This window comes from Planomonospora sp. ID67723 (assembly GCF_015711605.1).
In the GTDB taxonomy this organism is placed as follows: domain Bacteria; phylum Actinomycetota; class Actinomycetes; order Streptosporangiales; family Streptosporangiaceae; genus Planomonospora_A.
The window spans coordinates 848,763-906,433 of sequence record NZ_JABTEZ010000001.1 but is presented as its reverse complement, the minus strand read 5'-3'; the positions used below and the strand labels follow the sequence as shown (position 1 = coordinate 906,433).

The following is a 57,671-nucleotide window of genomic DNA, read 5'->3' as shown; positions in this document are numbered from 1 at the left end:
ATCGCGTGCAGCAGGTGGGTCTTGCCCAGACCGGAGTCGCCGTAGATGAACAGCGGGTTGTACGCCTTGGCCGGCGCCTCGGCCACCGCGACCGCGGCGGCGTGCGCGAAGCGGTTGCTGGAACCGATGACGAACGTCTCGAAGGTGTACTTCGGGTTCAGCTTCCCGGGTTCCTTGGCCGTACGGCCGCCGCCCGCCCGGGTGTCCCACCGGTTCTGTGCGGGCGCCGGCGCCGGGTTCGGCACGGGGCCCGGGGCCGGGCGGTTGAAACCGTCCGTCTCCGCACGCGAGGCGGGGGGCTGCGGGGTGTATCCGCCACGGCCGTATCCGGACCCCCGCTCGACCGGCGGCGGCGCCGGGGACTCGGCGGGCAGGTAGGGCTGGGCCGGCTCCTCCATGCGCGAATAGGGATAGGAGAAGGGCTGGGCCTGCGGCTGGTGCTGGGGATACTCGGCGGGAGGGGCGCCGGCGGGCCCCGGGATCGGGAAGCGGGGCGGAGCGCCGGACGGCCCGTGCGACGGCGGGGCCGCGGGCTGCGGATAACCCTGCTGCATCCCGTTGCCCTGGGGATAACCCTGCTGGGATGCCTGGGGATGCGCCCCGGTCCCCGTCGAGCCGTCCTCGTCGTCGGATTTGGCGACGGAGGGGTCGACCACCACGACGAACCGCATCGGGCTGCCGATCTCCTGGGAGAGCGCGTGGGTCAGCATCGGGCGGAGCTTGCCCTCCAGGACGTCCCTGGCGAAGTCGGTGGGGGCGGCGAGCACCACGGTGTCGTGCATGAGCCCGAAGGGCCGGGTCTGGGCGAGCCAGGCGCGGTGCACGGGCGAGACGTCCTCGTTGAGCGAGTGCCTCAGCACCTGGGCCCAGACCGCGCCGAGGTCCACTGCGTCCATGGCTCGGCTTCCTCCTCCCGACGCGGCCCCCGCAAGCTCACCGCGATCCGTTTATCCACACCGATGGCTGCCGAGCGCATCGGACTCTCTCGTTGTCCACACGCCGGCACCGTGCGGATCTCCGGCGACGTCGGCTCGGAATCCACACCGAATCCACACGCTGTGCACAGTCCCGTACTGACAGCCAAGCCGCGTTTCGGCAGCGGAGAGAAGGGTTGGGAGGGCTGACAGTAGTCTCTGTCCACAGAGGTGTTCAAGACGTTGTCCACAGACTAGTGGCAGTGTGGAGAGGCTGGGTTCACATCCTGTGGACAAAGTTACGGCAGGGGAAAAGCACCTTGTGGGCCTGTGGAAAACTCTTCGGCGCCCGCTTCGCCGGTTTGACCTGGGGCGCGTTCGCCCCGTAACGTACGACGGTCGGCTTGCCACGCGGCGGCTATTTCGCATGCCCCGCATCCGGCAGGCCAGCCACTGTCGAGCGTCCCCATGTGCTGGGGGCGCGTTTTGAAGCCTGGAGCCCACTCGTGAGCAAGCGTACTTTCCAGCCGAACAACCGCCGTCGCGCGAAGACCCACGGTTTCCGGCTGCGTATGCGCACCCGCGCCGGTCGCGCGATCCTGGCCGCCCGCCGCCGCAAGGGCCGCGCCGAGCTCTCCGCCTGACACCTCATCCCTCGTGCCCGGTCCGCCGGGCCAGGCAGTGACGTCCTCTCGCCCGCCGGTCATGTCACCGGCGGGCGACAGCCGTACCTGCCCAGGGTCGAGAAGGTCCTCTCGTGTTGCCGTCCGGGTCCCGCATGCGCCGGGGCGAGGAGTTCGCCGACGCGGTCAGGAAGGGCGGCCGTGCAGGCCGCCCCACCCTGGTCGCGCATTTTCGCGTGCGCGAGCAGACCGACGAGCCGCCTCTGGTCGGCTTCGTGGTGAGCCGCGCGGTGGGGGGATCCGTCGTCCGCAACCGAGTCAAACGCCAGTTGAGACACCTGGTGCGGGACCGACTCGATCGGCTCCCGCGGGGTAGCCTGCTGGTTGTACGCGCCAATCCACCGGCCGCGTCCGCGCAAAACGAGCGCCTTGCCGCCGAACTCGACAGCGCGCTGGATCGTTTACTCAGGCGGCGAGAGTCTCCCGAGACTCGCATGGACGGACGACGATGACGGCGCAAGAGCAGCTCACCGGGGCCTCCCCGGCCGCCAGGACCCTGATGGCTCCCATCCGGTTCTACCGGACCTTCGTGAGCCCGCTGCTGGGTCCCCGTTGCCGTTTCCATCCTTCGTGCAGCGCCTACGGTCTCGAGGCGATCGCCGTACACGGCGCGTTGCGCGGCACATGGCTGACGATCCGGAGAATCGGGCGTTGCCACCCATTCCATCCCGGGGGTTTAGACCCGGTGCCACCACGCCCGGTCCGGTCCAACGAAACGCAAGGGAGCTAGCTCGGTGGAGCTGTCCTGGCTCAACTGGCTTTACACAGCCGTCGCGCAAGTCATCACCTGGATTCACGAGGGCTACAGCACCTTCATCCCGAGGGACAGCGGCCTCAACTGGGGACTGACCATCATCACGCTCACCGTGCTGATGCGAATCCTGATCTTCCCGCTCTTCCTCAAGCAGATGCGCTCGTCGAAGAAGATGCAGGAGCTCGCGCCCAAGGTTCAGGAGCTGCGCAAGCGCTACAAGAACGACAAGCAGCGCATGAACCAGGAGGTCATGGCGCTGTACCAGGGAGCGGGGGCCAACCCGCTCGGCGGCTGCCTGCCGATCCTGGCCCAGTTCCCGATCTTCATCTCGATGTTCACCGTGCTGCAGGCGATGGCGGCCGGTCAGCCGAAGTTCGGCATGTCGCAGGCTCTGGTGAACGACGCCCGGGCCGCGCACATCTTCGGTGCCCCGCTTCCGTCGACGTTCTTCTGGGACTCGGCCGATGTCATCAAACTGGGCGCCGACCCGGTCCTCGCCAAGATCGTTCTCGCCATCTTCGTGGCGGTCAGCTCGCTGACCACCTTCCTCACCGTCCGGCAGAGCGTGACCCGCTCGATGGCGCAGATGCCGGACAACCCGATGGCGCAGCAGCAGAAGATCCTGATGTACATCTCGCCGCTGTTCGCGATCTTCTCGCTCAACTTCCCCCTCGGCCTGATCCTCTACTGGGTCACCACCAACCTGTGGACGCTCGGGCAGCAGCACTGGTTCTACAGCCGCCACCCGGCGCCGGTGATCGACGCCAAGGGCAACGTGGTCACCCCCGCTCCCAAGCCCGGTCTGCTGAGCAAGGTCAGGAAGACCGCTCCGGAGCCCGAGGCCCCGCCCGCGCCGCCGGCGCCCAAGGTCACCCGTAACCAGCCGACCCGCCAGCCGCGCAGCAAGCGGACAGGTGGAAAGAAGTCCTAGCGGGTGCCGCCCGACAGACCCATCCCGACAGCACGAAGGAGTGGCTGGACGTGACCGAGGCCCAGCAGGAGACCGCGAGCAAGGCGGCTCCCGATCTCGCAGCCCTGGAGCAGGAGGGTGAGATCGCCGCCGACTACCTCGAAGGTCTGCTCGACATCGCCGACATCGACGGCGACATCGACATGGACGTCGAGGGCGACCGCGCCGTCGTGTCGGTCGTGGACATCAAGGGCGGCGACCTGGTGGGCGCCAACGGCGAGGTCCTCGAGGCGCTCCAGGAGCTCACCCGGCTCGCGGTCCACCGCCAGACGGGCGAGCGCTCCCGCCTCATGCTCGACATCGGCGGCTACCGCGACCGTCGCCGTGCCGAGCTCAAGGAACTCGGCACGAAGGTGGCCGCCGACGTCAAGCGCTCCGGTGAGCCGAAGGCGCTGCGGCCGATGACCCCCTTCGAGCGCAAGATCGTGCATGACGCCGTGGCGGCGGCGGGGCTGCGGAGCGAGTCCGAGGGCGAGGAGCCCCGCCGTTTCGTGGTGGTCCTCCCCGCGTAGCGGCGCCGTACGTCACAGGGCCGCCGCCCCCGGAGATCCGGGGGCGGCGGCTTTTTTTGCGGCCCTTCGTGTCCACGGCCCTTCGTGTCGCCCACAGCCTTTCGTGTGCACAGCTTTTCCTGTCCACAATCTTTCCTGTCCCCAGCCTGTAGCCGACGGAGCCGGCCGGTCGCCGGATGACATCGGCCGGCTCGATGTGCCATCCGGTGTGAAACAAGAGGTTCCGGCCACCCGATCACCTGCCGCATCGGGGTTTCCGCCGCACGGACGTAAGCGCCGGGCCGATCCGGGTCTCACCGCACCCGGACCCCGGGCGCCGCACGTCCCCGCCCGCCCTGTGGCGTCGGTCACGTCGCGCCCTCCGTACGGCCCCGCATCCTCCGGGACCGCTCTTGCCCCGCACCCGGCGCGGATATCCGCTTGCCAGTTCGAGCGCTGGACTTCAGGTACGCTCGCGGTTTGGTAGCGCCTGTCGGCGACGGCCCGCGCCTCAGGGGCCGGCCTGCGGATTCCAAGGAAAGAGTGATCATCCAGTGAGCGACCAGTTGCCCGAGCCTCCCGAGGTTGCCCGCGAGGTGTTCACCGGTGACGCCTGGGCCAGGGCGGAGGCGTTCGCGGAGCTGCTGGCCGGTCCCGGGGTGGTGCGCGGGCTGCTCGGTCCCCGCGAGGTCCCCCGGATCTGGGATCGCCACCTCCTCAACTGCGCGGTGGTCGCCGATGCGGTTCCGGCCGAGGTCCGGCTGGTGGACATCGGTTCCGGCGCCGGGCTGCCCGGCCTCGTGCTGGCGATCGTCCGGCCCGACGTCTCCGTCACGCTCCTGGAGCCGCTGCTGCGCCGGACGGTGTTCCTGGAGGAGTGCGTGGAGGCCCTGAAGCTCGACAACGTCGAAGTGCTGCGCGGCCGGGCCGAGGAGTTCGGCGGCAGGCGAGAGTTCGACGTCGTCTCCGCGCGGGCGGTGGCGCCGCTCGACCGGTTGCTGAAATGGTCCCTGCCGTTGCTGTGCGAGAACGGACAGCTGCTGGCGATGAAGGGGGAGCGCGCGGCGGAGGAGCTGGCGGAGGCCGAGACGCAATTGCGCTCCAGTGGAGTGCGGAGCGCCGAACTTGTCTCGGTCGGGCACGGTAAGGTCGAGCCGCCTGCAACTCTCATCCGGGTGGTCGCCGGTCGGGCCCCCGGAGGAGAACGGCAGGCCTCTCGCCGGAAGGTCCGCGCTTCACGTCCGAAGCGAGGACGAGGCGAGTAGCCGGATCGAGCAAAGCGAGTAGAGGCCAGTGGATGACCGTGAAAGCGCGATCGTCACCATGACGGGCGGTCTCGGCTGGCCCGAAGCCCCCCTCTCCCGGCGGATCGGAGGATCTTCCGGTCTGGGCTGGCCGGTACCGGCGATCCCCGTCGTACGGCCGGCCGGGGGAGTGCGGGCGGAGCCCGGGAGACCGGAGCCGGCGAGGCCGGGCACAGTGAAGCCGGACGCAGTGAGGCCGGAGGCGGTGAGGCCGATCCAGGCCGGATCGGCCGGGCCGGCCGGAAGGACGACGACCGTGACTCAGACCCCCCTTAACCCCGGCGATTCGCCGCTGGTACGAGAGGCACTCAGTTCAGTGGTTTCACGTGAAACATCGGCCCAGACGACCGCGGTCCCCTCCGGCGGTGTCCCGGGGACCCGGGACGGCGACTGGCCGCGGCCGCCGAAGACCCGGATCTTCACCGTCGCCAACCAGAAGGGCGGGGTGGGGAAGACCACCACGTCGGTGAACCTCGCCGCGGCGCTGTCCATGCACGGGCAGCGCGTCCTGGTGGTGGACCTCGACCCGCAGGGCAACGCCTCCACCGCGCTCTCCATCGAGCACCGCGGCGACGTGCCGGACATGTACAAGGTCCTGGTGGAGGACGTGCCCCTCATCGAGGTGGTGAAGGAGGTCCCGGACATGCCGGGGCTCTACTGCGCCCCGGCCACCATCGACCTGGCCGGTGCCGAGATCGAGCTGGTCTCGATGGTGGCCCGTGAGTCCCGGCTCCAGCGTGCGCTGGCCGCCTACGACGCCATCGAGTTCGACTACATCCTCATCGACTGCCCGCCCTCGCTCGGCCTGCTGACCGTCAACGCGCTGATGGCCGCGAACGAGTTGTTGATCCCCATCCAGTGCGAGTACTACGCGCTGGAGGGCCTCGGCCAGCTGCTCCGCAACGTGGAGCTGGTGAAGGCCCACCTGAACCCCACGCTGGACCTGTCCACGATCCTGCTGACGATGTACGACGGCCGCACCCGGCTCGCCTCCCAGGTGGCCGAGGAGGTCCGGTCCCACTTCAGCGACCGGGTCCTGAACACGCTGATCCCGCGGAGCGTGCGCGTCTCCGAGGCGCCGAGTTATGGCCAGTCGGTCATGACCTACGATCCGGGTTCCAGCGGCGCGATGGCCTACATGGACGCCGCCCGCGAGATCGCCTACCGCGGCGCGGCGGTGTGAGCCGTGTGGACGCGATAGCCGGGATGGTCGTGCACACTACTGGGGTCGGAACAGTGGAAGCGGGGGAGGGACAGTGAGTAAGCAGCCCAGAGGGCTGGGCAGAGGGCTGGGCGCGCTCATCCCCACGGCTCCGCCGCCCGCCGAGTCCCCGGCGCCGGGGACGGGCACGACGATGGTCGCGTCGAGCCCGGCAGTCCCGCAGGATCGCAACGGCGCTTCCGAAACGGAGCTGAAGCCGGTCGACGGTGCGTATTTCGCCGAGATCCCGGTCAAGAACATCGCTCCGAACCCGCAGCAGCCTCGGAAGAACTTCACGGAGGAGGCTCTCCGGGAACTGTCCGCCTCGATCAGGGAGGTCGGTCTCCTCCAGCCGGTCGTGGTGCGTCCGGTGGGCGAGGAGCGCTACGAGCTCATCATGGGGGAACGCCGCTGGCGGGCCTCCCAACTCGCCGAGCTCGACGTGATTCCCGCCATCGTGCGCGAGACCAAGGAGGACAAGCTCCTTCTCGACGCCCTGATCGAGAACCTCCAGCGGGAGCAGCTCAACGCCCTGGAGGAGGCCGCCGCCTACAAGCAGCTCCTGGACGACTTCGGGGCGACCCACGAGCAGCTCGCCGCCCGGGTGGGCCGCTCCCGCTCGCACGTGACGAACACGATCCTGCTCCTCACCCTTCCACCCAAGATCCAGCTGAAGGTGGCGGCGGGGACGATCAGTGCGGGCCACGCACGGGCGTTGCGGACGATGAAGGATCCGGTCGCGCAGGAGCGTCTCGCCAACCGGATCGTGGCCGAGCTGCTCTCGGTCCGCGCGGTCGAGGAGATCGTGGCCGTGGGGGACGTCTCGGCCGCTCCCGCGTCCGCGCCTCGCGCGCCCCGGGCGAAGCCCGCCGAGGATCCGTCCCTGCGCCGGCTGGCGGATCGGCTCTCCGACCACTTCGAGACCCGGGTGAAGGTCGACTTCGGCCGGCGCAAGGGCCGCATCGTGGTGGAATTCGCGACCATCGACGACCTTGAGCGGATCATCTCGACGATGTCCCCGGAGGCTCTGCGCCCGGAGTGACGAGTCTCCGCCTCACGCCGGAGGTCGCAACGGCCGTCATGTTTCACGTGAAACATGACGGCCGTTCTCATGCCGCCGCCCTGACCGCCCGCTCGGGAAGGTCGGGCCGGAGACGCCTGCGGGACAGCCGAGGGAGACCGCAGGGAAGAGAAGCCGCGGGCGGCACTCTCATGGACGCGGGCGGGAAAGCCGAGGACAGGAGCGCGGCTCGTAAGCGGTGACGGAGCGTCGGCTCCGTCCGGCATGGTGGGGCGCCTTCACTGTTTCACGTGAAACAGCGCCGTCGTCGGTCCGGTGAGTGGACGACCGCTGTGCGATGGTGCCGGGGGAGGTGCGGTACGGCGGCCGCCATACCGGTCGTGGAAAGCGGCCGCAGGGCGCGACAGGCGGGCGTCGGCCCTCTTCGTTCGGCGGCTCCCTCCGCTGTTTCACGTGAAACAACGTCGCTCGACGGTCTCGGCACACCTCCACCCCCGTGTCGCAGCGGCCCGCATGGGAACGGGAAGACGCGCCTCACCGGCCGTTGAAGGTCACAGGAGGACGGGAGCGCAGAGGTGTCGGTCCTCCCTCGTCGAGGGTGCGCCTTCGCTGTTTCACGTGAAACGGCGCCCTTCGGGGTCTCGCTACCCGCCTGGCCGTTCATCCCGCGGCGGCGCCACGACCGGCACGGCGGTCGCCGTACCGGTCGTGGAAGGCGGCTTTCGGAACGAGAACGGAGGGTGCGGGGCCGTTCAGGTGGAGGAGCCGACCACCGCGCGGATGTCGGCGACGAAGGTGTCGACCTGCTCGGGAGTGGTGTCGAAGGCCGTCACCCAGCGGACCACGCTTTCGGTGGCGTCCCACATGTGGAAGAGGTAGCGCTGCTGGAGCTCGGCGATCGCCTTCTCGGGGAGGGCGGGGAAGACCGCGTTGGACTGGACGGGATAGCGGAACGAGACGCCGGGCAGGTCGCGCACCCCGTCAGCGAGGCGGTGGGCCATCGCATTGGCGTGGGCCGCGTTCTCGCGCCAGAGGCCGTCGGCGAGGAGCGCGGTCAACTGGGCGGAGACGTAGCGCATCTTGGAGGCGAGCTGCATGCCCTGCTTCCGGAGGAAGAGCGCCGGGGCGTCCAGCTCGGGGTTGAGGACGACGAGCGCCTCGGCGCCCATGGCGCCGTTCTTGGTGCCGCCGAAGCTGAGCACGTCCACGCCGGCGTCGGTGGTGAGGGCGCGCATCGAGCAGCCGAGCTCGGCCGCGGCGTTGGCCAGGCGGGCACCGTCCATGTGCAGGAAGAGCCCCCGGCTGTGGACGAACTCCGCCAGCTCCGTGATTTCGGCGGCGGTGTAGACGGTGCCGCACTCGGTCACCTGCGAGATGGACACGACCCGCGGCTGGGCGTACTGCGTGTTGCCGAGGACGGAGAGGTGGCCGAGGACGTCGTCGACCGTGACCTTCCCGTCGTCCGTGGGGAGCGGTACGAGCTTGGCGCCGAGCACCCGTTCGGCCGCCCCGCACTCGTGGGTGTTGATGTGGGCGGTGGCCGGGCAGAGGACGGAGTCGTAGGGGCGCAGGACCAGTCCCAGGCCCACCACGTTGGCCCCGGTGCCGTTGAACATCGCGTAGGCCGTCGCCCGGGCGCCGAACTCGGCGCGGAAGGCCTCCTCCATCGCCTCCGTCCAGGGGTCCGTGCCGTAGGCGGGAGCGTCCCCGGCGTTGGCGTCGACGACGGCCGCCAGGACCTTGGGGTGCACGCCGGCGTGGTTGTCGCTGGCGAAGCTCTTGGGAAACGCAGTGGTGGTCAGCACAGGGCCAGCGTAGGACGGCGGGCGGTCGTGAGCCTCGGCCGGGTGCCTCGCCGTACGGACGGCCGCCGCCGTCGGCGGGCGCCTTCCACGCGGGCGGACCGTCGCTCGCGGGCGCCCGCCGTACGGCGGAGCGGTCAGGCGGCGCCGCGGGCGACGGCCTGCTCCAGCAGGACGCGGCAGAGGGAGCCCAGGTCCTCCCCGGCGGCCTCGGCGGCCATCGGGAGCAGCGAGGTCTCGGTCATGCCGGGGGCGACGTTGACCTCCAGGAAGTGGGGGAGGCCGTCCGCGTCGACGATGAGGTCGGTACGGGAGATGTCACACAGGCCGAGGGCCGTGTGCGCGGTCACCGCCATCTCGGCGCAGGCGGCCGCCGCCTCGCCGGAGAGGCGGGCGGGCGCGAAGAACTCCGTCCGGCCGGCGGTGTAGCGGGCCGCGTAGTCGTAGACGCCGTCGTCGGGGACGATCTCCACGGGAGGAAGGGCCACCGGGCCCTCGCCGAGGTCGACGACGGAGACGGCGACCTCCACGCCCTCGATGTAGCGCTCGACCAGCGCGGTGTCGCCGTAGGCGAAGCAGCCCACCATGGCGGAGGGGAGCTCCTCGGCGGTGCGGACGATCGAGGCGCCGAGGGCCGAGCCGCCGTGGGACGGCTTGACGAACAGCGGCAGGCCGAGCCGCTCCACGATGCGGGACAGCACGGCGGAGGCGCCGAGGTCGTGGAAGGTCTCCTTGGGGAGGGTCACCGACTCGGGGGTGCGCACGCCGACGGAGCGGACCACCGTCTTGGCGGTGGGCTTGTCGAAGGCGATCCGGCAGGCGTCGGAGCCGGCCCCCACGTAGGGGACGGAGAGCAGGTCCAGCACCGAGCGGATGGCGCCGTCCTCCCCCGCTCCGCCGTGCAGCGTCACGAAGACGGCACTCGGCCGCTCGGCCAGGATCCACGGGACGAGAGAGGCGTCGGTGTCGCGGGTCTCGACGGAGACGCCGGCCCCGCGCAGCACCTCGCTCACCCGGCGGCCCGAGCGCAGGGACACCTCGCGCTCGTAGGACAGCCCGCCGGCCAGAACGAGCACGTGGCCCAGATCACTCATCCGAATACCTCCTAGAGCCCGCGCCGGGCCTGTCGAGTCGTTCTCCCGATGACCGGGGTGATCGCGCGATGGCGATGCCGGAAGTCACCGTACGGCACTCCGCCGCGAGCGGCCACGAACGCTCACGGGGCGCCGTGCCGTACCGGAACCGTGCGGGGTTTCCGGTACGGCGCGGCGGAGGGCCTCAGGCGAGGTCGGGGCCCGGAGTGTCGACCCCGATGTGGTCGGGGTAGGTGCCGGTGCCGAAGGTGTCGCGCAACTGCAGCTCCTGCTCGATGACGCCGGCCAGGCGGCGGATCCCCTCACGGATGCGGTCGGGCTCCGGGTAGCAGAAGGACAGACGCATGTGGCGGGCGCCGCTGCCGTCGGCGAAGAACCCCGAGCCGGGGACGAACGCCACCCGCTCGGCGACGGCCCGGGGCAGGAGCGCCTTGGAGTCCAGGCCCTCGGGGAGGGTCGCCCAGACGAAGAACCCGCCGCGCGGGTGCGTCCAGGTGCAGCCGGCGGGCATCAGCGCCTCCAGCGAGGAGAGCATGGTGTCCCGGCGCTCGCGGTAGAGCTCGCGGAAGGTCTTGATCTGCTCCCGCCAGGGCTGGGTGGCCAGGTACTCGCCAACGGCGAGCTGGGTGAAGGAGGAGTGCGACAGGACCGCCGACTCCATCGCCAGCACCAGCTTGTCGCGTACGGCGTGCGGGGCCAGAGCCCAGCCGACCCGGAAGCCGGGGGCCAGGGTCTTGGAGAACGAGCCGAGATAGACCACCCCGTCGGGGTTGTCGGCGCGCAGCGCCCGCATGGGCTCGCCGTCGAAGCCGAGCAAGCCGTAGGGGTTGTCCTCGACGATCAGCACGCCCGCGCGCTGGCAGATCTCCAGCACCTGCTGCCTGCGCTCGGCGTTCAGCGTGACCCCGGTGGGGTTCTGGAAGGTGGGGATCGTGTAGAGGAACTTGATCCGGTTGCCCGCGGTCTGCAGGGCGTAGATGGTCTGCGCCAGGGACTCGGGGATGATCCCCTCGTCGTCCATCGCGACGTGCACGACCTTGGCCTGGTAGGCCGAGAAGGTGCCGAGCGCGCCCACGTAGGACGGGCCCTCGGCGAGGACGACGTCGCCGGGGTCGATGAAGATGCGGGTGATCAGGTCGAGGGCCTGCTGCGAACCGACCGTCACCACGACGTCGTCGGCGTTGCCCTCGATGCCCTCCATGCGCATGACGTCGCAGATCTGCTCGCGCAGGTGCGGGTCGCCCTGGCCGGAGCCGTACTGGAGCGCGACCGGGCCGCGGCGGGCCACCAGGTCGGCGACGAGCTCTCCCACCACGTCGAGGGGGAGGGCGGTGACGTACGGCATGCCGCCTGCCAGCGAGACCACCTCGGGCCTCGACGCGACGGCGAAGAGAGCTCGGACCTCGGAGGCGACCATCCCGGCAGCTCGTGCGGCGTACCGGTCGACGTAGGCATCGATGCGCGACCCGTGGGCCGCGATGGTCCGACCGTGGTCCGACTCGTTGGACACGGTCCACCTCCTCGGTGGTATGGAGCACCGCTGTGCTCTCCATCTAGGTGAACAAGGGTACGTCAGCGGCTTCGGGAGCCCGCCTGCGGGACGGCAGACCCCTGAAACGGCGCCCCTCGCTGGGCTACGATGCCAGGTGGAGACTCGGTTTTCGCGCGTATTTCGAACTCGTCTCGCCAGGATTGGGGCCAAATAGGTGTCGCGTCGTCTGGTTAACGTCACTCTCGACAATCTTGACGACCTGCCGCGCCGTTGCCGCCGGTGTATTTTCTGGGAGCTCGATCCGATGAGCGGGGAGCGTGCGGTCGAGGCGGGCGATCCGGAGCTGGAGAAGGAAGCCTGGATCTCGGCGACCCTGCTGGAGTGGGGGAGCTGCGGGAAGATCGCGTACGTGGACGGCGTGGCGGCCGGATTCGTGCTCTACGCCCCCCCGCTCTACGTGCCGCGTTCGGTGGCCTTCCCGACCTCGCCGGTGAGCGCCGACGCCGTGCTGCTGATGACCGCGCACATCATCCCGGAGTTCTCCGGCGGCGGGCTCGGCCGGATGCTGGTCCAGGGCGTGGCCAAGGACCTCACCCGGCGCGGAGTGCGGGCGATCGAGGCGTTCGGCGACCTGAAGTGGGAGCAGGTGGGGGCGTGCGTGATGCCCGCCGAGTACCTCCTCTCCGTGGGCTTCAAGACGGTCCGGCCGCATCTGCGCTTCCCGCGCCTCCGCCTGGAGCTGAAGAACGCCGTCTCGTGGCGTGAGGACGTCGAGGTAGCGCTGGAGAGGCTGCTCGGCTCCATGAGCCCGGAACGGGCGCTGCGCCCCGTCTGAGACCGCCTGGAGGCGTCCCAGGGCGTCCGGTGCCTCCCGCGGCGGCAGGCGGCCCAGAAAGAAGGGCACCGGAACACGCGAAAGCCCCCTGCCGTGGGGCGAGGGGGCTTCCACTGGGTGGGTGTGCCGCTCGGAAGCGGGTGGTACGGCCGGAAACCGCCGTGGGGTGCGGCCGGCCGCAGGGGGCCCGCCCAGGGACCCCTCACGAGGTCCCTAGATGATGCCCTCGAGCTCGCGAAGCAGCATGGCCTTCGGCTTGGCGCCGATGATCTGCTTCACAACCTCTCCGTTCTTATAGACGTTCAGGGTCGGGATCTGGAGTACGCCGTACTTCTGGGCGATCGCCTGATTCTCGTCGACGTTGAGCTTGACGATCTCCAGCTTCTCGGCCTGCTCGCTGGCGATCTCCTCCAGGATCGGCGCGACCTGGCGGCACGGGCCGCACCACTCGGCCCAGAAGTCGACGAGCACGGGCTTGTCGCTCTTGAGCACGTCGCTCTCGAAACTCGCCTCTGTCACGTTCTTGATGGCGCCCACGGTGGTTACTCCTTCTTTCCCGGTCGTGCGGTGAGGTCGGGGGGTGAGGTCGTGCGGTGAGGTCGGGCGGGGTCAGTCGTCGGCGTGCTCGGCCAGCCAGCGCTCGGCGTCCAGCGACGCGGCGCAGCCGGTGCCCGCGGCGGTGATCGCCTGGCGGTAGGTGTGGTCGACCACGTCCCCGGCGGCGAAGACGCCGTCCAGGTTGGTGCGGGTGGAGGGGGCGTCCACCTTGATGTAGCCCTCCTCGTCCAGCTCGACCTGGCCCTTGACCAGCTCCGTGCGCGGGTCGTGGCCGATCGCGATGAACAGGCCGGTGACCGGCAGCTCGCTCTCCTCGCCCGTCTTGAGGTTGCGCAGCCGTACGCCGGCGACCTTCTCCTCGCCCAGGACGTCGACGACCTCGCTGTCCCAGACGAAGCGGATCTTCTCGTTGGCGAACGCGCGGTCCTGCATGATCTTGCTGGCGCGCAGCTCGTCCCGGCGGTGCACGACGGTCACCGAGTTGGCGAACCGGGTCAGGAAGGTGGCCTCCTCCATGGCGGTGTCGCCGCCGCCGACGACCACGATGTCCTGGCCGCGGAAGAAGAAGCCGTCACAGGTGGCGCACCAGGAGACGCCGCGTCCGGACAGGCGCTGCTCGTTGGGCACGCCCAGCTGCCGGTAGCCGGAACCGGTGGCCAGGATGACGGCCTTGGCGTAGAAGGTGCCGGTGGCGGTCTTGACGACCTTGGGGGTGGCGCTGAGGTCGACCTCGACCACGTCGTCCGCGACCAGCTCGGCGCCGAACCGCTCGGCCTGCTTGCGCAGCCCGTCCATGAGGTCGGGGCCCATGATGCCGTCGGGGAAGCCGGGGAAGTTCTCCACCTCGGTGGTGTTCATCAGCGCGCCGCCGGCCGTGACCGACCCCTCGAAGACCAGCGGGTTGAGGTCGGCACGCGCGGAGTACACAGCCGACGTGTAACCGGCGGGACCCGATCCGATGATGATCACATTCCGGACGTCCATCACGCGTTGCGCCTTTCCCTCTGTCGTTGCCAGTCGCGTCAACAGATCCTAGGCGTCGGTGATTCCCTCCGGTGATTCCCCCAGGAAACGGTGGGCCCGGCACGGACGGATCCGTGCCGGGCCCACCTGGATTCTCCGGTTTCAAGGCGCGGGCCGCCCGATCGCGCGGCCCGGGGAACTCCTACTTCCAGCGGGCGAAGGCGGGCCTGCGCACCTCGTCGCACTCCGGGCCCACCACGTGCACGAGCACCTGGTTCTTGGGCTGGTTGTGCCAGAAGAGCATGACGTTGGCCTCCTGGCCGTTGTAGAAGCCCTGGTCGACCGCGAAGGGAGCCCTCCCCACCTGGGCGGTGAGCCGGCGCACACACTGCTCGATCTTGGAGGTCTCCGTGGTGCCCGTGGCGGCCATCGGGCCGATGTAGTCGAGCATCGAGCCGCGCAGCTCCTGGTCGGTGTAGTTCCAGTTGCTCGTGGTCAGCTGGTACTTCGGGCTCTTGGCCTGACTGGGCAGAGCGATCACCGGGTTCTTGCTCGGCCCGGAGGCGGAGAGCATGCCGGTCATCGTCACCGTCGCGCCGATCACCGCCGCCGCCACTCCCGCCGCCGCGGCGGGCAGCGCCCACCGGCGCCGGGCCGCGGCCCTGCGCCGCCTGGCCGGGGTCACCGGGACCACGGTGCCGTCGTCGCCGACGACCCCCAGTCGCGTGACCGGCTCCGGCTCGGGCAGAGCAGCGGGCTCAGCCTTCTCCCATGGCGCGTCGCGCATGATGTCGTCCCAGGCCGGTGCTTCCACCAGGCCTACTCCACCTCCACGGAAGTTCTCGGCCTCGGCGGCCAGTGCACGGTCGATGCGGAGCGCGACTCCCATCGGCATCGCCGGAGTGGGGGTCGCCGAGAGCACCTCACGGACCGCTGCGAGATCGGCAAGGCTCTCGCCACAGGGATCGCAGATCGCGAGATGTTCGCGAACCTGCAGAGCCGTGGCGGCGTCGAGGAGACCCTCGGCCAGTTCGGCCAGGACCTCCAGGTCGTAGTGCGTATCACCCGTCACGAAGTTCTGCTCCCTTCGCCGATGAGACGCGAGACAGGTCGGATCGGTTCCGCAGATGCGAAAGAATTGGGACAAGTTTGGCGCGGCCGCGCGCGCAACGACTCTTCACGGTTCCGCTGGGAACCTGCAGGACATGGGCCGCATCCTCGACGGAGTAACCCATCATGTCCACGAGCACCAGGGCGGCTCGCTGGTCGGCGGGGAGCAGCTTGAGCGCGGACGAGACCTCCATGGAGACCTCGCGCTCGGACGTCTGGTCGGGCACCGGAGTGTCGCGCTCGGCGGCCTCGATCAGCTCGTCGTCGGCGACGGGGCGCGCCGACTTCCTGCGCATGCGGTCCAGGCAGGCGTTGACCACGATGCGGTGCAGCCACGTGGTGACCGCGGCCTCGCCGCGGAAGCTCTCGGCCTTGCGATATGCGGACACGAAGGCGTCCTGTACGGCGTCCGCCGCCTCGTCGGGATCGCCCAGCGTGCGCAGGGCGACCGCCCACATGCGGTCTCGGTGACGCTTGACTATTTCACTGAAGGCGTGCGGATCCCCGGCGATGTGCCGGGTCAGCAGATCGGCGTCGGACACGACGGCCCGCGCTGCCTGCTGATCCGCCGCTGGCGGGGTCTCAGGTGGAGAATTCACAAGGAGAGTCCTGCTATGCCGTCCGGGGAGAACACCACTACGTGATAGATGGTGCCACGAAATCTCCGATGATCGGCAAGGAGTCGGGTAAACCAGACCAAATCACGCCGATATCGCACCATCCGTCACTTGGCCGCGAGCACCTCCACCTCGTTCACCTGGCCGCGGAACTTTCCCTGGTAGGTGGGAAGCTCGGTGAACCAGATCAGGACGTAGCGCCCCTCCTTGGGGGACTTCACGGTGAAGGTCTTCTTACCGCCCACATCGGAGGTCTTCTCGACCACGTCGAGGTCGTCCAGGTCCTTGGAGTCGCCCACCCGCAGTTCCACCGTGCCGCCGGAGGTGCCGCCGAAGTCGGCCACCACCTCCTTGACCGGCACGCTCTCCTTCAGGTCGAGCAGGAGGCCGACCCCGGTCTTCAACCGGCCGAAGTCCGCCGAGCCGTACGACTCGGAGTGCCAGTCGGTGGAGGGCTTGCCGTCCACCGAGTCGGCCGCGCGCTTGCCCTGCTCCTCGTTGTCGCCCAGCGGGTCGAAGCCCGAGGCCGAGACGGACTTCACCTTCTGGGTGGCGGTGGAGGTCGTGGGCGTGGGCTTGACGGTGGCCCCGGCGGTCGGGATCCCGGCGTTGCCGAGATTGCGGCCGAGCGTCCAGGCCCCCAGGCCGACGGCGGCCATCACCAGCAGGACGACCGCGACCATGATCACCTTGCCGAGCATCCCGCCGCCCTCGGAGGGCAGCGGCCGGGGCTGCTGGACGGATGCGTAGGTGGGCGAGGTCGGACGCGGCGGGGGCGCGGTCTCCAGTCCCTCGGAGCGGGAGGCCGCCATCGGGGGAGGGACCACCGCGGGCATGGACATGGGAGTGGGCCGGGGCACCGACTCCAGCGCCTCGGCCACCTCCGCGGGAGTCGTCAGCGGGGTCAGGCCGCGCCGGCTCTCCGGCAGGATCACCCGGCAGGTGATCGTGTCGAGATAGCTGGGGACTCCGGCGGTGACCTGGCGCGGTGTGCAGAAACGCCCGTCGTCCATGGGCGCGACGGGCAGCCCGCCGATCTCCTCGCCCGGCCAGTGGCCGGTCAGCCCGGCGTACAGCAGGCGCCCGAGCCCTTCGGCGTCGGCGCGGGCGGCGTCGTCGACCCGCATGTTGTCGTCGGCCACCCCGGCCAGGACGGCGTCGATCCCCAGACCGAGCAGTTTGACCGTGCCGCCCGAGGTCCACACCAGGTGCTCCGGGGTCAGGCACAGATGGGGGATGCCGGACTCGTGCGCGTGCGCCAGCGCCTCGGCGACCTCGGCGACCAGCGCGGCGGCCCGCTCGGGCTCCAGCGACCCGCCGAGGACCAGGTCGGCCAGGCTCTCCCCGCTCACCCACTCGCTGACCACGTAGGAGCGGCCGTCGTCCTCCGTGGCGTCGAAGACCTGGGTCAGCCGCGGGTCGGTGAGGCGGCTGGCCGCGCGGGCGGCCGTCACGACCTCGTTCACGCGGGGGAAGCCGGGGGCGAAGGTGTGGACGGCGACGGGCCGGGCGAGCACCTCGTCGATGGCCTTCCAGAGCGTGGCCCCGTCGGACTCGTGGACGCGGTCCTCAAGCCGGAAGCGCTCGGCCAGCTTCGTGCCGGGCTCGATCGCGGAGGTGCTCATGACTCCTCCGAAACTGGGAACACGTCAGCTCCTCGCCCCGCGGGCACGTCAGGACGCCTCACACGATGCCGGGTGGATCCGCCCACGCCCTCCTGCTTCCACTAGCCGCATGTCACCACGCGCGTCGCACCATGGTAGTGCCGCAGCGGTTCCACCCGTGTTCCCGTTACCGGACGAGCGAGTGAAACCTCTGGGTTATCGGCGTACCCGTCCTGCGACCATTCCAACGACCGAACTCACCTCGGGGATGCGCATACGCTGCCCTACGACGAGATAGAGCACAAGTCCCAGCCCGCCTCCGGCGGCCAGCATGGCAGCCGCGCTGAGCGGAGTCAGATCCGCCACCTCCCGGGTGAGCCAGAGCACGCCGAGCGCGGCGACCGCGCCCGGGATCGAGGCGAGGTACATCCGGGACAGCCCGGCGGCCACCACGCGCCCGTTCAGCCCCCCCGCGCGGCGGGCGGCGAGCGTCCAGGCGGCCACGGTGCCCAGGACGTAGGCGGCGGTGAACGCGAAGGCCAGGCCGATCACCACGTACCGCGCGGGCAGGAGGGCCGCCGACAGCAGGCTGAGCACGATGCTCACCACCGTGTTCCCCGCTCCGATGAAGACCGGGGTACGGGTGTCCCCGAAGGCGTAGAAGACCCGCAGCAGGAGCTGGAAGACCGAGAACGGCACCAGCGCCAGGCCGAAGACCTGGAGCACGTTGCCGATGTAGACGGCGTTGTCCAGCGTGTTGTTGCCCCAGGAGTAGATCAGCACGGTGACGGCGGGGCCCAGCACCATCAGCAGCAGCCCGGCGGGCACCAGCAGCGCCGAGACCAGCCGGACCCCCGAGGCGAACTCCTCGCGGATCGAGCCGAGGTCGCCCTCGGTGACCGAGCGGCTCATCCGGGGCAGCATCGCGGTGATCACCGAGACCGCGATGATCCCGTAGGGGAGCTGGAAGAGCTGGAACGCCTGGGCGTAGGCGGTGTTGCCCGCCCCGCCGACCTGGTCGCCCGCGGCGGAGGCGATGTTGGTGGTGACCAGGAAGCCGAGCTGGGTGATGGTCACGTAGACGAGCGTCCAGGACCCGGTCCTGGCCATCTCGCCCAGCCCCGCCTCGCGCAGGTCGAACCGGGGGCGGAAGCGGAAGCCGGCCCGGTGCAGCGAGATCATCAGCACCAGGCACTGGACCACGATCCCGGCGGTGGTGCCGAGGCCGAGCAGGGCGAGGTCGGAGTCGCTCACCGTCTCGACGTCGTCGGCCGAGTCGCCGGCCGTCACGTAGTAGAGGAGCAGGACGCCGATCATCACGATGTTGTTCAGCACCGGCGCCCACATCGGGGCGGCGAACCGGTCACGGGTGTTGAGGATCGCCCCGGCGAGCGCTCCGACGCCGACGAAGGCCACCTGGGGAAGAAGGAACTGGGCCAGCGTGACGGCGACCTCGATCCGCCGGCTGTCCCAGTTCTCGGTGTAGAGGCCGATCAGAGGGCGGGCGAGCAGCACGGCCGCCACGGTGAGCAGGGCCAGCGCGATCGTCCCGACCGTCATCAGCCGCTGCTCGTAGGCCCGGCCGCCGTCGGGGTCGTGCTTCTGGTGACGGACGACCATCGGGATCACGACGCTGCTCAGGACCCCTCCGAGCAGGAAGTCGAACAGGATGAACGGGATCGCGTTGGCGACGGTGTAGGCGTCGCCCATCTGCGCGCTGCCGAGCGCGGCCACGAGCACCGCCGCCTTGGCGAAGCCCGTGACGCGGGAGACCAGCGTCCCCGCCGCCATGATCGCGCTCGCCCGCAGGACCCTGCTCATGCGTTCTCCTCCGCCCGCCGGACGCCTGCCGTCACGACTCCACCGATTCCACGAATCCGAACTCCACGGGCCTCACCGGTTCCCCTCGCTCCCCGCGGGCTCAGGACTCGGACCCGGCGGGCACGGCCGTCTGCCGGGACCGCGCGGCCGCGGCGGTACGGCGGGCCCCCCGGCGGCGCAGGACGCGCATGACCACGGCGGCCAGCATCACCACGAGCGCCGCTCCCACGATCACCAGTGTGATCGCCGTGTAACCGGTGGTCCGCACGGTCAGCTTGACCCGCTGGCCGTACTTGCGGCCGTCGGAGGTGGTGAGCTGGACCGTCACCGTGGTCTGGCCGCTCGCCTCGGATGTCATCGGGATCCGGATGGTCTGGGTCTGACCGCCGGAGATCACCATCTCGTCCTTGTAGGGCTCGATCTTCAGCAGGCCGGGGTCCTTGGAGGTGACCTTCACCCGGACCGCGACGCCCTCGTCGCTCTCCAGCTCGTTGCGGACGCTGATCGGCACCTCGCCGTCCGTCCCGGCCAGGGTGCGGATCTGGGACGGGTCGTTGCCGGTGATCCAGACCTTGGCGATCCGGGAGTCGATCGTCTCCCGCACCCGCTCGGCGTACTTCACCGCGTCCCCCTCCCGGCCCCGCCACGCCGAGGAGGACAGCCGGAGCAGCGCGAGGTCGAAGACGTCGAAGTCCGAGGCGACGGTGACGGCGGCGGTCAGGTCCGCGCGCGAGCCGACCCGCCGGACGCTCCCCATGTACGGCTTGCCGAGCTCCTTGTCCCGGTCCTGGACGGTGTAGGTCAGGCCGCTGCGCGGGAACGGGGTCTTGGCGGCCTTCACCGAGCCGAGCGTGACGGGGGCCACCCAGGGCAGGGAGGCGGCCGTCTTCACCAGCTCGGTCACATAGGCCGGATCCGGAGACCAGCGCCGGGGCGGTACGGCGAGCACGGTCCGGCGGGCGGCGGCGGGCTCCGAACTGATCATGGCGGTCTCGGCGATGAACCGCTGGCGGTTCAGCAGGGCCGCGCCCGGGGCGGCGGTCGTCGCGGCGAGGACGTCGCTCAGCACGGGGTCGGCGACCAGCGCTCTGACCGGGCCGTTCACGGTGTGCACGGTCGCGACGGCGTCCGGGGTGACGGCCGGAGCGGTGGCCGGGGGCGTGACGGCGCCGGGCACGGCCGCGGCATCCGGGACGGGCGGCAGGGACGCCGCGTTCAGCAGCACGGTGCCGATCCCGGCGGTGGCGAGGAGGTCGAGCCCGTCGTGGTCGATCGCCCCGCCGACCGGCCAGCCGACGTCGGTGCGGACGTCGCGGCCCAGGGTCTCCCTGGTGACCCGCCCGGCCGCCTCGACGCCGGTGCCGGTGATGTCGTCGAGGCCGTTGTGGGCCAGGGCGGCCACGTCGGGGTCGGCGTAGGGCACGGCCACCACGGGGAGGTCGGCCAGGGCCGTGCGCAGGCTGTCGAGCCACCCGGACGCGGCGGCGTCGCCGGGACGGCGCTCCGCCTCGCCGCCGGACTTCACCCAGTGCGCCGCGCCCATCGCCCGAGCGTCGTCGAGCAGCGCGGGATCGACCACCCAGGTGAGGCCCTTGACCGAGGAGGTGTCCTGGGCGACCTTCAGCAGGTCGCCGAGGCGTTCGCCCGCCGCCAGGGAGGCGGGCAGACGCTCGTCGACGAAGGTGCCGTCGTCGGCGCGGCGCGGCTGGTCGACGATCGGCAGGAGCACGGAGAGCCGGGTGCGCGGCGCCTTGACCTCCCGGGGAAGGTAGGTGACGAGGGTGCGCTGGACGGCGACCTGCTGGCCGAGGGCGTCGCGCACCTCGATCGTGACCGGGTAGACGCCGAACCGGGAGATGCCGAGCGTCTGCGGGGTGAAGACGAACTCCCAGGGGGCCTTCCCCCCGGCCGGGATCGCCTGCTGCGAGACGTACTTCTCGTCACGCCAGTTGGTCGGCTGGAAACCCTCCTGGCCGGAGAGGTAGGCGGCCAGGTGGGCCCGCTGGGTGAAGGGCTGCGCGGAGTGGTGCCTGCGGATGCGCAGGCCGGTCAGCGGCACGGTGCCCGGATTGACGAGGGAGCCGGAGATCCTGATCTCGGTGTCCGGTGCGCGGGACACGTCCGGCCCCATCGCCTCGACCACGAGCTGCGGGTTCTGCCGGTTCGCCGCCGGAGCGCCGGCCGTGCCCGTCCCGGCGTTCGCCGTACCCGGAAGGGCCAGCGCCGCGGGGGAGAGCAGCGTGGCGGTGAGGACGGCGAGCAGCGCGGCCTTGCGGATCACAGGCCGGCCAGGGGCAGGAAACGGCGCACGCCCGTAATGCTAAGGGGTGTCCGGCCGGTACCGCCCGTCGTCGGCCGTCTGCTTACCCGGCGAGCGGGACTGTCACCGGTTCGTTCCTGTGCCGGGGCGCGGAGAGGTCGGCGGTCTTGCCGGAGACGAGTTCGAGCAGGTCGTCGGCGCGGATCAGGAGTGCCGTGTGGCGCTCGCCGGTGGGGGTGTGGACGGGCCCGGACGCCCTGGTGAGGCGATCGTCCACCAGCACCGTCAGGTTCTCCGGAAGAAGCAGCGGGCAGACCAGGCCGGCGGCGTAGTCGGTGGCGGAATTCACGGTGAAGGCGGAGGCGGGACGGACCCGGCGGGCACCCAGGGCCGCGCCGACCACCCCGGGCCGGGGCGGGGTGCCGACCGGGGCGACGATCGCCACGGGCTCGCGGCCGACCCGCGTGGTGACCTCGAACACCGTGACGCCCACGCAGGTCGCGGGGTCCACCGACAGCACCTCCGGCAGATCGTCGACACACGTCAAGGCGCGCGGAAGGCGTACGATCTCATGGTGGATCTGGTGCGCGAGGAGCCAGCGGTGGATCGCGAGGGCGTCCTTCATGAATGTCCTCCTTGCCTCGTCGCGCGAGTTCGCCGGGCCCTTGACCGACCGTAGCCTGGTGATCGCTGCACGGCGTATCCCCAGCGGGGAACGTATCCCTAACCGAAGGACCTACCCGGTTTGTCCCTTTCAAATCTGACTGAGAGCCAGCGGCACGGCATGAGCGAGCTGTTCCGGAAGATCGCCCCGGTGGTCGACGAGCTCGGCGAGCTCTTCGCCGCGAGGGGATACGAGATCGCCCTCGTGGGCGGTTCCGTCCGCGACGTCTTCCTCGGCAGGATCGGCAACGACCTCGACCTGACCACGGACGCGCGTCCCGAGACGGTCCTGGAGCTCATCCGCGACTGGGCCGACTCCATCTGGACGATCGGCATCGACTTCGGCACGGTCGGCGCACGCAAGGGCAACTGGCTGCTGGAGATCACCACCTACCGCAGCGAGTCCTACGACCCCAAGTCACGCAAGCCCGAGGTGGTCTACGGCGACACCCTCGAAGGCGACCTGGCCCGCCGCGACTTCGCGATCAACGCGATGGCGCTGCGGCTGCCCGGCCGGGAGTTCGTGGACCCGCACGGCGGCCTGGACGACCTGCACGCCAAGGCGCTGCGCACTCCGGGCCCGCCGGAGCGGTCCTTCGACGACGACCCGCTGCGGATGCTGCGCGCCGCCAGGTTCGCCAGCCAGCTCGGCTTCACCGTGGACCGGGCCGCCTTCGCCGCGATGACCGAGATGTCGGGGCGGATCGAGATCGTCTCCGCGGAGCGCATCCGCGACGAGCTGGACAAGCTGATCTGCGGCGACCACCCCCGTGACGGGCTCAGGATCCTGGTCGAGTCGGGGCTCGCCGCGTACGTCCTGCCCGAGCTGCCCAAGCTCCGGCTGGAGATCGACGAGCACCATCGGCACAAGGACGTCTACGAGCACACCCTGATCGTGCTGGAGCAGGCCGTCGGCCTGGAGGAGAGCGGTCCCGACCGGGTGCTGCGCTGGGCCGCGCTCCTGCACGACGTGGGCAAGCCCAAGACCCGCCGGCACGAGGCGGGGGGCCGGGTCTCCTTCCACCACCACGAGGTGGTCGGCGCCCAGCTCACCAAGAAGCGCCTGACGGAGCTGCGTTTCCCCAAGGACGTGGTGGCCGACGTCTCCCGCCTGGTCGAGCTGCACCTGCGCTTCCACGGCTACGGCAGCGGCGAGTGGACCGACTCGGCGGTGCGCCGCTACGTCAGGGACGCCGGGCACCTGCTGGAGCGCCTGCACAAGCTGACCCGCGCCGACTGCACCACCCGTAACCGGCGCAAGGCCCAGCTCCTGTCCCGGACCTACGACCAGCTCGAGGAGCGCATCGCCCGGCTGGCCGAGGAGGAGGAGCTGAGCAAGATCCGCCCGGAGCTGGACGGCAACGAGATCCAGGAGGTCCTCGGCGTCCCGCCGGGTCCGGCCGTCGGCCGCGCCTACAAGTTCCTCCTCGACCTGCGCATGGACCAGGGGATCATCGGCAAGGAGGCCGCCACCGAGGCCCTGCGCGGCTGGGCGGCCGAGAACGGCCTGCTGTCCTGAGCCCTCGGCGGCCCTGACCCGCCGGAGCCGGCCGGAGCCCGGCGGCGCGGCCCGGGGGGGCCGGCCGGCCGTAGGGTGGCGGCGTGGACGTGCTGAGCCTCGACCGAGACCATGTGTGGCATCCCTACGCCGCGGTGCCGCCCGCAGTCCCCGTGCACCAGGTGGTGCGGGCCGACGGGGTACGGCTGACGCTCGCCGACGGCCGGGAGCTGGTCGACGGCATGTCCTCGTGGTGGGCGGCGATCCACGGCTACAACCACCCGCGCCTCAACCAGGCGCTCAGGGACCAGCTCGGCGACATGGCGCACGTCATGTTCGGCGGTCTCACCCACGAGCCCGCCGTACGGCTGGCGCGCACGCTGGCGGAGATGACCGGGCTGCCGAAGGTGTTCCTGGCCGACTCCGGGTCGGTGGCCGTCGAGGTCGCGATCAAGATGGCGTTGCAGTTCACCGGGAGGCATCGCCTGCTGACGGTCCGGGGCGGCTACCACGGTGACACCTTCGGGGCGATGGCCGTCTGCGACCCGGTCAACGGCATGCACCACCTGTTCTCCGGCGCGCTGCCGCAGCACGTCTTCGCCTCCCGGCCCCCCGCGGGCCGCGAGGAGTCCTATCTCGCCGAGCTGGAGGAGACGGTCGCCCGGCACGCGGGGGAGCTGGCCGCGATCATCGTGGAGCCGGTCGTCCAGGGCGCGGGCGGCATGCACTTCTACCACCCGGTCTACCTGCGCCGGCTGCGCGAGCTGGCCGACGAGCACGGCATCCTGCTGATCGCCGACGAGATCGCCACCGGCTTCGGCCGGACCGGGGAGCTGTTCGGCTGCGACCACGCCGGGATCAGGCCCGACATCATGTGCCTGGGCAAGGCGTTGACCGGCGGCTACCTGTCGCTGGCCGCGACGCTGTGCACCGAGCGGGTGGCGGCGGGCATCGGGACGCTGATGCACGGGCCCACGTTCATGGGCAACCCGCTGGCCGCCGCCGTCGCGGGGGCCTCGCTCGACCTGCTGGCCGAGCGTCCCTGGCGGGAGGAGGTGGCCCGGATCGAGGCGGGGCTCCGGGCGGGTCTGGCCGGGGTGGCGGGGTTGCCGGGGGTGAAGGACGTGCGCGTGCTGGGCGCGATCGGGGTGGTCGAGACCGCAGCACCTGTCGATGTGGCGAAAATTCAGGACATCGTGATGCGGCACGGCGTCTGGCTCCGGCCCTTCGGCCACCTGATCTACACCATGCCGCCATACTCGATAGGCGACGACCTGGAGCGGGTCACGACAGCGATGACGGCTGCGGCACGGGCGCTCGGCGCGGCGTGACGATCCGGTAGACCACCGCCCCGCCGATGTATCCGGCGGTGATGAGCCCGAGCACGAGCAGCGACTTGCCGTCCGGCGGGAGCAGCAGCGCCGCCAGGGCCGCGGCCAGCACGTAGCTGCCGTTGAAGAGCATGTCGTAGATCGAGAAAGCGCGCCCGAGGTAGGCGTCCTCGACGTCCCGCTGGACCATCGTGTCCGCGCAGATCTTGACGCTCTGCCCGGTCACGCCGAGCACGAAGCCGGCGGTCGCGAAGCCCCACTGCTGGAACGGCGCGCCCAGCGCGAACGTCAGGAGTCCCGCGGTGACCAGCATGGCCGGGATCCACCGCTCGACGCCGAAGCGCTCGGTGGCCCACGGCGTGACCACCACGGCCACGACGAAACCCGCCCCCGACGTGGCGACCACCACGCTCACCGCGTCCAGCGCGTCCTCGGCGCTCTCGGCGAAGTAGTAGCGCGAGAGCATCACCAGCATCGCCGTGCACATGCCGTACATGAACCTGTGGGTGGCCATCGCGCCCATCGCGGCGGCGGCCGTCCGGTGGTGGACGATGTGCCGCGCGCCCTCGGCGAGACCTCGTACGACGTGGCGTACGGCCTCGCGGGCCTGCGGCCGGTCCGGGTCGTAGGCAGGGCCGAGCAGCTCGCGGCGCATCGTCCCCGCGATCAGCGCGCTGAGCCCGAAGATGAGACCGGAGACGACCATGAGCACGGCGATGCCCTGGGCGTCGGCCCCGAAGAGCTTCCGCAGCAGCCAGCCGGCGCCCAGGCCGACGACGGTCAGCACGGTGCCCGAGGTGGGGGTGACCGCGTTGGCCATCATCAGCCGATCGGCCGGCACGACGTGCGGGAGCGAGGCTCCGAGCGCGGCGAGGAAGAACCGGTTCACGCCCAGCACGCAGAGCGCGGCGGCGTAGAAGATCCAGTCGGGGACGCCGGCGATGAGTAGGGCCCCGGTGGCCAGCAGCAGCGTGCCCCGGATCAGCGGTGCGACGACCAGGATCTGCCGCCGGGACCAGCGGTCGATGAACACACCCGCGAACGGTCCGAGGATGGAGTACGGCAGCAGCAGCACGGCCAGGCCTGCGGCGATCTGGACGGCGCTGGTGCTCTTCTCCGGGCTGAAGAACGCGAATCCGCCCACCGCGAACTGGAAGATCCCGTCGGAGAACTGGGAGACCAGGCGGGTGCCGTACAGTCGCCTGAAGTCCCGGCCCCGCAGGACCACGCGCAGATCGGATACGAATGACACCCGATCAGCCTACGTGGGCCCCTCCGGCGGGGCATCGGGAAGAACCCTGAGATCCAGGTGACATATCTGGATCTTTCATCATCTATTGCTGATCAGGCGTGATGACCCATCATGATCACGTACTCTCATGGCGTGACACCTGACGAACACGTGGTGCTCCTCGACACCGACGGGAACGCCATCGGCACGGCGCCCAAGACGGCGGTGCACGGCCCGGACACCCCCCTGCACCTCGCATTCTCCAGCTACGTCTTCGACAGGCAGGGCAGGGTGCTCCTCACCCGGCGGGCGTCGCACAAGCTCACCTGGCCGGACGTGTGGACCAACAGCTGCTGCGGCCATCCCCTGCCCGGCGAGCCGATCCCCGACGCGGTGGTCCGCCGCCTCTCCTACGAGCTGGGCCTCCAGGTCGACCGGGTGGACCTGCTGCTGCCCCGCTTCTCATACCGGGCGGTCATGGACAACGGCATCGTCGAGCGGGAGCTCTGCCCGGTCTACCGGGCCGTCGTCTCGGCCGAGGCCGTGCCCAACCCCGACGAGGTCGGGCAGGTGCGCTGGGTGCCGTGGAAGGAGTTCGCCCACGACGTGCTCTCCGGCGGGATGGACATCTCCCCCTGGTGCCGTGAGCAGCTCTCCCACCTCGACGGCCTCGGCCCCGACCCGCTGTCCTGGCCGGTCGCCGACCCCGCCGACCTCCCCCCGGCCGCCCGCTGACCGGTGCTCCGCCCGTGCGCCTGAGCCGTACCGCGGGGCCGCCGGGCCCGGCTCCACAGGCGCACGGCACGGGGTGTGATCCGGTCCTGGGAAGACCGCGGGGAAAATCTTGGAAGTCGCTGTAACAAACCCCCGGGATTGCCCCTCTTATCTGACGAACCCACCGAACAGAATGGAAAAGCAGATGAGCGACTTCGACGTCACCGCCACCGACTACTACGACACCGACGGCGACGGCGGCACCGACGCCCAGCTCATCGACACCGACGGCGACAACGTGGCCGACGAGGAGCGCTACGACACCGACGGCGACGGCGTCACCGACGTGGTCTACCTCGACCACGACGGCGACGGCTACGCCGACGAGGTCCGCGTCGACCTCAACGGCGACGGCGTCTCCGACTACACCGAGTACACCGGCCCCTTCCCCACCGCCTGACCCCGCGAACGGCCTGCCGCCCCACCCCTCCCGGGCGGCCCCGCGCCGCACCCCGCCGGGCCAGGGCCCTGCCGGGCGCGAACCAGGAAGATCGGCTCCATGGGAAAGCCCTCCACCCGGAGGCGGAGGGCTCTGCCGTGCGGCGGGAGGCTAGCGCTCGACCTCGCCGCGGATGAACTTCTCGACGTACTCACGGGCCTCGTCGTCGGAGTACTGCTCCGGCGGGGACTTCATGAAGTAGGAGGAGGCCGAGAGAATCGGGCCGGCGATGCCCCGGTCGAGGGCGATCTTGGCGGCGCGGACCGCGTCGATGATGATGCCGGCGGAGTTGGGGGAGTCCCACACCTCCAGCTTGTACTCCAGGTTCAGCGGGGTGTCGCCGAAGCTCCTGCCCTCCAGGCGGACATAGGCCCACTTGCGGTCGTCCAGCCACGGCACGTGGTCCGACGGGCCGATGTGCACGTCGGCCTTGCCCATCTCGTGCGGGATCTGCGAGGTGACCGACTGGGTCTTGGAGATCTTCTTGGACTGCAGGCGCTTGCGCTCCAGCATGTTCATGAAGTCCATGTTGCCGCCGAAATTGAGCTGGTAGGTGCGCAGCAGCTCCACCCCGCGGTCCTCGAACAGCTTGGCCATCACCCGGTGCGTGATGGTCGCGCCGACCTGGGACTTGATGTCGTCGCCGACGATCGGCACGCCGGCCTCGGTGAACTTCTCCGCCCAGACCGGGTCGGAGGCGATGAACACCGGCAGGGCGTTGACGAAGGCGACCTTGGCGTCGATGGCGCACTGGGCGTAGAAGCGGTCGGCCTCCTCCGAGCCCACCGGCAGGTAGGACACCAGCACGTCGACCTTGTTGTCCTTGAGCACCTGGACCACGTCGACCGGGGCCTCGTCGGACTCCTCGATCATCTCGCGGTAGAACTCGCCCAAGCCGTCGAAGGTGTGGCCACGCTGCACGGTGACGCCCAGCGGCGGCACGTCACAGATCTTGATCGTGTTGTTCTCCGAGGCCACGATCGCCTCGGAGAGGTCGCGGCCGACCTTCTTGGCGTCGACGTCGAACGCGGCGACGAACTCGACGTCACCGACGTGGTAGTCGCCGAACTTGACGTGCATCAGGCCCGGAACCCGGGTGCCCGGGTCGGCGTCCCTGTAGTAGTGCACGCCCTGCACGAGCGACGTGGCACAGTTGCCTACACCGACAATGGCTACGCGCACCGAACCCATGGCACTCGCTCCCCTTTTTCTCATCAGTTGTCTTCCGGGGCGGTGGGCCGCTCCGGTGTGTCGTCTCCGGACGCGGGTGTCCGGGAAGTTCCTTCTTGTGCGGCCTGCTGCCGCCCGCCGGTCACGCCCGGGCCCTCACCGGGCTCGCGGGCGACTCGTGCCTCGTCGCCGGACCCTCGCCGCTCCGTCGCGATCAGCTCGTTGAGCCAGCGGACCTCCCGCTCGACCGACTCCAGGCCGTGGCGCTGGAGCTCGAGCGTGTAGCTGTCCAGGCGCTCCCGGGTGCGGGCGAGAGCCGTACGGACGCCGTCCAGGCGCTCTTCCAGCCGGCTGCGGCGCCCTTCGAGGATGCGCAGACGCACCTCGGCCTCGGTGTGCCGGAAGAAGGCGAAGTGGATGCCGAAGCTCTCGTCCTCCCAGGCGGACGGACCGGCCTGGGTGAGGAGCTCCTGGAGCCGCTCCTTGCCCTCGGCGGTCAGCCTGTAGACGATCTTCGACCGGCGACCGGTGAGGGGGACCGCGCTCTCGGGCGCGGGTTCCTCCTCGGCGATGAGCCCGTCGTTCAGCAGCTGGCGAAGGCAGGGGTAGAGCGAACCGTAGGAGAAGGCGCGGAACATGCCGAGCAGGGCGTTGAGGCGTTTGCGCAGCTCATAGCCGTGTAGCGGGGTCTCGTGCAGCGACCCGAGCACGGCGAGTTCCAGCACGCCGCCGCGTCCACCGGCCACCGGAAACCACCACCTCTCGCGTCGATGTATCGAGCCGATACATCTGCAGGATACGTCGGCTCAACATATCCCTGCAATCGGCGACTTTCCCAAGGGGTTGGGAGCAAACGTCAAAAAGCCGTAGTCTGGCGCTTATGTGGTCACAAGGAGCGGCGGTGAGCTCTGGTTCCCGTGCGCTCAGGACCCATGACAAATACGGGGAATTCCATGTCTATGCGGGAGAGGTCTGTCATGGTGGCGTTCGGGGCCATCTGACGGTCTCGCTCGTCCTCGGGAACGGAGATCCCCCCGAAGAGGTCAGCCACCAGTGAGCCAAGGTGCTGAGAACTGCCGGGGTCGAAAGGTAGTCTCACCCGCCTGCACGCCGTTGTAGACCCGATGACCGAACGAGGACGCGTGAGTTACAGCAACAGCTATGACCCGGAGCCGAGCGGGCGCGGACAGCACCCGGACGGATCGGCTCGCCAGGGGCGGCGCCGTCGCTCGAACCCAGGAGCCGCTCCCCGTACCGTCCCCCCGCTCCAGCCGGCCCAAACCGGAGAGATGAGCCGGGGCGTGCCGCAGCAGCCGGGCAGGCAGGTGCCGGGAGCGCAGGCGCCGGGGCGGTCACCGGGAGGGCCGGGACCCGACCCCCGGTACGGCGCTCCCGTCCCCTCGCAGCATCCGGGCGGCGGTCCGGACGGTCCGGGTCCTCGCCCGGGTCAGGTGCCGGTGCCCCGGCAGGGCGCGACTCCCGGCCCCGGGCCGGGTGCCGCGCCCGGGCCCCGCCAGGGCGCGGGCGGGATGCGCCAGCGGGACACCGACCCGAAGGGCCGCCGCGCCGAGGCCGCCTTCGAGGACACCCAGGCCATGCTCGCCGCGCAGGCGGGAGGCGGCCGCCCGCCGGGCTCCGGCGCAGGTGACGCCGGAGGCCGGGGCGGGCGTGGTCGCGGCGGACGCGGCGGCGGCGGCGGTGGCGGTCCCGAGGGGCCCGGCGGCAAGCCGGAGGGCGGCAAGGGCTGGAAGCGCTTCCTGCCCAGTTGGAAGGTCGTCATGGCCAGCTTCGCGGTCCTCACCGCGGGCGTCTTCGGCATGATCGCCGTGGCCTACGCCAACACGCCCGTCCCCGATCGGGTGCAGGACGACGCCGACGACCGGGGAAGCGTCATCTACTACGCCGACGGCAAGACCCCGATCGCCCGGCTCGGCGTCAAGCGCACCCCGGTGACCATCGACAAGATCCCCAAGCACGTCCAGGACGCCGTGATCGCCGCGGAGAACCGCAGCTTCCGCGACGACAGCGGCATCGACTTCGGCGGCATGGTGCGCTCGGTCTGGAGCACCGTCAGCGGCGCCCAGGTGCAGGGCGCCTCGACGATCACCCAGCAGTACGTCCGCAACTACTACGAGGGCATCACCAAGGAGGTCTCGATCCAGCGGAAGATCAAGGAGATCTTCGTCGCGGTCAAGGTCAGCCAGGAACTGGACAAGAACGAGATCCTGACCCGCTACCTCAACACCATCTACTTCGGCGGCGGGGCCAACGGCATCCAGGCCGCCGCCAAGACCTTCTTCGGCAAGGACGTCGGGAAGCTGACCCCGCCCGAGGCCGCCTACCTCGCCGGACGCATCCAGAACCCCAGCAACTTCGACACCCTCGAGCAGAACAAGAAGTTCGCCGCCACCAAGGAGCGCTACAACTACGTGCTCGACGGCATGGCGAAGATGAACCCGGAGGCCTACGGCAAGTACGTGGGCACCCCGTTCGAGGACCTGAAGTTCGAGAAGGTCGAGGTCAAGGAGATCAACCGCGGCCTTCGGGGCTACATGCTCAACATCGTGCTCCGGGAGCTCAAGACGTACGGCATCACCGAGGAGATGCTGAAGACCGAGGGGCTGCGGGTCGTCACGACCTTCGACCGGCAGATGATGCTCGACGCCAAGGCGGTGGTGAACGCCCGGACCAAGGGCCTGGACTCGACCATCCACGCCACGGTGGCCTCGGTGGACCCCCGCAACGGGCGGGTGGTCGCCTTCTACAGCGGCGACGACTTCATCAAGGACTTCAACAACCGCGCCTTCGACGCCACCAAGCAGGCCGCCTCGGCGTTCAAGCCGTACGTGCTGGCCGCCTGGCTGGAGGCCGGCCACTCCCTGGACAGCTACGTCGACGGCAAGAGCCCGATCGAGATGCCGGGGACCACGCCGATCAAGAACTCGGGCAACCAGAGCTTCGGCCCGATCAACATGGTCAAGGCCATGGCCAGCTCGGTGAACACGGTCTTCGTGCAGATGGGCGACGTCGTCGGCCTCGAGGAGGTGGCCAGGATCGCCAAGGAGGCCGGGGTCGGCGAGCGGGCCAAGACCAACCCCAGCTACCGCGGGAAGAACGGCGTCGACTACGCCGTCGAAGAGCAGAAGTTCCAGGTCACCATCGGCAGCGCCTCGGTCACCGCGGTCGAGCAGGCCGCCGGTTACTCGATCTTCGCCAACGCGGGCAAGCACGTCGACTGGCACACCATCAAGGAGGTCAAGAAGGTCGGCGGGGGCGTCATCGTCAAGGAGCCCCGCGTCGAGAAGGAGGTCATCAGCCCCGACTCGGCAGCCGACGCGACCTACGCCATGCAGGCCGTGGTCAAGAGCGGCACCGGCGGCGCCGCGAACCTCGGCTCGCGCCCGGTGGCCGGCAAGACCGGCACCAACAACGGCTACAAGGACGCCTGGTTCGTCGGCTTCACCCCCCAGCTCGTCACCGCGGTCGGCATGTCCAAGGACGTGCCGTACACCATGGACGGCAAGCGCAAACTCAAGGTGGACAAGTACGGCCTGCCGGACCGGGACATCAAGCAGGTCCTCTGGAAGGAGGAGGAGATGCCCCCGTTCATCGGCGGAGGCGGCACTCCCACCCAGATCTGGCACGACTACATGGCCAAGGTGACCGCCGACGACAAGATCGAGCAGTTCCCGCCGAAGGCCGGGGTCGGCCTGCCGAAGAACCTGGCCACGCCCAAGCCGACGCCGAGCCCGACCCCCGACAACCCGTTCGAGATCGACAACCCCGACGGCTTCGACTGGCCGGACGACGGCGGCGACGGCGGCGACACGGACCGGCCGGAGGGGCGCGAGTGCCTGCCCTGGGACGGGTCGTGTGACGCGCAGGGGCCCGGCAACGGCAACGGCAACGGCAACGAGCAGGGGGACAACGGCGGCTTCGGCACCTCTCCCGGGGCGGCCGTCATGCCGAGCCCGTCGCCGAGCGGCAGCCGGAACCGATGAAGAGCATCGAGTCGGTCCGGGACCCGCTGCCCGGCCTCGGAGCGCGGGCGGTGCCGTACCTGCCCCTGGCCCTGTTCGCGGGGCTGGGGGCGGTCCTGGCCTACCTGTGGAAGTGGCCGTGCCGCTTCAACGCGGCCTGGAACGACGGCACGCTGCAGTTCACGAACTTCTGCTACACCGACATCTACCCGCTGTGGTGGAACGAGAAGCTCAGCGAGGGCAAGGTCCCCTACGTCGACTACCCGGTCGAGTACCCCGTCGGCATCGGCGGGATCATGGAGTTCTTCCGCCGGATCATCCCCGGCGACCCGGGCAGCCTTGAGGCCGGGACGGCCTTCTACGACCTGACCGTGATCCTCATGGCGGTCTGCCTGGTCCTCGGCGTGCTGATGATGGCCGCGCTGGCGGGCCCGGCCCGCCGCTGGGACGCGCTCTGGTACGCGCTGGCGCCCGCGCTGATCCTCACCGCCTACATCAACTGGGACCTGGCCGCCAACGCCCTCGCGCTGGGCGCGCTGCTCGCCTGGTCGAAGCGGAGGCAGTGGCTCGCGGGCATCCTGCTGGGCCTGGCGATCGCCACCAAGTTCTACCCGCTGATGTTCCTCGGCCCGCTGTTCCTGCTGGCGTGGCGGACGGGCAGGTGGAAGCCGTTCCTGCAGACGGTCGGCGGCGCGGTGGGCGCCTGGCTCGCCGTCAACGTCCCGATCATGTACTTCGCCTTCGACGGCTGGAAGCGGTTCTACGTCTTCAGCCAGGAGCGCCCGGCCGACTGGGGCTCGATCTGGTACTTCTTCAACCAGAAGGGCTGGCCGATCCTCGGGGACGCCGAACGCCTCGACACCCTGGGCGTGCTCTCGCTCGGCGCGTTCTGCGTGGGCATCGCCGTGCTGACCCTGACCGCGCGGAACCGCCCCCGGCTGGCGCAGCTCTGCTTCCTCACGCTGGCCGCCTTCATGCTGACCAACAAGGTCTGGTCGCCGCAGTACGTCCTGTGGCTGATCCCCTTCGCGGTGCTGGCCCGGCCCAACTGGAAGCCGATCGCCCTGTGGATGGTCGCCGAGTGCTGGTACTTCTTCGCGATCTGGCTCTATCTGGTCGGGCTCCAGGAGGGCAACGCGCACCTGGGCATCTCCGGCGACACCTACTTCACCGCGGTGTGGGGCCGGGTGATCACCATCCTGATCATGATGGCCTTCGTGGTGCGGGACATCCTCCGGCCCGACAAGGACGTGATCCGGCAGGACGGGACCGATGACCAGGCGGGGGGCGTCTTCGACGACGCTCCCGACCGGTTCCGGATCGCGCTCACCTGATCGCGCGAGCACACCGTATGACCGCCTCCACCGAGCCCTCGCGCGCCGCCGGGTCCCCGCCCGGGTCCGGGCCCGTGCCTGATCCCGAGCCCTCGCGCGCCACCGACGCGGAGGCGCTGCTGCTCTGGTTCGCCTCCCGGCTGGGGATCGTCGTCGTCGCCGTGGTGGTGGGGGTCAGGTCCACGGCACTAGGAGAGACCGTTGCGCCGTTTCTGGAGCGCTGGAAGCGCTGGGACGCCGGGCTGCTCGTCACCATCGCCGAACACGGCTACGGCGGCGACCCGGCGGGCGACCCGGACCCCGGACTGCCCGCCTTCTTCCCGGGCATGCCGCTGGCGCTGCGCGCGGTGAACCTGATCACGGGCGACTGGACGCTCGCCGGGCTGCTCATCTCCCTCGTCGCGGGCGCGGTCGCGGTGGTCGCGCTGGCCCGGCTGGCCGAGTTCGAGGGCCCGGCCGGGACCGGCCGGCGGGCGGTGCTGGCGCTGCTGCTCTGGCCGACGTCGGTCTTCCTGTTCGCGGGGTACAGCGAGTCCCTCTTCCTGGCCTTCGCCATCCCGGCCTGGCTGGCGGCCCGCAGGGGGAACTGGCCTGCGGCCGCGGCCCTGGCGGCCGGGGCGTCCTGCGTGCGGATCACCGGACTGTTCCTGGCGCTCGCCCTGATCGTGGAGTTCGCCGTCCAGCGCCGTCCGGTGCGGCGGGCGCCCTGGCTGCTGGTGCCGTTCCTGCCGCTGCTGGCCTACTCCGCCTACCAGTACGGCAGGACGGGCGACTGGCTGGCGTGGAAGCACGCGCAGGAGGCCGGGTGGGGCCGGACGATGGTCTGGCCCTGGGAGTCGTTCCTGCAGACGTGGGAGTCGGCCATGGGGGAGGGGCAGTTCGCCTGGGCGTTCCGGATGGAGATCGCCGGGGCGGTCGTCGGAGTGACGCTCGTGCTGGTCCTGCTCTACCTGCGGCGGTGGAGCGAGCTCGTCTACGTGGGGCTCCAGGTGGGGGCGCTGATCTGCTCGGCGTACTACTTGTCGATCCCGCGCTCGGCGCTGCTGTGGTGGCCGCTCTTCCTGCTCGTCGCCCGGATCGGTACCGGAGCACGCTGGAGAACGGGGCTCATCGCCGTCTACGCGTTCGTCATGGGCCCGCTGATGGCGCTCAACATCGTGGCCTTCACGAACAGCGCCTGGGTGGGGTGACTATCTCTACCCCTTCCCGGACGAAAGTAATCCAGGGAAGTTATCCACAGGCTGGGGATTTCCGGGCAGATCTGTGGATTCTCCGGCATCTGGGGGTCGGCGGCCTTTCCGGGGAAAGCCGGTGAGCCTTCCGGAGAAGGGCTGATCACAGGCTTTTCCGCAGAAAGACCGGTCACAGGCCTTTCCGCAGAAAGGCGATGTCCTCCGCCTGGCCGGCGGACGGGGTCTCCACCACGATCGGGGCGTCCGCCTTCCGGCAGACGTCGAGGATGAGCTCGGGATCGATCTCGCCCGCGCCGAGGTTGGCGTGCCGGTCGGCGCCGGAGCCGAACGCGTCGCGCGAGTCGTTGCAGTGGATCAGGTCGATCCGCCCGGTGATCGCCATGACCCGCTCGACCACGTCGGCCAGCTCCTCCCCGCCCGCGTGGGCGTGGCAGGTGTCCAGGCAGAAGCCCACGTCGAAACCGTCCAGCGCGTCCCACAGGCGGGCGATCCGCTCCAGCTTCCTGGCCATCGCGTTGCCGCCGCCCGCGGTGTTCTCGATGAGCACGGGGACCTCGTGCGCCTCCATGCGCTCGAACACCTTGCGCCAGTTGTCGAAGCCCTTCTGCGGGTCGTCGCCGGCGCCGACGTGTCCGCCGTGGACGATCAGCCCCTTGGCGCCCAGCTCGGCCGCGGCGGCCAGGTGCGCGGCCAGCAGCTTCCGGCTGGGGATGCGGATCCGGTTGTTGGCGGTGGCCACGTTGATCACGTAGGGCGCGTGGACGTAGACGTCCACCCCGGAGTCCTTGATCTCACGGGTCCTCTCGCCGATGACCGGGCCCTTCCAGCCCTGGGGGTCACCGAGGAAGAACTGCGCGACCTCGGCACCCCGGGCCCTGGCGTGGGCCAGCGGGTCGTCCTGGTCGACATGCGCTCCGATGCGTGGCATGTGTCCGAGGGTAACCGTTTTACGGCTGCACCTCAGGACCGTTTCGCGACCCTGCTCCGGGGCAGTCGGAGAGGGCGCCCCACCGCCCGCCCCGCGGGCCATCCCCCAAGGAGTCTCGATGGCTTACTACCGCCGAGGGATAAGTCTGATCGGCCTCATCTACATCCTGGTCGGCCTGTACGTGGCCTGGGTGTACGACTACATCACCCCCGCGCTGCTGAAGGACATCGCCGAGGCGCTCCTCGCCGTCCTGCTGTGGTTCCTCGTCCTGCTCGGCGTCGACCTGCACCTGGGCTGACGGCACGCGGGCCCGCGGTGGCCGCAGGTGCAGCACGCCGCGGGCCCGGGCCGCCGGATCTACGGCACGAACCCGCCGTGGAAGACGCCCATGGCCACCCCCACGAACGAGGCGACGATGCCCACGATGTTGAGCACCCGCTCGGGCGTGGTCGCCGAGAGGTACTGGGAATAGAGACCTCCGGCGAAGCCCAGCGCTCCCGCCCACGCCGCGATCATGTGCGCGGCCGGCGAGAGCCCGGTGACGAAGGCGACCAGCCCGAGGCCGAGCGTGGCGACGCTCAGGATGTTCTGGACGGTGTGCGGCTGGCCGTCGGTGTTCAGGGTGAGCCTCGACGCCGGTTTCCCGGTGGGACGGATGACGTGCGACATGAATCACACCCCCCTCTTCCTCTGCTAGAGGGGGTTCCCTCCTGAAGGTCCGCCCAACCGCCGGCAGGCTGGTAGGCTGACGAGGCTACGTCGTATGGGCGTGTTTACCGGCCGCCCTCCGTCCCGGTGCCGAAATGGGCACCTGGGTGAAGACGTCAGCGTCCTCCTGTCACGGCACGGTGTCGTGACCGCAACAGTCCAGAGGAGGTTGGAAGCCAGCATGCGTCGTTACGAGATGATGGTCATCCTCGACCCTTCGCTCGATGAGCGCACGGTGGCCCCTTCCCTCGACCAGTTCCTCACGGTCGTCCGCAATGACGGCGGCACCGTGGAGAAGGTCGACGTGTGGGGCCGTCGTCGGCTGTCCTACGACATCGCGAAGAAGCCCGAGGGCATCTACGCCGTCATCGACCTGACCGCCGAGCCCGCCACGGTCAAGGAGCTCGACCGGCAGATGAACCTCAACGAGGGCATTCTGCGCACCAAGGTCCTGCGTCCGGACGTGCACTAAACCCCGAATTTGTCGGGGTCCAGCCGTACTCTGAGGCGAGAACCAGCGAAGGCCGCAGGAAGGGCAACGCAGCCATGGCAGCAGGCGACACCACGATCACCATCGTCGGCAACCTCGTCGACGATCCGGAGCTGCGCTTCACCCCCGCGGGTCAAGCGGTGGCCCGGTTCCGTATCGCATCCACTCCGAGGTTCCTGGACAAGCAGACCAACGAGTGGAAGGACGGCGAAGGCCTGTTCCTGACCTGCAACGTGTGGCGGCAGGCGGCGGAGAACGTCGCCGAGAGCCTGCAGCGCGGCATGCGGGTCATCGTTCAGGGGCGGCTGCGCCAGCGGTCCTACGAGACCAAGGAAGGCGAGAAGCGCACGGTCTACGAGGTCGAGGTCGACGAGGTCGGCCCCTCCCTCCGCAACGCCACCGCGAAGGTCAACAAGACCGCCCGTCAGGGCGGTGGCGGTGGCGGCGGCTTCGGCGGCGGACCGGCGAACGACCCGTGGGCCTCCGCATCGCCCGTCGCCCCCCAGGGCGGCGGCTACGGAGGTCCGCAGCAGGGCGGCGGCTTCGGCGGCCCCCAGCAGGGCGGTGGCGGCTTCGGCGGCGGCGACTTCAGCGACGAACCGCCTTTCTAGCGGTCCTCCGGGACCGCCCGGGATCGCACCAATCCAGTCCCCAGTATCCGCAGCGACCATTCCCGCCTGACGGCGGGGCTCTGAAAGGAGCACCACGATGGCCAAGCCGGCACTGCGCAAGCCTAAGAAGAAGGTTTGCCTGTTCTGCCACGACAAGATCTCCTACGTCGACTACAAGGACACGGCGCTGCTTCGGAAGTTCATCTCCGACCGCGGCAAGATCCGTGCCCGCCGGGTGACGGGCAACTGCACCCAGCACCAGCGTGACGTGGCGACCGCTATCAAGAACGCTCGTGAGATGGCGCTCCTGCCGTACATGAGCACCGCGCGCTAAGGAGGTCCGGACAGATGAAGCTCATTCTCACCAGTGAGGTCACCGGCCTCGGCGCCCCCGGCGACATCGTCGAGGTCAAGAGTGGCTACGGCCGCAACTACCTGCTCCCCCGCGGCTTCGCGATCCTGTGGACCCGTGGCGGCGAGAAGCAGATCACCTCGATCAAGAAGGCGCGCGACGCCCGCGAGATCCGCGACCTGGGCACCGCCCAGGAGGTCGCCGGCCAGCTCAAGTCCCTGAAGGTGGTCCTGAAGACGAAGGCCGGCGAGTCCGGCCGCCTCTTCGGCTCCATCACCACGGGTGACGTCGCCGAGGCCGTCAAGGCCGCAGGCGGCCCGCTGCTGGACCGCCGCCGCATCGAGATCACCTCTGCGATCAAGAGCCTCGGCTCCCACCGGGTCAGCGTCAAGCTGCACCCGGAGGTCTCCGCCGCCCTCGACATCGAGGTCGTCGCAGCCTGATCGGCAGCGTTGCAGGGCCCTTCCCCGGTCGCTCCGGGGGAGGGCCTTCGTCGTCTCCCCCCACTCCCGGTACGGCGGCCGCCGTGCTCCTGGCGATGTGCCCGTGCTCCCACGGCGAGCCGCGATGCGCCCGCGTCTCCTACGGCGAGCCGCTCATCCCGTTCCCGGCACGGGGTACCGGCCGCCGAGGTCCTGCAGGGATACATAGAATTCGTGAATCATCGCTCTACGTGGAGGTTCGTCATGCTCCGTCCTTCGACGCTGCTCGCGCTCGGCGCCCTCACGGTGGCTGTGGCCGCCTGCGCGCCGGCCTCGGAGCCGACGACCCAGGCGAGCCCCTCCGGACCGGCGGGCTCGTCGGCCCCGGCGGCCTGCGCCAAGGACCGGCTCCCGCTGAAGACCCCGGGCAAGCTGACCGTCGGCACGGACAAGCCCGCCTACGAGCCCTGGTTCAAGGATGACAACCCCGCCAGCGGCGAGGGCTTCGAGAGCGCCGTCGCCTACGCCGTCGCCGCACAGCTCGGGTTCACCAAGGACGAGGTCGTCTGGGAGACCGTGGCGTTCGACACCGCCTTCGCCCCCGGTGCCAAGAAGTTCGACTTCGACATCAACCAGGTCTCCATCACCCCGGACCGGGCCAAGGCCGTCGACTTCAGCCAGGGCTACTACACGGCCAAGCAGGCCGTCGTCGCCGTCGAGGGCTCGAAGTTCGCCGCGGCCGCGGACCTCGCCTCGCTGAAGGACGCCACGATCGGCGTCCAGGTCGGCACCACCAGTCTCCAGGCGGTCAAGGACGTCATCCAGCCCTCCACCCAGCCCAAGGTCTACAGCCAGCAGGTCGACGCGGTGAACGCGCTGAAGAACAAGCAGGTGGACGCCATCGTGGTGGACCTGCCGACCGCGTTCTACGTCACCGCCGCGCAGGTCGAGAACTCCAAGATCGTCGGACAGTTCGACGCGACCGGCAGCACGTCCGAGGAGTTCGGCCTGGTCTTCGAGAAGGGCAACGCTCTGGTCTCCTGCGTCAACGAGGCCATCGGCAAGCTGAAGTCCTCCGGCGAGCTGGCGAAGATCGAGGAGCAGTGGCTCAGCGCGGCCGCGGGTGCCCCGGAGCTGAAGTGAGCCGCCGGATCACCGGATCGGCGGGCCCCCGGCGGCCCCGGCCGGAGAGAGGGCACGCGTGAGCGAGGTCACCCGGGTCAGGAGCGAGCGCCAGCTCCGGCGCGAGCGGCTGCGCCGTACCCGGGCCGTGCGGTCGGGCACGATCGCCACGGTCTCCACGATCGTCTTCCTCGGGGCGGCGGCCGTGGCGGTCACCGGCTCGCCGGGCTGGCCGCGGGTCCAGGACTCGTTCTTCAATCCCGAGGCGTTCGCCAGGGCCTGGCCCGACGTGCTCGACGGATTCTGGACGAACGTCCAGATCTTCCTGATCGCCGAGCCGCTCATCCTGCTCCTCGGCCTGCTCGTCGCGCTGACGCGCAACCTCCGGGCACCGGTCTTCTTCCCGCTGCGAGCCCTGGCGGTGGCCTACACCGACGTGTTCCGGGGGGTGCCGACCCTCCTGGTGATCCTCCTGGTCGGGTTCGGCGTGCCCGCGCTCAACCTGCAGGGGGCGCCGAAGGACGAGGTCACGCTGGGCGTCATCGCCCTCACCCTCGCCTACGGGGCGTACGTCGCCGAGGTGTTCCGGGCGGGCATCGACTCGGTCCACCCGAGCCAGCGGGCCGCGGCCCGCTCGCTCGGGCTGAGCCACGGCAAGACCATGCGCTACGTGGTCCTGCCCCAGGCCTGGCGCCGGGTCGTGCCGCCGCTGCTCAACGACTTCGTCTCGCTCCAGAAGGACACCGCCCTGGTCTCGACCATCGGGGTGATCGAGGCGCTGCGCCAGGCGCAGATCTATGCGGCGAGCAAGTTCAACTACACCCCATACCTGGCCGCGGCGCTGCTGTTCGTCCTGCTCACCATCCCGATGGCCCGCCTCACCGACTACCTGGCGGCCCGGTCGCAGAGGCGGCGCGGCCAGTGAAACGCGACCGCTCCGAGGGAGGAGGTGAGCCGGTGAGCCTGCTGACCATCGAGGACGTCTGGAAGGACTACCACGGCACCAGCGTGCTGCGCGGGATCGACCTGGCGGTCGAGGCGCACGAGGTGGTCTGCCTGATCGGCGCCTCCGGCTCGGGCAAGTCCACGCTGCTGCGCTGCGTGAACCTGCTGGAGACCGTCGACGACGGCGCGATCTACCTGGACGGCGTCGAGATCACCGACGTCCGGGCGAACGCCGACGACGTGCGCAAGCGCATGGGCATCGTCTTCCAGGCGTTCAACCTGTTCCCGCACATGACCGTGCTGGACAACATCACGCTGGCCCCGCGCAAGGTGCACGGGGTCGGCCGGGCCGAGGCGGAGGAGCAGGCCCGCGACCTGCTGGCCAGGTTCGGCCTGTCGGACAAGGCCGCCGCCTACCCCGACCGGCTCTCCGGCGGCCAGCAGCAGCGCGTCGCCATCATCCGGGCACTGGCCACCCAGCCCCGCCTCATGCTGCTGGACGAGGTCACCTCGGCGCTCGACCCGGCGCTGGTCACGGAGGTGCTCGGGGTCATCAGGGAGCTCAAGGAAGGCGGGATGACGATGATCCTGACCACCCACGAGATGGGTTTCTGCCGGGAGATCGCGGACACCGTCTGCTTCCTCGACGACGGCGTGCTCCTGGAGCGCGGCACCCCCGAACAGATCTTCACCGACCCCGCGGAGCCCAGGACCCGCGAGTTCCTGAAGAGCGTGCTCGACGCCCGAAGGATCTAGGGTCCACCCGGCGGCCGGATCATGAGGTGCCGATTCGCCTGCGCAGTGCCGTCCGGCCACGGCGGCGCGGCGCAGGCGGGCGTCGGCACCATGGCCGCCGGACGGCCGAAGCTCTCAGGCCCGTGGCGCAGGCCGGAGCGGTGCCGTGTGCCGTTCCCGTGAGATCGCCTCACACCTGCTCGGTGGGCATGGCCACGATCTGCGGGAAGTTGACGTGCCGGGGGCGCGCGACGGTGAAGGCGATCAGCTCCGCCAGGTCGGCGTCCGACAGCCAGTCGAAGGCCTTGCGCCAGTCGTCGATCACCGCGTTCACGTCCGGGTGGTCGAGGTGTCCCTGCAGTTCGGTGGCGACCAGGCCGGGCTCGATGCTGGTCACGCGAACCTTGCGCGGGCCGAGCTCGGTGCGCAGGTTGCGGGAGAAGTGGGACAGCGCGGCCTTCGTCGCGCAGTAGACCGCGAAGCTCGGGAAGACGGCGTGGGCCGCGATCGAGGAGATGTTGACCAGGTCGGCGGTACGGCCGTCGGCCGCGGCGGCCAGCAGGTCGGGCAGGAAGGCGTCGACCACGCGCAGCGCGCCGGTGAGGTTGGTGTCGATCATGCGCTGCCAGTCGCCGGTGCGGCGGTCGGCGAAGGGCGCGGCCAGCATCACGCCGGCGTTGTTGACCACCAGGTCGACCCGGCCGAGCCTCTCTGTGATCAAGGCCGTTCCCTCCTGAACCGAGGCGGGGTCGGCGACGTCGACCCGGACCGGCAGCGCCGCCTCCCCCAGCTCGGCGGCGAGGCCGTCGAGCCGGTCGACGCGGCGGGCCAGCAGTGCCACCCGGGCACCCCGGGCGGCCAGCAGCCGGGCGGTGGCGGCGCCGATCCCGCTCGATGCTCCGGTCACGACGGCGATGCGGCCGGTGAGGGGCAGGGTGGCGGCGGTCTGTACAGCGGTGACGGTCATGGCGTCGGGTTTCCTTCGGACATCGGGTGTTCTCGTCGGCGGGGACCATGCTGCAAGAGCCGCCGGGCACGAACCAGGGCGCCGCTCGCCGGGGTCCGGCGAACCTGGGTCTGGCAGAACCAGGATGAGGCCCGCGCGAGCGCCCATACTGAAGGCCGTGAACAAGCGTGCGGAGCTGGCCGAGTTTCTGCGGACCCGCCGGGCCCGGTTGCGGCCCGAGGACGTGGGGCTGCAGCCGTTCGGCGGTGCCCGCCGCCGTGTCCCCGGACTGCGCAGGGAGGAGCTGGCCCAGCTCGCCGGGGTGAGTGTGGACTACTACGTACGGCTGGAGCAGGGCCGTACGAACAACGTCTCCGAGGAGGTCCTGCAGGCGGTGGCGCGCGCGCTGAGGCTGGACGAGACCGAGCGCGCGCACCTGCGCAACCTCGCCCGGCCGGCGCCCGCACGGCGCCGCCCGGCGCCCCGCGCGGAGCGGGTGCGACCCGGGCTGCAGCGTCTGCTGGACATGGCCGAGGGCATCCCCGCCTACGTCATCGGGCGCCGCGGTGACGTGCTCGCCTGGAACCGGATGGCCGCCGCGGTGTTCGGCGACTTCGGCGCGCTGCCGCCGGCCGGGCGCAACTGGGCGCGAATGATCTTCCTGAACGAGGACGTCCGGGCGCTGTTCTCCGACTGGCGGACCAAGGCGCAGGAGACGGTGGCCTACCTGCGGCTGCGGGCCGGGGCCTACCCGGATGACCCGGAGCTGGCCGCACTGGTCGGCGAGCTGTCGGTCAAGAGCGAGGACTTCCGCCGGTGGTGGGCCGACCACAACGTGAAGGACAAGACCAACGGCCGCAAGGTGCTGCACAACCCGCTGGTCGGCGAGCTGGTGCTGGACTACGAGTCATTGCGCCTGCCCGACGACCCCGACCAGGTGCTCGTCGTCTACACCGCCGAGGCCGGCTCTCCCTCGGCGGCCTCGCTGCGGCTGCTGGGCAGCTGGGGCGCGCAGGAGGCCGACCGGCCGGACCGGCGCGTTGAGCGGCCCGTCCGATGAGCGCGGCGGCCGCCGCCGGGTCACCGGTGGGGGAGAGACGCACCCGACGGCGGGCGGTCTCCGTGTTCAGCCGCTCACAGGGACCTCACCCAGGTGAAGGCCGTGCCGTTGCCGGTGGCGCTGGTGCCCCCCGGTGTGGTGACCTGAAGATAGGCGGTCCCTGCGGCCCTGATGGGGAGGACCAGGCTGAGCCGGGTGTCCGAGACGCGGGTGAACGCCACGGAGACGCCTCCCACGCTCACCTTGGAGGCGGCGGTGAAACCGGTCCCCTCGATCGTCACCGGGGTGCGGGCGGCGGTCAGTCCTCGGGTGGCCGACAGCCTGGACACGACCGGCCGCGGAGGCGTCGTGTAGGCGAACCCGCTCGCCTGGGTGACCGGACTGGCTCCGGCGGGAGTGCTGACCTGCACGTTGGCCAGGCCCGTGGAGGTGCGGGCGGGGAAGGCGGCACGCAGCTGGGTGTCGGAGACGAACGTGAACGGCACCGTCACACCGCCGACGGTGACCCGTGAGGCCCAGGTGAAGCCCTGTCCGTTGACGAGCACCGTGTGCGGGGCGTGGGTCTGGCCGCTGGCGGCGGACAGGCCGGTCACGGAGGGAACCTGCGCGGCGATGTAGCGGAAGTCCGTCTCGGCGTGGGCGTCGCTGTGGCCGCCGGGTGTGAAGACGTGCACGTTCACCCAGGTGTTGTGCGGTTGCGGGGGGAACACCGCGCGGATCTGGGAGTCCGACAGGACGGTGAACGTCGCTTCCTGGACGCCGATGGTGATCCTCGTGGCGCCGCGGAAGTTGGATCCGTTGATCAGCACCGTCGTCGGAACCTGAGCCGGTCCGGAGGCGGCGGACAGGTCGGCGACCACCGGCCGCGGCGGGTTGACGTAGGTCAGCCGGCCCGCGGGCACCACCGCGCTGGTGCCGTACGGGGTGGTGACCGTGACGTCGACCCCTCCGGTCTGGATACGGGCGGGGACCGCGAACTGCACCGAGGTCGGTGACAGCACCCGGACCGACGGGGCGGCGACCGCGCCGATGCGCACCTCGGTGGTGCCGGTCAGCGCCGTGCCGGTGAGGGTGACGGTGGTGCCGCCGACCGTCAGTGCGGTCGAAGGGCTGAGCGAGGTCACGACCGGCGGCGGGTGGTAGGTGAACCGCGACGCCGACGTCGGCGTGCTGGTGCCCGCCGGGTTGCTCACCGCCACGTCGACGACGCCGCCCCGGTCGAACCGGGGGGTGGTGACGACGAGGTGGGTGACGCCGCTGACCTGAGCGGTGCGGAACGGCGCGCTGACCCCGCCGAAGCGGACCGTGCTCGTGCTGGCCAGGTTGGCGCCCCTGAGGGTGACGGTGGCGCCGCCGGCGGACAGCCCCGCCCGGAGCGACAGGGAGGTGACGGTCGGCGCGGCCACGCGAAGCGGCAGCTGGCGCAGTGCCTGCAGGAACTCGTCGGCGGCGCGGGCCTTCGGCGCGTCGGCCAGGGCCTGGTTCATGCGCTCTCTCAGGCCCCACGAACCCCACTTGGACATGTGCTCGGCGGTGAGGAACAGCGCGATGGTGCCCCCGCCGAGTTCGCGCCACTGGTCCAGGTACCGGGCGTACAGGTCGCGCATGCGCGGGTGCCGGTTGGCGGCGTGGAAGAGCGCGGTGAGGGCGCTGTCGTTCTCGGTGCCCAGGAGGCCGGTCAGGTGCTGGCCGGCCTCGTAGGCCACCAGGGACAGGCCGTACTGGTCGGCCAGTGCCTTGTGGCGGAGGATCTGCTCACGCACTCCCGTGTCGATCGAGTGCTGGCAGGCCTGGAGCAGGCGGTCCACGCCGCCCGCCTTGACGTACGGGGCGACGGTGGGATGGCCGGGGAAATAGGTGCGGGAGTCGCCGGGGATCCACTGGTCGCCGCAGTCGAAGTACGGCGCGACGGCGATGGCGTCCACGTGCTCGTGGGTGTCCCGGTAGGCGAGGACGTCGCGCGCCACCCCGCTGTTGCCGGACTGGACTCCCATCACGCGCACCAGCCGGGTGTCGGCCTCGGCGCCGAACGCCTCCCGCCAGAGCCGGAAGATCTCCACCGATCGCAGTGCCTGGTAGCGCTGGCCGGCCACCCACGGCTCCACGGCCAGGCCGAGGTCCTGGCCCGTCCTGCGGACCCACGGGGTCTGCTGGAAGGCGTAGGCGCTGTTCCACAGCTCGTTGGAGTACTCGATGTAGGCCTTGCGCCCCGGTGCCAGCCTGTCCTGCACGACCTGGGCGAAGGACCGGACGAACTCGTCGGTCGCCCGGTGCGGCATGTTGAACCACGGGTCCGCGCCGACGCGGTTGGCCAGCTCGACCATGAGCTCGACCGCCACGCCGCGCGTCTGCGTCGACGACTCGGGGGTGGGGTAGTCCTCCCATTCGGCGTACGGCGAGGCGTTGGTGGTCATCCAGTCCATGAAGCGCAGCGTCCTCATGCCCTTCAGGCTGTCGAGGAACTGCGGGTGGAACACCTGCTTCTCACCGGTCTGCTCGAATCCCGGCATCCAGACGCGGATGTTGCGGACGTAGTCGTCCGGGTCGGTCCGGGTGATGCGCAGGAAGCGCCCTCCGGCGCCGGTGGTGTAGTCCGCACGCCCGGCGGTCTGGGGGTTGTACTCGAAGCGGTTGGCGGTGCGGTCGGATATCGTGCCGCCGCCGAAGAACGTCACGTCGCCGGTGCCCTCCCAGGTGACGGCGTACGTACCGATCGGATAGTCACCGCTGGTGAAGATGGCGGCGTCGACGTACTGCCCCGGCTCCATGCTGCGGACCCAGCCGTGCTCGTCGAGGGACAGCGCCGGCCCCTGTCCCCAGGAGGCGCCCGTCCGCTGGCTGATCCACGGACGCGAGGTCCGGAAGGCGTCGACGAAGGGCCATTCGGGGGTCCAGTCGCGCACCGGCGCGATGTTCACGCCCAGGGCGGTCCCGGCCACGGCCTCCGCCGCGGGGGTGGCCGCGGCGGCCGGTCCTGCCTGCGCCTGCAGCGACGTGGTGGCACCTATCACCAGGGACATCGCCAACGCGGTCACGCGGCGTCGGCGGGTGACCGCCTTCGCGGGGCGTGTTGAGCCCATGCCTATGGCCATGATCTGTCGCCCATGATCTGCTCCTGCCGAAAGTGAGCTTCCGATTTCGAAGCGTGAGATGAGTTTCGGCAGGAAACATCAGGACTTGAGGTAAATCACGCAACCTTTGCGCCGCCGGACCGCCGATCTTCGCGCGGCCGGGTTCCGTCAGCGGCGGTGCCGTCCTTTCAGGTCGACGGGGACCAACGGCGGCTGGCCGCCCCCGAGCACGCTCTTGCGCCTGCCGTACAGCAGGTAGACCAGCACCCCGAAGGCCATCCAGGCGATGAAGTACAGCCAGGTGATGACCTGGAGGTTCACCATGAGCCACAGGGTCGCCAGGATCGAGGCGATCGGCACGTAGGGGTAGAGGGGGGTGCGGAAGCCGCGGGGCAGGGCGGGCATGGTCCGGCGCATCCGGATCACTCCGGCGGCCACGGCGAGGAACGTGAACAGGGCGCCGATCACGACCAGCGGCTCCAGCGTGAGCACCGGGACGAACTCGGCCAGCAGGATCGCGGCGGCGCCGATGATCAGGGTGGCTCTGATCGGACTGTGGTAGCTGCGGTTGATCTTCGCCAGCGGCCGCGGGAACAGCCCGTCGCGGGCCATGGAGAAGACCACCCGGGTCAGGCCGACGAGCAGCACCAGGATGACCGTGGTCAGGCCGAGGACCGCGCCGATGTTGATGACGTGGACCATGAAGCCCTCACCGGCCTGGCGGAAGGCGCTGGCCAGCGGAGCCGTGGTGTCGATCTTCTCGTACGGGGTCATGCCGACCATCACGACGGCGACCGCGATGTAGATGACCGTGGTGGCGACCAGGCTGCGGATGATGCCCTTCGGGACGGACCGGGGCGCGTCCTCGGCCTCCTCGGCGGCCGTGGCCACCACGTCGAAGCCGATGTAGGCGAAGGTGATCGTGGCGGCGGCGGCGAAGATGCCGAACCAGCCGAACGCGGTCGTCTGGCCGAAGACCATGCCGAGCAGCGGGGAGTCCAGGGTGCCGGCGGCCGTCTCGATGGGGGAGCTCGGGGCCGGGATGGCCACGAGGTTGCCCTCGTCGAAGTGCAGGGCGCCGACGACGATGACCGCGCCGATGGCCAGCAGCTTCGCGACCACGATGATCCACAGGGCCCGCAGCCCGATCCGGGCGCCGAGCGCGACCACCCCGGTCAGCAGCACCAGGATGATCAGCGTGAACAGGTCGAACCCCTCGACCTGGCCGATGACCCCGGAGAACGGCTCCGGGATCCGCACGCCCAGGTCCGCGAGCATCTGGGCGGCGTAGAGCGACCATGCGCGCGCGACCACCGCGGCGGCCAGCAGCAACTCCATCACCAGCGCCCAGCCCACGATCCACGCCCACACCTCGCCGAAGATGACGTAGGTGAAGGTGTAGGCGCTGCCGGAGGCCGGCATGGCCGACGACAGCTCCGCGATGCAGAAGGCCACGAGCAGGCTCGTGATTCCGGCGATCATGAAGGAGAGGATCACGCCGGGCCCGGCCATGGTGGCCGCCTGGCGGCCGGCGAGGCTGAAGATGCCCGCGCCGATCATGACACCGACGCCGAGGACGATGAGGTCGGTCTGGCCGTAGGCCTTGGCCAGGCCGTGGCGCGCGCCGGTCCAGCGGCCTGTCGCCTCACTCGGAGGTAGACGGCGCGCGATGGACGGAGAGCGACCCTCGGGCACGGTATGGCCAATCCTGCTGGGGAGGGCAACATCCTTGTTGCCGGGACCCGATTCACAGTGCCGCAGAGGGTCCCGCCCTAACAAGGGGTAGGTGATTACGTGGTGGACACCTCCAGGTCACGCACCGGTCACCAACCAGTTGCCGCCTCTCGCGCGCAGTCCCAGGGTCACCAGCCGGGCGACCATCCACAGCCCCAGCGCCCCCCAGAGCGCGACGAGACCGCCGCCGGCGACGACCACCGTCAGCACCGCGGGCAGGTAGGCGAGCGTCGTCCACATCCCCGCGCGGGCGAGGTAGGCCTGGTCCCCGGCGCCGATCAGCACCCCGTCCAGGACGAACACCACCCCGGCGACCGGCTGCAGGACCGCCACCACCCAGAGCAGGGCGGACAGCTCCCCGGCGACCACCGCCTCCGCGTCGAACAGGCCGGGCAGGAACGGCCGGGCCGCGAGCACCAGCAGGCCCAGAACCACCCCGCAGCCGGCGCCCCACACCACCATCCGCCGGGTCGCGGCCCGGACCTCCGCCACGTCGCCGGCGCCCAGGGCGTGACCGGTGATCGCCTGCCCGGCGATGGCGATCGCGTCCAGGGCGAAGGCCAGCAGGATCCAGATCCTGATGGCGATCGTGTGCGCCTCGATCTGGCGCTCCCCCATCCGGGTGGCGACGGCCGTCGCGATGATCAGTACGGCCTGCAGGCACACCGTGCGGACGACCAGTCCGATCCCGGCCGATCCGGCGGACCTGATCCCCGCCAGATCGGGGCGGAACGGCGCCCGGTGGCGGATGAGCATCATGGCCAGGTAGACCCCGGCGGCGAAGGTCTGGGCCAGGACGGTGCCCCAGGCCGAGCCCGCGAGCCCCCAGCCGAGTCCCAGCACGAAAACGGCGTTGAGCAGCGCGTTGAGCACGAACGACCCGACGGAGACCAGCAGCGGCGTCAGGGTGTCCTGCATCCCGCGCAGCACCCCCGTCCCGGCCAGGACCAGCAGCATCGAAGGCACGCCCAGCAGGCTGATCCGCAGGTACGTCACCGCCTGCCGGGCCAGCTCGCCCTCCGCGCCGAGCAGCTGGACGAGGTACGGCGCCAGCGGCCACACCACCACGATGATCGCCGCCCCGACCCCGGCGGCCAGCCAGAGGCCGTCCACCCCCTGCCGGACCGCCTGCCGGGTGTCACCCGCGCCGATCTGCCGGGCGACGGCCGCGGTGGTCCCGTAGGCGAGGAACACGCACAGGCCGACCAGGGCGCTCAGCACCGTGCTCGCGACCCCGAGCGCGCCGAGCGCGGGCGCGGGCAGGTGGCTGACGATGACGGTGTCCGTCAGGAGGAACAGCGGCTCGGCGACCAGGGCTCCGAAGGCGGGGACGGCCAGCCTGAGGATCTGACGGTCGCGGGCGCGGGGGGTAAGAGGCACAGATCAATTGTGTCTCTTACGCTCCGATGCGTTCCCCCAGGGGAGGGAGGCGCCGGCCACGGCCGGCCGGATGCGAGACGCCGGCCCGACGGGATGTGGACGGACACGGCAGGGGGGAGCCGGCAGGCCGGCGCGCCATACGGAAGCGGTATCGGCGTGTCACCCCGACTTTCTTTTCTCCACAGGCAGTGGATTAAGTTTTCCCTGATCAGAACGGCGTGTCGCCCTGTGGATAACTATTATCCACAGGTCTGTCCCCAGGCTGCCCACACCCTTGGCCGGGAAGTCCACATGTTATCCACAGCCCTGTCGACAGGCCGCGTTGCCACTGCTTCGGGGAGGGACGAGACTGTCGTACCGGTCGGCTACAACTGGGGATGGCAGGACCGCGACGAAAGGGGGTGTGCGGTGAGCCTTGCGGAGCCACCGGTCTTCGAGTCGGGGTTCGAGCGTACGCCGCCGAACAACATCGAGGCCGAGCAGTCCGTTCTCGGCGGCATGCTCCTGTCCAAGGATGCCATCGCCGACGTCGTCGAGATCGTGCGGTCCGACGACTTCTACCGCCCCGCCCACCAGATCGTCTTCGACATCATCACCGAGCTCTACGGCCGCGGCGACCCCGCCGACGCCGTCACCGTCTTCGACGAGCTGCAAAAGCGCGGCGAGGTCACCCGGGTCGGCGGCGGCGCCTACCTCCACACGCTGACCGCCGTCGTGCCCACCGCCGCCAACGCCGGCTACTACGCCCGCATCGTCCGCGAGCAGGCCATCCTCCGCCGCCTCATCGAGGCCGGCACCCGCATCGTCTCCTTCGGCTACGGCGGGCAGGACGAGGAGGTCGACGACCTCGTCGACCGCGCTCAGGCCGAGATCTACAAGGTCACCGAGCGCCGGACCTCCGAAGACTACGCCGCGCTGTCCGAGATCATGCCGGGTGCCCTCGACGAGCTGGAGGCCATCGGCGGCCGGAGCGGCCAGATGGTCGGCGTCCCCACCGGCTTCCAGGATCTCGACGCCCTCACCAACGGCCTCCACCCCGGCCAGATGATCGTCGTGGCCGCGCGCCCGGCGATCGGCAAGGCTCTCGCGCTCGACACACTCCTTCCCACTCCCGCCGGATGGACGACCATGGGAGAGGTCGCGGTGGGAGACCTCCTGATCGGTGCGGACGGCAAGCCCACCCGGGTGGTCGCGGCGACCGACGTGATGCACGGGCGTCCCTGCTACGAGGTGGAGTTCAGCGACGGGACGGTGATCGTCGCCGACGCGCAGCACCGGTGGCGGACGACCACGCGGGCGAGCCGCCGCCAGAAGGCGGGTGTCGGCCGGTCCCTCCACTGGCCCGTCGAGTCGGTCGAACGCGTCAGGAACGCCTATGAGGCGTCGCAGGCGGAGTCCGACGGGCTCGTCACGCATCGTGAAGCCCTCGCTATCGTGGGGGAGGAGTTCCGCCACGTTCTCCACACCGTGGGCAAGGAGATCGGACCCGCAGGGAAGGTTCCCCGGACCGTCACCGGCCCGGCGCGGAGCTATGTCTGGAACACGCCGGCATATTCGCGCAGGCGCCTCTCCGAGGCGCTGTACGCCCGGGTGATCCAGCCGAGGAACGCCGCCACGACTGCGGTGCACGAGGACGTCGTCACCACTGAGGAAATCGCCGCCACGCTGCGTTGCACCACGGCGGACGGGCGGCCGAACCACGCGGTCACCGTCGCGGCGCCGTTCTGCCTGGACGAGCAGGATCTGCCGCTGCCGCCGTACGTCCTGGGCGTCTGGCTGGGAGATGGCCACAGTGACGGCGCCCGCTTCACGACGGTCGATCAGGAGATCGTCTCCGCGATCGAGGCAGAAGGACTCCGGGTCACCCGCACGGCCGCCGAGATCTCCTATTCGATCCGGTTCCCGGATCCAGAGCCCGTGGCGCCGCGTTCCTGCGTCGTCTGCGGAGAGTCCTTCACGCCCCGGACGTCGCAGGTGCGCACCTGCGGCCAGTCCTGCGGCGGGAAAGCCCGCTTCGTATCGGATCCGGTCCCGGCGCCCACGTGCTCTGACTGCGGCGGCCCGTCCAGCGGTCTGCGGCAGTGTCAGGCGTGCCGGGACCATCACGGCACCGTACAGGCGGTCCTGCGCTCCCTGGGGGTGCTCGGCGACAAGCACATTCCGCGTAGCTATCTGCGCGCCTCCGAGGAGCAGCGGAGGGCGCTGCTGGCCGGGCTGCTGGACACCGACGGCTATGTGAGCAAGAACGGTCAGATCCAGTTCGCCGTCACGAACCGGAGGCTCGCCGAAGATGCCCTGGAGCTCGTTCTGAGCCTGGGGTACCGGGCGACCATGAGGACGAGAGAGGTCAAGGGCAGGAGGGCTGACTCCTCCACCTGCTACATGATCAACTTTACTGCGGCGGAGAAGGTGTTCCGGCTGACCCGCAAGGCTGACCGCCAGGTGAGCCGAGCGCATCCGACAAGCCTCGTCCGGTACATCGTGGACGTGCGGCCCGTTCCCTCGGTGCCGGTGCGCTGTGTCGAGGTCGATAACGCCGACCACATGTACCTTGCGAGCAGGGCGTGCATCCCCACCCACAACAGCACGCTCGGTTTGGACTTCGCGCGGTCCGCCGCGATCAAGCACGGTATGACGACTGTCGTGTTCTCGCTGGAAATGTCCAGAAATGAGATCACGATGCGACTGCTCTCCGCCGAGGCCAGGGTGGCGCTGCACTCCATGCGCTCGGGTTCGCTGACCGATGAGGACTGGGCCAAGCTGGCCCGGCGGATGGGCGAGGTGGCCGAGGCGCCGCTCTACATCGACGACTCGCCGAACATGTCGATGATGGAGATCCGGGCCAAGTGCCGCCGCCTGAAGCAACGGCACGACCTGCGCTTCGTCATCATCGACTACCTCCAGCTGATGTCCTCGCCGAAGAAGACCGAGAGCCGTCAGAACGAGGTCTCCGAGATCTCCCGGGCGATCAAGCTGCTCGCCAAGGAACTCGAGGTCCCGGTCATCGCGATCTCCCAGCTCAACCGTGGTCCGGAGCAGCGAACGGACAAAAGGCCCATGGTTAGCGACCTTCGCGAAAGTGGATCTATCGAGCAGGATGCCGACATGGTCATCCTTCTCCATCGAGAAGACGCGTACGAACGCGAGTCCCCCCGCGCCGGAGAAGCCGACCTGATCGTGGCCAAGCACCGTAACGGCCCCACCGCCACGGTGACCGTGGCCTTCCAGGGCCACTACAGCCGCTTCGTCGACATGGCCACGCACTGACCGTCCGGTGTCCGGGGCGGGAGGACCGGCGGGCACGCGCCTTCCACGAGGACCAGCCGGACGCCATCGAGGGCTCCGGGCGCCGCGGCGGCCCCGTTCACCGACCGGGCCGCCGGGGGACCCGCCTCAGACCACCGGGCGGATGTGGGTGGCGAGGTGGTCGCCGTCGAGGACGTGCAGGGCGAACTGCGGCGGCATGCCGAGGTCGACCGGGACCCGTGCGGCGGTCTCGGCGGGTACGAGCGCGGTGTTGATGACGCCGGGGGCGACGAGCAGGGGAAGGCCCGCGAACCGGGTGCTCGCCGGGGTGTGGGCATGCCCGGCGAGCACGGCGACGACCCGGGGGTGGCGGCGCAGCACCTCGGCCAGCCGGCCGGGCTCGCGCAGCCCGATCCCGTCGACGTACGGGATGCCCAGGGGGGCGGCCGGGTGGTGCATGCCGACGACGGCCGGGGTGGTGGGCGACTCGGCGAGCACGGCGTCCAGCCAGGCGAGCGTCTCGTCCTCCAGGAAGCCCTCCGGCCGTCCGGGGACGCTGGAGTCGCACAGGGCGACGGTGAGCCCGTCGAGCCGCAGGACCTGGTTGACCGGGCCGTCGCCGCCCCCGTCCTCGCCGAGGAGGACCTTCCGGAAGGTCTGGCGGTCGTCGTGGTTGCCGGGGCACACGATCGTCGGCAGGCCGGACGCCAGCAGCTCGCGTGCGGTCTCGTACTCTCCGGCCGCGCCGTGGTCGGCGATGTCACCGGTCACGATGACGGCGTCCAGCGGGCCGGGCATGGCCGTCAGGTGCCGCATGACGGCGCGGGTCCGCTCGATGCTGCGAGTGCCGTCGATGTGGATGTCGCTCATGTGCGCCAGGGTCAGCATGACTCCCAGCGTGCCACGGCCGCACCGGCTGCGGCCCGCCGTACCCGGTGCGGCCGGAGGGGGACGGCCGGTGGGGCGGTGACCGTTCGCGGGACCGGCCCGGCCATATTGCCTGGTGACATATGGTCTGCAAGTCATTCTTAAGCCACATATGGGATTTTTTGCCGCACTTGTAGAGCGCGACTGCGGAGTGAAGATGTTCGGGATCGTTCGGCCGTGCCGTCACGGCATGTGCGGAGGGCTGTTCGCGGCGTGGATGGCGCACCTGTGCGGGCTCTGCCTGGCACTGCGTGACGAGCACGGTCACGCGGCCCGGCTGGTGACCAACTACGACGGGCTGCTGGTCTCGGTGCTGACCGAGGCGCAGTCCCCGGCCGTCTCCCCGCGCCGCAGGGCCGCCCCGTGCGCGCTGCGCGGTTTCTCCGGCGCGGAGGTGGTCGGCGCCCGGGCCGAGGGGGTGCGGCTGGCCGCGGCGACCTCGCTGATCCTCGCCTCGGGCAAGGTCCGCGACCACATCGCCGACCGCGACGGCATCTACGCCCGGCGGCCGGTCGCCGCCCTCGCGGGCCGGGTGGCCGCACGCTGGGAGTCGTCAGGAGTCCGTACGGCCGCCGCCGTCGGGTTCGACCCCGGGGTGCTGGCCGAGGCGGTGGAGCGGCAGACCCGCCTGGAGGCCGAGTCCGGCCTGACGCTGCTGGAGCTGACCGGGCCGACCGAGGACGCGGTCGCGGCGGCGTTCGCGCACACCGCCGTCCTCGCGGGCAAGCCGCACAACGCCGAGCTCCTGGCCGAGGCCGGGCGCTGCTTCGGCAGGCTCGTCCACCTGGTGGACGCGGTGGAGGACCTGGAGGCGGACCGGGCGGCCGGGGCCTACAACCCGCTGCTCGCCACCGGAACCGGTCTCGCCGAGGCCCGCCGCCTCTGCGACGACGCGCTGCTCGGCCTGCGGCTGGCCGTGGCCGACCTGGACCTGCAGGAACGGGGGCTGGTGAAGGCCCTGCTGGTGAAGGAGGTCCGCCGCTCGGTGGACCGCGTCTTCGCCCAGCCGTCTCCGGCGGCCTGTGCCCGCCCGGTCACCGGGGACGGCCGGGGCACCGCCGGGGAGGCCACCGCGGGCCCGCCGGGCAACGGCTCCCCCGAGGCGCCGCCGGCAGGCGACCCCGGGAAGACCGTGCCCCGCGACCCGAGGCTGAGGCCGGAGCCCGGCTGCGGGCCCCGGCTCTGCTTCGCCCTCAGCTTCATGGTCTGCAGCTGCGGGCTCTACCGGCCCCCGTGGGACGAGGACCGCTACAAGTCCTGCGGAGAGCGCCTGGACTGCGGCGGCTGCGACGCCTGCGGGCAGTGCTGCGACGCGTGCTCGTCCTGCTGCGAGACGTGTTCCTGCTGCAGCGAGGGCGGCTGCTGCGACGGCTGCGGCTGCGACTGCTGATCCTCGACCTCTTCTGAGGGGACCCCGCAACGAAGCGGCCTGCCCGTTCCGGGGAACGGGCAGGCCGGGGCGGTGGGCGAGCGGGTGGGCCGGGATGTCCGCCCGGGGTGTCCCGGGGTCTTCACCCGAGGTCGCGCCGGGGGTCACTGCCAGCGGAACAGCTTGGCGGCCAGGGTGCCGGTGACGGCCAGGGTCGCCGCCATCACCACCAGGTGCAGCAGCTGCGGCGGGTTGCCGGCCCAGGTGTCCCGTACGGCCTGGGCGAACGGGGCCATCGGCAGGAAGTCGCCGATCCGCCGCAGCACGTCGGCCATCAGTTCCCTGGGAATCCACATGCCCGAGATGAACAGCAGCGGGAACATCAGCACCGATCCGATGCCCGGCGCGGACTTGGCGGTGGGGGCCAGCGCGGTGATCAGCAGGCCCAGGCCGAACATCGAGGCGGTGCCGAGCAGGAACACGCCTGCGAAGGCCAGCGGGCTCTTGGGCAGCGGAATGTCGTGGAGCAGGTGGCCCAGGCCGATCAGCAGGACCGTGGCGATCACCGCGACCCCGAGGTTGATGACCAGCTGGGCGACCAGCAGCCGGAACGGGCTGACGGGAGTGGTGGACATCCGGCGCAGCACGCCGGTCTCGCGGTAGGCCGCCAGCGCGGCGGGCAGCACGCTCAGCGCCATCGTCACCACCGCGAGGATCATCATCATCGCGGGGAGCTGGTTGTCGATCACCCGCTGGCCGCCCAGCTCCGGGCTGACCTCCTGGAAGGAGGGGATCATCCCCAGGCCGAGCAGGAGCCCGAGCGGGAGCAGGATCGCGAAGATCGGCCCGCCCGGTTCGCGGAGGAACAGCTTGGTCTCGACCAGGATCATCTTGTTCATCGGGCGTCTCCATTGGTGATCTTCTTGCCGGTGAGGGCGAGGAAAGCGTCGTCGAGGGTGGCCTGCTCGACACGGAGGTCGGCCGGGACGACCCCGGCTCCGGCCAGGGCGGCGGTGACCGCGAGCAGCAGATTGCCGTCGCCGGTGACCTCGACCCGGTCGCCGTCGCGGTGCACCCCGGTCACCTCGGGCAGCGTCTTCAGCACGCTTTCGTCGAGCGGGCCGGAGGGCCGGAACCTGACGGTCTGCTGGTGGTCGATGCGGGAGATCAGCCCGGCCGGGCTGTCGAGGGCGACCACCCGCCCGGAGTCGATCAGTGCGATCCGGTCGCAGAGCCGCTCGGCCTCCTCCATGAAGTGGGTGACCAGCACGATCGTCACGCCGTCCGCCCGGACCTGCTCGATGAGGTCCCAGGTGTCCCGCCGGGCCTGCGGGTCCAGGCCGGTGGTGAGCTCGTCGAGGATGGCCACGCGGGGGTTCGACCAGCGCCAGGGCGATGGACAGCCGCTGCTGCTGGCCGCCGGAGAGCTTGCCGTACCGCGTGTCGCGCTTGTCGGCGAGCCCCACCCGCTCCACCAGCGCCATGGGGTCCACCGGCATCCGGTAGAAGGAGGCGTACAGGTCCAGCGCCTCCCAGACCTTGATCCGCTCGGGCAGCGCGGAGCTCTGCAGCTGCACGCCGAGCTTCTCCTTGAGCGCGTCACCGCGCAGGCCGCCGAGCACCTTCACGGTGCCGGAGTCGGGGGTGCGCAGACCGGCGACGCACTCGACGGTGGTCGTCTTGCCGGCGCCGTTGGGGCCGAGAACGCCGAAGATCTCGCCCTCCTCGACGGTGAACGACACGCCGTCCACCGCGAGCCGGTCGCGGTACTGCTTGCGGAGGTTGTCTACCTCGATCACCTTCATGGCACTGACGGTAGAAAGTATGCATCTCCGGTGTAATCGGTCTGGATACCGAGCAGGGGTGGGGATAACTCCACCCCCGTACGGCACGCGGCCCCACTGGGCAGCACGCGGCCGATCACCGAGACTTCATGACATGAGGCGATACGCGGAGGCGACGGCCCGGTCCCTGTGCCTGGGGCTGCTGACCCTGGTGGACATGGTCCTGGCGATTGTGACCGTGCTGATGATCGTGCTCTCGTTCGGGATCGGGGTCGTCTTCCTCTTCCCTCCGTCGGTCAGGGTGCTGCGGTGGCGCACGGGGCTCGCCAGGCGGTTGAGCGGCAGGTGGCTCGGGCGGGAGATCGGGCCGTCCTACCTGCCGCCCCCGCCGCCCGTCCGGCCTCAGCCCGACGGGTGGTATCGCCACGACCGCCAGCTCTACAAGACGCCGCGCTGGCCCGAGTGGAACAACCGCTGGAAGTGGATGTTCGGCGACCCGGCCACCTGGCGGGACCTGTTCTGGCTCGTTCTCAGCCCGCTCACGGGCGCGGTCCTGCTGCTGCCCGCGGTCACCGTCGGGTACGGCGTGATCGTGGTGGGGCAGTGGCATCCGGCGGCGCTGCTCCTGGGGCCGGCGGCCGTCGCCGCCGTCGCCGCGGCCCCACGGCTGCTGCACTTCTACGGCTGGTGGAACGAGCTGCTGCTCGGCCCCACGGCCAAGTCCCTGCTGGCGA

At 70.4% G+C, this 57,671-nt stretch carries 50 protein-coding genes and 2 pseudogenes (2 of these 52 cut by a window edge); 28 read left to right on the top strand and 24 right to left on the bottom strand.

Features of this window, described 5'->3' with window-relative positions; genetic code table 11:
- Nucleotides 1-896, bottom strand: the 5' portion of a protein-coding gene (gene dnaA / locus HS041_RS04230; RefSeq protein ID WP_196439195.1) for a chromosomal replication initiator protein DnaA. The gene continues 868 nt to the left of window position 1, outside the view; the window shows 896 of its 1,764 coding nt (coding positions 1-896); the start codon lies at nt 894-896; its stop codon lies beyond the left edge, outside the window.
- Nucleotides 897-1,420: 524 nt separating this feature from the next.
- Between dnaA and rpmH the strand changes: the two genes are divergently transcribed.
- From rpmH to HS041_RS04190, 8 genes are all read left to right on the top strand, one after another.
- A complete protein-coding gene (gene rpmH, locus HS041_RS04225; RefSeq protein ID WP_010849920.1) occupies nt 1,421-1,558 on the top strand; it encodes a 50S ribosomal protein L34 in 138 nt (45 codons plus the stop codon).
- Between the two features lie 113 nt (nt 1,559-1,671).
- Nucleotides 1,672-2,049, top strand: a complete 378-nt coding sequence (rnpA, locus tag HS041_RS04220; protein ID WP_196439194.1) for a ribonuclease P protein component — start codon at nt 1,672-1,674, stop codon at nt 2,047-2,049.
- Nucleotides 2,046-2,327, top strand: coding sequence for a membrane protein insertion efficiency factor YidD (yidD, locus tag HS041_RS04215; RefSeq protein WP_196439193.1), 282 nt, complete (start codon nt 2,046-2,048; stop codon nt 2,325-2,327). Before rnpA ends, yidD begins: the two co-directional genes overlap by 4 nt.
- A 4-nt stretch (nt 2,328-2,331) precedes the next feature.
- Nucleotides 2,332-3,282 (top strand): membrane protein insertase YidC, encoded by a 951-nt coding sequence (yidC, locus tag HS041_RS04210; protein ID WP_196439192.1) that lies wholly within the window; start codon nt 2,332-2,334, stop codon nt 3,280-3,282.
- A gap of 50 nt (nt 3,283-3,332) precedes the next feature.
- Nucleotides 3,333-3,833 carry a Jag family protein gene (locus HS041_RS04205; RefSeq protein WP_374058822.1) on the top strand — a complete coding sequence of 167 codons (501 nt, stop codon included), beginning with the start codon at nt 3,333-3,335 and terminating at the stop codon, nt 3,831-3,833.
- Nucleotides 3,834-4,366: 533 nt separating this feature from the next.
- Nucleotides 4,367-5,077 carry a 16S rRNA (guanine(527)-N(7))-methyltransferase RsmG gene (rsmG, locus tag HS041_RS04200; RefSeq protein ID WP_196439191.1) on the top strand — a complete coding sequence of 237 codons (711 nt, stop codon included), beginning with the start codon at nt 4,367-4,369 and terminating at the stop codon, nt 5,075-5,077.
- Between the two features lie 355 nt (nt 5,078-5,432).
- Nucleotides 5,433-6,299: a ParA family protein gene (locus HS041_RS04195; RefSeq protein ID WP_307845165.1), complete on the top strand. Its 867-nt coding sequence runs from the start codon at nt 5,433-5,435 to the stop codon at nt 6,297-6,299.
- Nucleotides 6,300-6,372: 73 nt separating this feature from the next.
- Nucleotides 6,373-7,359: a ParB/RepB/Spo0J family partition protein gene (locus HS041_RS04190; RefSeq protein ID WP_196439190.1), complete on the top strand. Its 987-nt coding sequence runs from the start codon at nt 6,373-6,375 to the stop codon at nt 7,357-7,359.
- A gap of 731 nt (nt 7,360-8,090) precedes the next feature.
- Here the strand turns inward: HS041_RS04190 and HS041_RS04185 are convergent.
- The 3 genes from HS041_RS04185 to HS041_RS04175 form a co-directional block, all read right to left on the bottom strand.
- A complete protein-coding gene (locus tag HS041_RS04185) occupies nt 8,091-9,143 on the bottom strand; it encodes a threonine aldolase family protein (protein ID WP_196439189.1) in 1,053 nt (350 codons plus the stop codon).
- A 134-nt stretch (nt 9,144-9,277) separates the two neighbouring features.
- Complete coding sequence (locus HS041_RS04180; protein ID WP_196439188.1) at nt 9,278-10,234, bottom strand: D-alanine--D-alanine ligase family protein; 957 nt, start codon at nt 10,232-10,234, stop codon at nt 9,278-9,280.
- 184 nt (nt 10,235-10,418) lie between these two features.
- Nucleotides 10,419-11,651 (bottom strand): aminotransferase-like domain-containing protein, encoded by a 1,233-nt coding sequence (locus HS041_RS04175; RefSeq protein ID WP_230878711.1) that lies wholly within the window; start codon nt 11,649-11,651, stop codon nt 10,419-10,421.
- Nucleotides 11,652-12,030: 379 nt separating this feature from the next.
- On the opposite strand from HS041_RS04175, the gene HS041_RS04170 reads away from it, so the two are divergent.
- Nucleotides 12,031-12,561 carry a GNAT family N-acetyltransferase gene (locus HS041_RS04170; RefSeq protein WP_230878409.1) on the top strand — a complete coding sequence of 177 codons (531 nt, stop codon included), beginning with the start codon at nt 12,031-12,033 and terminating at the stop codon, nt 12,559-12,561.
- Nucleotides 12,562-12,774: 213 nt separating this feature from the next.
- Here HS041_RS04170 and trxA read toward each other — a convergent pair whose 3' ends face one another.
- The 8 genes from trxA to HS041_RS04130 form a co-directional block, all read right to left on the bottom strand.
- Nucleotides 12,775-13,098, bottom strand: a complete 324-nt coding sequence (gene trxA, locus HS041_RS04165; RefSeq protein ID WP_196439185.1) for a thioredoxin — start codon at nt 13,096-13,098, stop codon at nt 12,775-12,777.
- Nucleotides 13,099-13,170: 72 nt separating this feature from the next.
- Nucleotides 13,171-14,106 carry a thioredoxin-disulfide reductase gene (gene trxB, locus HS041_RS04160; RefSeq protein WP_196439184.1) on the bottom strand — a complete coding sequence of 312 codons (936 nt, stop codon included), beginning with the start codon at nt 14,104-14,106 and terminating at the stop codon, nt 13,171-13,173.
- Nucleotides 14,107-14,284: 178 nt separating this feature from the next.
- Nucleotides 14,285-15,154: an anti-sigma factor family protein gene (locus tag HS041_RS04155; RefSeq protein WP_196439183.1), complete on the bottom strand. Its 870-nt coding sequence runs from the start codon at nt 15,152-15,154 to the stop codon at nt 14,285-14,287.
- Nucleotides 15,144-15,734: an RNA polymerase sigma factor SigM gene (sigM, locus tag HS041_RS04150; RefSeq protein WP_307845164.1), complete on the bottom strand. Its 591-nt coding sequence runs from the start codon at nt 15,732-15,734 to the stop codon at nt 15,144-15,146. Before sigM ends, HS041_RS04155 begins: the two co-directional genes overlap by 11 nt.
- A gap of 182 nt (nt 15,735-15,916) precedes the next feature.
- On the bottom strand, nt 15,917-17,434 hold the full coding sequence (locus tag HS041_RS04145; protein WP_196439181.1) for a protein kinase family protein: 1,518 nt from the start codon (nt 17,432-17,434) through the stop codon (nt 15,917-15,919).
- A 195-nt stretch (nt 17,435-17,629) separates the two neighbouring features.
- On the bottom strand, nt 17,630-19,234 hold the full coding sequence (murJ, locus tag HS041_RS04140) for a murein biosynthesis integral membrane protein MurJ (RefSeq protein ID WP_196439180.1): 1,605 nt from the start codon (nt 19,232-19,234) through the stop codon (nt 17,630-17,632).
- A gap of 100 nt (nt 19,235-19,334) precedes the next feature.
- Nucleotides 19,335-21,515 carry a DUF6049 family protein gene (locus tag HS041_RS04135; RefSeq protein WP_196439179.1) on the bottom strand — a complete coding sequence of 727 codons (2,181 nt, stop codon included), beginning with the start codon at nt 21,513-21,515 and terminating at the stop codon, nt 19,335-19,337.
- Nucleotides 21,516-21,597: 82 nt separating this feature from the next.
- Entirely contained in the window at nt 21,598-22,119 is a 522-nt protein-coding gene (locus tag HS041_RS04130) for an aminoacyl-tRNA deacylase (RefSeq protein ID WP_196439178.1), read from the bottom strand.
- Nucleotides 22,120-22,278: 159 nt separating this feature from the next.
- On the opposite strand from HS041_RS04130, the gene HS041_RS04125 reads away from it, so the two are divergent.
- Both HS041_RS04125 and HS041_RS04120 read left to right on the top strand, forming a co-directional pair.
- Entirely contained in the window at nt 22,279-23,676 is a 1,398-nt protein-coding gene (locus HS041_RS04125) for a CCA tRNA nucleotidyltransferase (protein ID WP_196439177.1), read from the top strand.
- Between the two features lie 89 nt (nt 23,677-23,765).
- Nucleotides 23,766-24,986 (top strand): adenosylmethionine--8-amino-7-oxononanoate transaminase, encoded by a 1,221-nt coding sequence (locus tag HS041_RS04120; RefSeq protein WP_196440758.1) that lies wholly within the window; start codon nt 23,766-23,768, stop codon nt 24,984-24,986.
- Here HS041_RS04120 and HS041_RS04115 read toward each other — a convergent pair.
- The gene (locus HS041_RS04115; protein ID WP_196439176.1) at nt 24,940-26,238 is read right to left on the bottom strand and encodes an MFS transporter; all 1,299 of its coding nucleotides are present in this window, start codon (nt 26,236-26,238) and stop codon (nt 24,940-24,942) included. The two genes, HS041_RS04120 and HS041_RS04115, sit on opposite strands and share 47 nt — an antisense overlap.
- 132 nt (nt 26,239-26,370) lie before the next feature.
- On the opposite strand from HS041_RS04115, the gene idi reads away from it, so the two are divergent.
- The gene (idi, locus tag HS041_RS04110) at nt 26,371-26,952 is read left to right on the top strand and encodes an isopentenyl-diphosphate Delta-isomerase (protein ID WP_374058821.1); all 582 of its coding nucleotides are present in this window, start codon (nt 26,371-26,373) and stop codon (nt 26,950-26,952) included.
- 184 nt (nt 26,953-27,136) lie between these two features.
- Entirely contained in the window at nt 27,137-27,391 is a 255-nt protein-coding gene (locus HS041_RS04105) for a hypothetical protein (protein WP_196439174.1), read from the top strand.
- Between the two features lie 150 nt (nt 27,392-27,541).
- Here the strand turns inward: HS041_RS04105 and HS041_RS04100 are convergent, their stop codons facing one another.
- Both HS041_RS04100 and HS041_RS04095 read right to left on the bottom strand, forming a co-directional pair.
- Nucleotides 27,542-28,621 (bottom strand): inositol-3-phosphate synthase, encoded by a 1,080-nt coding sequence (locus tag HS041_RS04100; RefSeq protein ID WP_196439173.1) that lies wholly within the window; start codon nt 28,619-28,621, stop codon nt 27,542-27,544.
- 23 nt (nt 28,622-28,644) lie between these two features.
- Nucleotides 28,645-29,346, bottom strand: coding sequence for a PadR family transcriptional regulator (locus HS041_RS04095; RefSeq protein ID WP_196439172.1), 702 nt, complete (start codon nt 29,344-29,346; stop codon nt 28,645-28,647).
- 783 nt (nt 29,347-30,129) lie between these two features.
- Between HS041_RS04095 and HS041_RS04090 the strand changes: the two genes are divergently transcribed.
- The 3 genes from HS041_RS04090 to HS041_RS04080 all read left to right on the top strand — a co-directional run bounded on the left by HS041_RS04090 (nt 30,130) and on the right by HS041_RS04080 (nt 35,104).
- Nucleotides 30,130-32,601, top strand: coding sequence for a transglycosylase domain-containing protein (locus HS041_RS04090; RefSeq protein ID WP_196439171.1), 2,472 nt, complete (start codon nt 30,130-30,132; stop codon nt 32,599-32,601).
- The gene (locus tag HS041_RS04085; protein WP_196439170.1) at nt 32,598-33,914 is read left to right on the top strand and encodes a glycosyltransferase family 87 protein; all 1,317 of its coding nucleotides are present in this window, start codon (nt 32,598-32,600) and stop codon (nt 33,912-33,914) included. The genes HS041_RS04090 and HS041_RS04085 overlap by 4 nt, the downstream gene beginning before the upstream one ends.
- A gap of 74 nt (nt 33,915-33,988) precedes the next feature.
- Entirely contained in the window at nt 33,989-35,104 is a 1,116-nt protein-coding gene (locus HS041_RS04080; RefSeq protein ID WP_196439169.1) for a mannosyltransferase family protein, read from the top strand.
- Between the two features lie 172 nt (nt 35,105-35,276).
- Here HS041_RS04080 and HS041_RS04075 read toward each other — a convergent pair whose 3' ends face one another.
- On the bottom strand, nt 35,277-36,035 hold the full coding sequence (locus HS041_RS04075; RefSeq protein WP_196439168.1) for a deoxyribonuclease IV: 759 nt from the start codon (nt 36,033-36,035) through the stop codon (nt 35,277-35,279).
- 118 nt (nt 36,036-36,153) lie between these two features.
- On the opposite strand from HS041_RS04075, the gene HS041_RS04070 reads away from it, so the two are divergent.
- Nucleotides 36,154-36,333 (top strand): hypothetical protein, encoded by a 180-nt coding sequence (locus tag HS041_RS04070; RefSeq protein WP_184947283.1) that lies wholly within the window; start codon nt 36,154-36,156, stop codon nt 36,331-36,333.
- 59 nt (nt 36,334-36,392) lie between these two features.
- On the opposite strand, the gene HS041_RS04065 is transcribed toward HS041_RS04070, so the two are convergent.
- Nucleotides 36,393-36,704, bottom strand: a complete 312-nt coding sequence (locus HS041_RS04065) for a hypothetical protein (protein WP_196439167.1) — start codon at nt 36,702-36,704, stop codon at nt 36,393-36,395.
- Nucleotides 36,705-36,924: 220 nt separating this feature from the next.
- Here HS041_RS04065 and rpsF point away from each other — a divergent pair, with 220 nt between their 5' ends.
- The 7 genes from rpsF to HS041_RS04030 all read left to right on the top strand — a co-directional run bounded on the left by rpsF (nt 36,925) and on the right by HS041_RS04030 (nt 41,441).
- Nucleotides 36,925-37,215 carry a 30S ribosomal protein S6 gene (gene rpsF / locus HS041_RS04060; protein WP_196439166.1) on the top strand — a complete coding sequence of 97 codons (291 nt, stop codon included), beginning with the start codon at nt 36,925-36,927 and terminating at the stop codon, nt 37,213-37,215.
- A 74-nt stretch (nt 37,216-37,289) separates the two neighbouring features.
- Complete coding sequence (locus tag HS041_RS04055; protein ID WP_196439165.1) at nt 37,290-37,844, top strand: single-stranded DNA-binding protein; 555 nt, start codon at nt 37,290-37,292, stop codon at nt 37,842-37,844.
- A 97-nt stretch (nt 37,845-37,941) separates the two neighbouring features.
- Nucleotides 37,942-38,178 carry a 30S ribosomal protein S18 gene (gene rpsR / locus HS041_RS04050; protein ID WP_012895699.1) on the top strand — a complete coding sequence of 79 codons (237 nt, stop codon included), beginning with the start codon at nt 37,942-37,944 and terminating at the stop codon, nt 38,176-38,178.
- A gap of 14 nt (nt 38,179-38,192) precedes the next feature.
- The gene (rplI, locus tag HS041_RS04045; RefSeq protein WP_196439164.1) at nt 38,193-38,639 is read left to right on the top strand and encodes a 50S ribosomal protein L9; all 447 of its coding nucleotides are present in this window, start codon (nt 38,193-38,195) and stop codon (nt 38,637-38,639) included.
- Nucleotides 38,640-38,882: 243 nt separating this feature from the next.
- Nucleotides 38,883-39,761, top strand: coding sequence for an ABC transporter substrate-binding protein (locus HS041_RS04040; protein WP_196439163.1), 879 nt, complete (start codon nt 38,883-38,885; stop codon nt 39,759-39,761).
- A 58-nt stretch (nt 39,762-39,819) separates the two neighbouring features.
- Nucleotides 39,820-40,665: an amino acid ABC transporter permease gene (locus HS041_RS04035; RefSeq protein ID WP_196439162.1), complete on the top strand. Its 846-nt coding sequence runs from the start codon at nt 39,820-39,822 to the stop codon at nt 40,663-40,665.
- Nucleotides 40,666-40,697: 32 nt separating this feature from the next.
- On the top strand, nt 40,698-41,441 hold the full coding sequence (locus HS041_RS04030; protein ID WP_196439161.1) for an amino acid ABC transporter ATP-binding protein: 744 nt from the start codon (nt 40,698-40,700) through the stop codon (nt 41,439-41,441).
- Nucleotides 41,442-41,610: 169 nt separating this feature from the next.
- Here the strand turns inward: HS041_RS04030 and HS041_RS04025 are convergent, their stop codons facing one another.
- The gene (locus tag HS041_RS04025) at nt 41,611-42,387 is read right to left on the bottom strand and encodes an SDR family oxidoreductase (RefSeq protein WP_196439160.1); all 777 of its coding nucleotides are present in this window, start codon (nt 42,385-42,387) and stop codon (nt 41,611-41,613) included.
- 124 nt (nt 42,388-42,511) lie between these two features.
- Between HS041_RS04025 and HS041_RS04020 the strand changes: the two genes are divergently transcribed.
- Nucleotides 42,512-43,426 carry a helix-turn-helix transcriptional regulator gene (locus tag HS041_RS04020; protein WP_196439159.1) on the top strand — a complete coding sequence of 305 codons (915 nt, stop codon included), beginning with the start codon at nt 42,512-42,514 and terminating at the stop codon, nt 43,424-43,426.
- 74 nt (nt 43,427-43,500) lie between these two features.
- Here the strand turns inward: HS041_RS04020 and HS041_RS04015 are convergent, their stop codons facing one another.
- From HS041_RS04015 to HS041_RS04005, 3 genes are all read right to left on the bottom strand, one after another.
- A complete protein-coding gene (locus HS041_RS04015; RefSeq protein ID WP_196439158.1) occupies nt 43,501-46,446 on the bottom strand; it encodes an IPT/TIG domain-containing protein in 2,946 nt (981 codons plus the stop codon).
- A gap of 219 nt (nt 46,447-46,665) precedes the next feature.
- Nucleotides 46,666-48,192, bottom strand: coding sequence for an APC family permease (locus HS041_RS04010; protein ID WP_196439157.1), 1,527 nt, complete (start codon nt 48,190-48,192; stop codon nt 46,666-46,668).
- 117 nt (nt 48,193-48,309) lie between these two features.
- Nucleotides 48,310-49,611, bottom strand: coding sequence for an MATE family efflux transporter (locus HS041_RS04005; RefSeq protein WP_196439156.1), 1,302 nt, complete (start codon nt 49,609-49,611; stop codon nt 48,310-48,312).
- A gap of 408 nt (nt 49,612-50,019) precedes the next feature.
- Between HS041_RS04005 and dnaB the strand changes: the two genes are divergently transcribed.
- Nucleotides 50,020-52,878 carry a replicative DNA helicase gene (dnaB, locus tag HS041_RS04000; protein WP_307845163.1) on the top strand — a complete coding sequence of 953 codons (2,859 nt, stop codon included), beginning with the start codon at nt 50,020-50,022 and terminating at the stop codon, nt 52,876-52,878.
- A 126-nt stretch (nt 52,879-53,004) separates the two neighbouring features.
- On the opposite strand, the gene HS041_RS03995 is transcribed toward dnaB, so the two are convergent.
- Complete coding sequence (locus tag HS041_RS03995) at nt 53,005-53,745, bottom strand: phosphodiesterase (protein WP_196439154.1); 741 nt, start codon at nt 53,743-53,745, stop codon at nt 53,005-53,007.
- 196 nt (nt 53,746-53,941) lie between these two features.
- Between HS041_RS03995 and HS041_RS03990 the strand changes: the two genes are divergently transcribed.
- Nucleotides 53,942-55,174, top strand: coding sequence for a DUF5685 family protein (locus HS041_RS03990; RefSeq protein ID WP_196439153.1), 1,233 nt, complete (start codon nt 53,942-53,944; stop codon nt 55,172-55,174).
- 143 nt (nt 55,175-55,317) lie between these two features.
- Here HS041_RS03990 and HS041_RS03985 read toward each other — a convergent pair.
- Both HS041_RS03985 and HS041_RS03980 read right to left on the bottom strand, forming a co-directional pair.
- Nucleotides 55,318-56,019, bottom strand: a pseudogene (locus tag HS041_RS03985) (ABC transporter permease); the annotation flags it as partial.
- Between the two features lie 29 nt (nt 56,020-56,048).
- A pseudogene (locus HS041_RS03980) lies at nt 56,049-56,958 on the bottom strand (ABC transporter ATP-binding protein).
- A 133-nt stretch (nt 56,959-57,091) separates the two neighbouring features.
- Here HS041_RS03980 and HS041_RS03975 point away from each other — a divergent pair.
- Nucleotides 57,092-57,671, top strand: the beginning of a protein-coding gene (locus HS041_RS03975) for a sensor histidine kinase (RefSeq protein WP_196439151.1). 947 nt of this gene lie beyond the right edge of the window; 580 of the gene's 1,527 nt are visible here — the first part of the coding sequence; it begins with the start codon at nt 57,092-57,094; the stop codon falls past the right edge of the window.

Bases quoted from the DNA above. Each gene is read 5' to 3' on its own strand.
- yidD (WP_196439193.1), top strand. From the start codon at position 2,046: ATGACGGCGCAAGAGCAGCTCACCGGGGCCTCCCCGGCCGCCAGGACC.
- HS041_RS04180 (WP_196439188.1), bottom strand. From the start codon at position 10,234: ATGAGTGATCTGGGCCACGTGCTCGTTCTGGCCGGCGGGCTGTCCTAC.
- HS041_RS04175 (WP_230878711.1), bottom strand. From the start codon at position 11,651: ATGGTCGCCTCCGAGGTCCGAGCTCTCTTCGCCGTCGCGTCGAGGCCC.
- HS041_RS04170 (WP_230878409.1), top strand. From the start codon at position 12,031: ATGAGCGGGGAGCGTGCGGTCGAGGCGGGCGATCCGGAGCTGGAGAAG.
- HS041_RS04145 (WP_196439181.1), bottom strand. From the start codon at position 17,434: ATGAGCACCTCCGCGATCGAGCCCGGCACGAAGCTGGCCGAGCGCTTC.
- murJ (WP_196439180.1), bottom strand. From the start codon at position 19,234: ATGAGCAGGGTCCTGCGGGCGAGCGCGATCATGGCGGCGGGGACGCTG.
- HS041_RS04130 (WP_196439178.1), bottom strand. From the start codon at position 22,119: ATGAAGGACGCCCTCGCGATCCACCGCTGGCTCCTCGCGCACCAGATC.
- HS041_RS04125 (WP_196439177.1), top strand. From the start codon at position 22,279: ATGAGCGAGCTGTTCCGGAAGATCGCCCCGGTGGTCGACGAGCTCGGC.
- HS041_RS04105 (WP_196439174.1), top strand. From the start codon at position 27,137: ATGAGCGACTTCGACGTCACCGCCACCGACTACTACGACACCGACGGC.
- HS041_RS04100 (WP_196439173.1), bottom strand. From the start codon at position 28,621: ATGGGTTCGGTGCGCGTAGCCATTGTCGGTGTAGGCAACTGTGCCACG.
- HS041_RS04090 (WP_196439171.1), top strand. From the start codon at position 30,130: ATGCGCCAGCGGGACACCGACCCGAAGGGCCGCCGCGCCGAGGCCGCC.
- HS041_RS04085 (WP_196439170.1), top strand. From the start codon at position 32,598: ATGAAGAGCATCGAGTCGGTCCGGGACCCGCTGCCCGGCCTCGGAGCG.
- HS041_RS04075 (WP_196439168.1), bottom strand. From the start codon at position 36,035: ATGCCACGCATCGGAGCGCATGTCGACCAGGACGACCCGCTGGCCCAC.
- HS041_RS04070 (WP_184947283.1), top strand. From the start codon at position 36,154: ATGGCTTACTACCGCCGAGGGATAAGTCTGATCGGCCTCATCTACATC.
- HS041_RS04065 (WP_196439167.1), bottom strand. From the start codon at position 36,704: ATGTCGCACGTCATCCGTCCCACCGGGAAACCGGCGTCGAGGCTCACC.
- rpsF (WP_196439166.1), top strand. From the start codon at position 36,925: ATGCGTCGTTACGAGATGATGGTCATCCTCGACCCTTCGCTCGATGAG.
- HS041_RS04055 (WP_196439165.1), top strand. From the start codon at position 37,290: ATGGCAGCAGGCGACACCACGATCACCATCGTCGGCAACCTCGTCGAC.
- rpsR (WP_012895699.1), top strand. From the start codon at position 37,942: ATGGCCAAGCCGGCACTGCGCAAGCCTAAGAAGAAGGTTTGCCTGTTC.
- rplI (WP_196439164.1), top strand. From the start codon at position 38,193: ATGAAGCTCATTCTCACCAGTGAGGTCACCGGCCTCGGCGCCCCCGGC.
- HS041_RS04040 (WP_196439163.1), top strand. From the start codon at position 38,883: ATGCTCCGTCCTTCGACGCTGCTCGCGCTCGGCGCCCTCACGGTGGCT.
- HS041_RS04025 (WP_196439160.1), bottom strand. From the start codon at position 42,387: ATGACCGTCACCGCTGTACAGACCGCCGCCACCCTGCCCCTCACCGGC.
- HS041_RS04020 (WP_196439159.1), top strand. From the start codon at position 42,512: ATGAGGCCCGCGCGAGCGCCCATACTGAAGGCCGTGAACAAGCGTGCG.
- HS041_RS04015 (WP_196439158.1), bottom strand. From the start codon at position 46,446: ATGTCCCTGGTGATAGGTGCCACCACGTCGCTGCAGGCGCAGGCAGGA.
- HS041_RS03995 (WP_196439154.1), bottom strand. From the start codon at position 53,745: ATGCTGACCCTGGCGCACATGAGCGACATCCACATCGACGGCACTCGC.
- HS041_RS03990 (WP_196439153.1), top strand. From the start codon at position 53,942: ATGTTCGGGATCGTTCGGCCGTGCCGTCACGGCATGTGCGGAGGGCTG.